Source organism: uncultured Proteiniphilum sp., from assembly GCF_937873925.1.
In the GTDB taxonomy this organism is placed as follows: domain Bacteria; phylum Bacteroidota; class Bacteroidia; order Bacteroidales; family Dysgonomonadaceae; genus Proteiniphilum.
In genome coordinates this window covers 1-57,671 of record NZ_CALNAT010000206.1, presented here as the reverse complement: position 1 = coordinate 57,671, position 57,671 = coordinate 1, and the positions used below count along the sequence as shown (strand labels likewise).

The window sequence follows — 57,671 nt, the reverse complement described above, 5'->3', positions numbered from 1 at the left end:
CGCCGCCCAAAACGGCAGCGTAGGACCCGATATATTTCTTGATACGGTAATTGTAGGTATCCATCGCCAGGGCAGCCCGTTTATTTCCCTCCCCGATAGCGGCATCGATCTCGCGCATGTCGGAAGAAATTCCGGAAATACCGAGTACGCCGGAGAATTTGTTCAGCAGGGTAGATATTCCCTTGGTACCCATATGTTCTTTTTCCATGATGTAGGAGATCACTCCGGGATCCACATCGCCCGACCGGGTCCCCATGATCAGCCCTTCCACGGGAGTCATCCCCATGCTGGTATCGATGGATTTCCCGTTTTTAATGGCAGCGACCGATCCGCCGTTACCGATATGAGCGGTGATGATGCGTTGCTCTTCGTAAGGAACACCCAGGAACTCGCATGCCCGCGCGGAGACGTAGCGATGACTGGTGCCGTGAAACCCGTACCGGCGGATACCGTATTTTTCGTACAACGAATAGGGGATCCCGTACATGTAGGCATAATCGGGCATAGTCTGATGGAAGGCGGTATCGAAGACGGCTACCTGTGGTGTATCGGGCATCAGTTCCTGGATCGCGTAAATACCTTTCAGGTTGGGGGGATTATGCAGCGGCGCCAGTTCGATACTTTGGTTGAGAATTTCGATCACCTCCTCGGTGATGAGTACGCTCGAATTAAAACGTTCACCGCCATGCACTACACGGTGTCCCACTGCCTCTATTTCGTCCAGCGATTTGATGCAGCCGTATTTTTCACTGAGCAGGACGCCCAGAATATATTCAATACCGGCACGATGTTCAAGGATCTCCCCTTCCAGCATTACTTTTTGTCCTGCGGGAAGTGTGAATTTAAGGAAAGATCCTTTCATCCCGATTTTTTCAACGCCTCCCTGGGCAATCACCTCTTTGCTTTCCATTTCGAAAAGCTTGTATTTGATGGATGAACTTCCGCAATTTAAGACCAGTATCTTCATCTTTTCTTTATTCCTTATTTCAAAATTATTCAGACTTTTATGTCTTGACTCCTGATTCTTGTGTCGGGATTCTAATTAAACAGTGTTTTGTTTGCTGAAACCGGGTTCCCGTCCTCATCATAAATATAGAACCCTTTTCCCGTACGTATACCCAACTGATTGGAGCGATACAGTTTCCACAAAATAGGATTGGGTTTGTAATGTTTCTCCCCGAAATCGTTGAACATAGCTTCCATGAGGGTTACAAGACGTTCTATGCCCACAATATCGGCTATGCGGAAAATACCGTAGCGTTGCCCGTAAATGATAGTAAAGGTCTCTTCAATATCTTCGATGGAACTAACCCCTTCCAACAGGATCTGGCAAGCCTCATTAAGCATAGCCACCAGCATGCGAAGACTCACGTTGCCATTGCTTTCGTTGATACGATGAGGCTTGTAGTTGATCAATTTAGCGAAGATCTCCATCTTGTGATAGACCTCCTCCGATGTATACATACCACTTACTATCTCCAGAATGCGGGCATCGGGATGCGACACCGGGAAATAGAGGCTTACGCAGCGCTCCTTGTGATCAAGATCGGCAGCCAGTTCGCTGATGATCACGGTAGATCCGTTGGAGGCGATAATGGCATCCTCCTCCAGTATCTCTTCCAGCCTTTTGAAGATATTCTTCCGCAGCGGCGTACTACGGCGGCCGCTTTCCGAATACCGCGTACACTCAATCACCAGGTCACAGCCTTTGAAATCTTCGTATAGGAGGGTGGGGGTGATACGGTTCATGATGATCTTCTTTTCCGATGGGGTCAATCCCCAACTGCTGATCTTCTGATCCATGATCTTTTCCAGCTCACCTACCACAAAATCGATCCGCTCCTGTGATTCATCCAGAAAAACTACTTCCATACCCGCTGTCGCAGCCATATTGATGATGGTTCGTCCCTCTTTTCCGGCACCTACCACGCCGATCTTTGAAAACAGCGGTTTATTCTTACTTTCGGTAGAGATAATAAGTCCGTACTTCTCAATAGGTTCTATAATTATTTCACTCATATATATTGGGCGACTATTTATTTTGTTTTAATCCGATAGCCTGATTGGCCGTGATGGTTACCATGTTGTAAATATCTTCTACCGAGCAGCCGCGTGAAAGGTCGTTCACCGGAGCCGCCATCCCCTGCAGTACCGGGCCTACGGCCTCTGCGTTCCCCAGCCGCTGTACCAACTTATAACCGATATTCCCCGCTTCGAGCGTAGGGAAAACCAGTACGTTGGCTTTTCCGGCGATGGGGCTTCCCGGCGCTTTGCTTGCTCCCACGGCAGGGACAAGGGCGGCATCTGCCTGCAGTTCACCATCTATCTGCAGTTCCGGGTCTATCTCTTTGGCGATGCGGGTCGCTTCGCGTACCTTGTCAATCATCTCGTGTTCGGCGCTCCCTTTGGTGGAGAAGCTAAGCATAGCCACACGGGGCTCCACTCCTGCCAGGCTTTTCATCGTCTGTGCCGAAGCGACCGCGATGGATGCCAGTTCTTCGGCAGTAGGGTTGGGCATTACGGCGCAATCGGCGAAAAGAAGCGTACCGTTTTCCCCATATTGCGGTGTTTGTGTGAACATGATGAATGCCCCTGACACGACCTTCACTCCGGGTGGGGTTTTGATGATCTGTAGTGCGGGACGGAGTACATCGCCCGTGGTGTTTGCCGCACCGGCGATCTCACCGTCGGCATCTCCGGCGCTGATCATCAGGCAGGCCAGATATAGCGGATCTTCCACTAACTGAGACGCCTGCTCGTAGGTCATCCCTTTCTTTTTGCGCAGTTCGGTGAGGAGGTGGGCATACACCTCTTTTTTCTCGTGCTCTTTCGGATCGATGATCCGTGCTTTTCCGATATGGAGGAGCCCCAGTTCTTGGGCAAGCTCCCGGATCTCTGTGGGCTCTCCCAGCAGGATGATTTCCGCCACGCCGTCACGAAGCAGTTGGTCGGCCGCCGTAAGAGTCCGCTTTTCGCTACCTTCAGGCAGTACGATACGTTGTTTGTCCGCTTTTGCCCTTTCGATTAAACTGTCAAGTAAGTTCATTATTCACTAAAGTTGGATGTTTGTTCTGGTTTTTTCAATTCCGATCGGGTTGCGATTTCAGAATATACAAATTTTTCCGCAAAAGTACGAAAAAAAGCGTACATGGAGTAGCAAAATGACAATGGTTTTGGTTATAAAAACTTCTATACTACCTTTGCTGTATGAAACGAGCAAAGAAGGAAGTAGCGGCCTATGCCGGTCTCACGCTGATGACCGTCATTATCGGTTTTTCTTTTATCTTTGTAAAGATAGCGTTGCGGCATACATCGGCCATCGACTTACTGGCGCATCGTTTTACGGCAGCAACTGTCGGTTTGTTCTTTTTTTATCTGTTTCGTCGGAAAGGATGGCCCGTTATTGACCGGAAAAGGATATTCCCTTTGCTTGCGTTATCCCTCTTTTATCCGTTGTTACTTTTTTCGATGCAGACAATCGGACTGCAATTCACCACCGCTTCCGAAGCAGGTATTTTATCGGCGACTGCCCCTATTTTCACGGTTATTCTGGCGTCCATATTCCTGAAAGAGAAAAGCTCGTTTTGGCAAATTATCTTTGTCCTGTTGTCGGTGGGTGGTGTTGTGTATATAATGTATAAGAACGGACTGGGAGAAATAAATAGCGAAACGCTGAAAGGTGATTTTTTCATCCTTCTCTCTGTGGTATCCATGGCTATCTATTTTGTATTAGGCAGGAAGGTTACACAGCAGTTCAACGCCATGGACATTACATTTTTCATGACCGTAACCGCCTGCATAGTATTTAACCTGATCGCTGTAACTGCCCATCTGAATTCGGGTACGCTGTCGCTTTACTTCGCCGCGTTTAATAACAGTGAGTTTTTGTGGACAATACTTTATCTGGGTGTTCTTTCCTCGTTCCTGACCTCATTCCTCACCAACAGCGCTTTAACAGTGATCCCGGCATCGCAGGTATCCATTTTCAATAATTTCAGTCCCGTGATCGCGGTTTTCAGCGGCATGCTGTTTTTGAATGAGACGCTTCATGTTTACCATATCATCGGCGGTATAATGGTCCTGGTCGGGATTATCGGTGTGAATGTGTTGAAAAAAGATGATGTGAATAAAAAAATATAACTTTGATCCATAAATGAAAGATCGTCCGAAAGTAAAAATCAATTTAACTACGACTGATAAAATAATCGAAATTATCGGTTGGACTGCTGTCGTCGGGATTTGGGTTTTGACATTAATGAATTATGAGAAATTGCCCGAACAAATTCCTATTCATTACAATGGTGCCGGAGAAGCGGATGGATTTGGGGACAGGAGTCACATTTTAACATTGCCAATTGTTTCGACCCTATTTTTTATCGGACTGACAATACTCAATAAATATCCCCGAATTTTTAATTATTTTACTCCTATTACGGAAGAAAATGCGTTTCGACAATACTCCAATGCAACTCGGATGATCAGACTTTTAAAATTATTATTTGTTGTAGTTTTCGGGCTTATTGTGTTCAGGACGATACAGCACGTAAATGAAACAGTAGACGGACTTGGAGTTTGGTTCCTACCTTTAACAATAGGGCTATTTTTTATTCCGGTAGCATATTATCTGATAAATTCAATAAGGCAGTAAATGAATAAATATCTTCTGACAATGGAATGGGAAATCAAAAAAAGAATATACTAAATGACAGGACTAGCTTTAGTTATAATCGCTGTTGTCTTAAGAGTAGTCTCTAACCCTTTGGCAAATGTCTATCAAAAGCAATTAACAACAAAAGGAAATAATCCATTAATAGTTAACTTTTTAACCTATTTCTTACTCTCCATATTTTGTTGCACTCTTCTATATTTTATAAAGATCCCCTCTCTTGGAAAAGATTTCTGGCTATACTCAATTTTAGGAGGAATTGCAGGCGCTGTTGGTAATGGTTTTCTTGTGAAAGCACTTCAAATGGGTGATTTATCGGTGCTTGGCCCTATCAATTCATACAAATCGGTTATTGGAATAATTGTCGGCATATTTTTGCTTTCAGAAATACCGAATATTTGGGGAATAACAGGAATAGCCCTTATTATTTATGGAAGTTACTATGTTTTAGATACAACTGATGAAAGATTCTCCTGGAAACTTTTGAAAAAGCCTGAAATTCAATTCAGAATTTGGGCAATGATACTTACGGCTATTGAAGCTGTTTTCATAAAGAAAGTAATTTTAGCATCTTCGACTATGTTGGCGTTTATGAGCTGGTGTATCTTCGGAGCTTTCTTTTCTTTTATTGTGCTGTTTCTCTATAAGATCAGACTTAAAACAGAATTCAGGAGAACACTTAAACCGAAGAATCTGAAGAAATTTTTACTCTTAATTGCTTGTATTGGAACAGCGCAATTTACTACAAATTACACTTTTGACCATATGGCTGTTGGCTACGCGCTGTCACTTTTTCAGCTTTCAATCATTGTAAGTGTTATTTTTGGATATAAGTTTTTTCAGGAAAAGGAGATCGGGAAAAAAATTATCGGCTCAATAATCATGGTAGTTGGTTCCGTCTTGATTATATTGCTTAAAAATTAAGAAGTTGTGTGCCACTTTGCATTTGTAAAATGCAGGGTGAAAAGTAGGATTGAAAATCTCGTTTTTTTATTGTCGACACTTTTCTATTACATTACGCAATTTTATATGAATTTGTGATAATCCATTTTTATCATGTATATTTGCGTAATAGAAAGAGCATCAGTTTAGTTCCGGTTCAAATTGAATGATTCGTCCAATTTCTCCCGCACTTCGCAAGTACTCCTTTATACACCATTTAAAACGACATAGAAAATGAAAAAACATTATTAGCGATTTTACTTCTTGTAGCAGGAAATACAGTATTTGGACAAATCAATATGGCAGACTCAACTGTGCAGGTTATTGGGTTATTTATAGTATTCAGACGACAACTATAGCATTAGATAATACCACAAATATTGAAGAAAGAATAATTGAGATAAACGAAAGGACTGGTTGATCTTCACAGGAAAATCAGACAGATTGGACAAGCGACTAAAGGATAAAAATAATGAATACCCAAAATGGCTATACCAACATCAAGAACAAAAGAAAAAGCAGAAATACGCATACACAGTGAGAAGTGTACCGGTTGCGGACAATGTGTACAGGTTTGTAAAGATTTCAGCCTTTATCTTGAAGATAATAAAGTAAAAATCAGCAATACTCCGGCATTTGGGTGTATTGGCTGCGGGCATTGTATGGCCATTTGTCCGGTGGGCGCAATTGAAATATCCGGCAGGGAATTATCCAGGGAGGATTTATTTGATTTACCGCCTGAAACGAGCGCCGCAAATTATGGACAATTACTTGCCTTATTCCGGAGAAGGAGAAGTATAAGGGAATTTCTTGACAAAGAAGTAGAACCTGAAATCGTTGAAAAAATACTTGATGCTGCGAGCACCTCTCCAATGGGGCTCCCCCCTTCTGATGTAAATGTCCTGATTCTTGACAGTAAAGAAAAAACAAGAAAGTTTGCCGTTGATTTTTGCGAATATCTCACCGGAATGAGATGGCTTGTTTCCAAATGGTTCTTAACGATAATGCGTCCGTTTTGGGGCAAAGCAAACGATGAAATGTTCGAAGGTTTTGTAAAACCACTTTTCGATATATACATTCATAATATCAGGGAAGGAGTTAACCTGGTCAACTACGATGCCCCTTTAGCCATGTATTTTTATGGTTCACCTTATACTGATCCTGCTGACCCGATTGTTGCTGCAACAACAGCAATGTATGCGGCAGAATCTTTAGGATTAGGGACCTGCATGCTGGGAGGAGTGCATCCTTTAATTCAAAGTGGCAAACAAGCAAAAAGGTTCAGGGAAAAGCATGGAATAAAATATGCCAGCAGGGAAGGAATATTTGTTGTTTTCGGATATCCGGGGGTGAAATATAGAAAAGGTATCAAAAGAACGTTTGCCTCAGCCTCGGTGATGAATTAAATTGGTGACATCGCAAAAGATTTTTTTATGCACATTCAACTTCATGCAACTTTGAACAACGGCATTAAAATGCCGATGCTTGGATTCGGAACCTTCAAGATACCCGACGGAAAGGTTGTCATACAGTCGGTTAGAAAAGCATTGGAATCGGGATACCGCCATGTTGATACGGCAGCTTACTACAAGAACGAAATTGGCGTGGGTGAAGGGATTCGCCAAAGCGGAGTTGGCCGAAGTGAAATTTTTCTCACCGACAAGGTGTGGGGTTCCGATTCAGGATATGAAAATACGCTCAAAGCCTTCGACATAAGTTTAAAACGGCTTGGAGTTGATTATCTTGACCTTTATCTTATTCATTGGCCTAATTATAAAAACAAAGAGACGTGGAAAGCCATGGAGAAATTATACCGTGAAAAGCGTGTTCGTGCTATTGGTGTATCCAACTTTCATATTCACCATTTGGACTTACTGCTTGCCGAATGCGAAATAAAACCGATGGTCAATCAAATTGAGTTTCATCCTCGATTATTACAGACTCCTCTGCTTGAATACTGTAAGAAACAGCAAATACAATACGAAGCATATAGTCCGTTAATGCAGGGAAAAATATTCAGTATTCCCTTGTTGGCAGAAATGGCAGAAAAATACGGACGCACAATTGCACAGATTGTTCTGCGTTGGAATATTCAAATGGGAGTAGTTACCATTCCAAAATCAACGCACCCCGAAAGGATTTTGGAGAATAAGAGAATCTTCGATTTTGAGATCAGCGAAGAAGACATGCAGGCTATCTGCGCACTTGATGAAGGACAAAGGGTTGGTCATGACCCTGATAGAAGGGTGAAGTAAACAAGTTGCAAGATATATGTCCCTGCGTACAGACGAACCGATTAATTTTTTAGGATAACATCAAGATGTGAAGGAGAATAAAATTTGCTAAATTTGACGTTGGCGGCAAAACAGGAATTATAAGTACAGAAAAACTATAGCAGCCAACACTCACTCGTTGGCGGTCATTGTAACAGACGACAAACATGCAATAAACGGACGGCAGAAATGAAACAAATAATTGTATTTTTTACTTTGACATCATGTAATGAAGAAAAATAGGAGCAGACAAAATGGGAACGGCAACAACAGATAAACTGACTTCTAGCAGTGGATATTCAGAAGTGAATGGTTTGAAAATGTATTATGAAATTTACGGACAAGGCAAACCGCTTGTTCTCATTCACGGTGGTGGTTCAACTATTCAGACAACTTTTGAAAAAGTCATTCCGTTATTCGCAAAAAACAGAAAAGTAATTGCTGTTGAATTGCAGGCTCACGGACGGACAAACGACAGAAACGCAGACTTATCATTTGAACAAGATGCGGACGACATTGTTACACTTCTCAAAAATTTAAATATTGACAAGGCCGACTTTTTTGGTTTCAGTAACGGGGGGACAACTACTTTACAAATTGCCATTCGTCACCCCGAAATAGTTGACAAAATCATTTTGGGATCTGCACTTACCAAACGCAACGGAGTTCCCGCATGGTTTTGGGATTTTATGAAACAAGCAAAATTGGAAAATATGCCCGAGCAACTGAAAGTTGCATACAAACAAGTTGCACCCGACATGAATGGTTTACAAATAATGCATGACAGAGATGCAAAAAGAATGGTAAACTTCAAAAATATTCCGGACGGGCAAATCGAATCCATTAAGGCACCCACACTAATCATAATAGGTGACAAAGACGTTATTACGCCTGAACACGCTATTGAATTGCACAGACAAATTGTCGGCTCCGAATTAGCAATAATTCCGGGCGGACACGGAGAATACATCGGAGAGATAACAACGTTGAAACCCGACTTTAAAGAAAGCGACCTTGTTGTACCAATGATTGAAAAGTTTCTTAACAAAAAAGGGGAGGGTATATAACAATAGTTACGGTAAATTGAGTGTATCAAAAACAACGACCTGATAACATCGTATTGGTTATACTAAATATAGTTTGGTTATAATGAGAAATTTATAAAGTGGAAAGGAGCAGTATATGAATAATATACCCATAATCAAATTGAAATCAATTGTACTTGATTGTCCCGATATTCAAGCTTTGTCTGATTTTTATATTCGGATGCTTGGATGGGAAAAGGATTTTGTAGAAGAAGGAGATTTTCTGGACATTCGTTCTCTGTCGGGCGGTGTTAAGATTGCCTTTCAAACCAACACAGACTACATTCCGCCTGTTTGGCCGGAACAGCCTGATGCACAGCAGCAGATGTTGCATATCGACTTTACGATACAAAGTAAGGAAGATATGGAACGTGCTGTGAACCACGCAATTTCATGTGGAGCAACGAAGGCGGACACCCAGTATTGTAATGAGTGGACGGTCATGATTGACCCTGTGGGGCATCCGTTTTGTTTTGTCGTTGGCTAATATTTATATTCACGTCACTATAGACCGATCTCCCTTACGTCGCCAAACTGTCAGCCCGTTATCAGCAGATAATAACGACTTTATAAAAATTAGTTCTACATATAAATATGGACAACTATAATTACAAAATTCGAAATATAAAAGAAAATGATTTAGATGAAGTTGCCCATCTTTACACTCTATTTTGGAATGGCAAAATGAACCTTTCCAAGATGAAGCAAAAATTTTCGGAGATTTCAAAAAATCCAAACTATATATTTTTATGTGCGGAAGAAAGTGGAAAAGTCATAGGAACAATTCAAGGAGTAATTTGTGAAGAACTCTATGGAGAATGTACCCCTTTTTTAGTAATGGAAAATTTTGTGGTTGCTGAAAATTCTCGAGGAAAAGGTGTTGGTCGGGAATTATTAAGTGAACTTGAAAAAATTGGCAAAGAAAAAAATTGTTCACAAATAATATTTATCACTGAAACCGATAGAAAGGAAACCGTCGGGTTTTACGAAAGAGTTGGGTTTAATTCCACCTCACATAAAGGATTTAAGAAATCATTGAAATAAATACTACCAACAATCAGATGCTTAGTCTCAACTGCCGGACATTAAGTGTGGGCAAACGAAACAAACACAAAATCAGTTTTAACAATGAAAAAATATGCAGAGGACGATTATGATTTGGCTAAATATGCTGATGTAGGAGACGAATTACCCATTTGGTCTGCCCCATTTGGATTAAAATTACTTGATTATATTGATTATAAACTCAATATTTCGGCTGTTGATATTGGTTTTGGAACAGGTTTCCCACTTACCGAAATAGCGATGCGACTGGGGAATAGTTCCATCGTTTACGGAATAGACCCTTGGAAAGAAGCTGTTGAGCGGACAAAGAAAAAATTGGAAATATTTGGCATCGATAATGTAACCATTATTGATGGAGTAGCAGAGTCAATACCATTAAAAGACAACTCTATAGATCTCATAACCAGTAATAATGGGACGAATAATGTGAATGACATAGATCAAGTATTTCGTGAATGTGCCAGAATCATAAAGAAAAAAGGCCAATTCGTTCAAACGATGAACTTAGATACAAGTATGTTTGAGTTCTATGATACATTGAAAAAAACTCTTGCCGAACTCGGCTTACAAAAAGAGATAGAATCTGTCAATCAGCACATTTCTCAAAAACGTCCCGATGTTAAAACTATAACATATAAACTACAGGAGAATGGTTTTAGAATAAAAGATTTGGAATACGATCAATTTAATTATTTGTTTTCAGATGGAACAGCTATGTTGAATCATTATTTTATACGAATTGCATTTATGGGGTCATGGAGAAAACTTTTACCAGTTGAGTCAGTCGAAAAGATTTTTGATATTATTGAAGAAAAATTGAATCAACAAGCCCAATTATTGGGAAAACTGAAATTGAGTATTCCGTTTGTATTGATAAACGCAACAAAAGAATGAATTAATGTAATTAAAGGTTCGTAATCAATTCTTTATTTATCAATATGTTATAGGTGCGTAAATTGAAGGGGAGTTTTATTTGAGAAATTTAATACAGAACAAGATATGACAATTGAAGTTGAACGGACAAATTCTGAAAATGAAGATTTTCGTAAGTTAGTTTCTGAATTGGAGGATCATTTGACATGTGCAGACGAAAAAGCTCATTCTGAATGCAAACAATACAATAAGCTTGAATCCATAAAACACGTAATTGTTGTATATATTGACAAAAAAGCTATCGGTTGTGGTGCAATACGAAAATATGACCACGATACAATCGAAATAAAAAGAATGTTCGTATCCCATAATACACGGAAAGAAGGAGTTGGAACTAAAATATTGATAGAATTAGAAACCTGGGCAAAAGAGTTAGGATATAAAAAAAGCATTTTGGAAACAGGGACTATGTTGCCTGAAGCTATAGGACTCTATAAAAAGAACAATTACATTCAAATTCCCAATTACGGACAATATGAAGGTATGGAAAAAAGCCTTTGTTTTGCCAAAAGGCTATATTAAAGGAAAGGAACATTCGAATTCATAAATAATACACCGTTATAGGCAAGCGGGATACGAAAACTCAACAAAACAGGTTTATAAATATGAAGGAAATTCAATACAAAACAACTAAAAACTTCTCGGAAAATGAATTAAAAGACTTATTTCTTTCGGTGAATTGGTCTTCGGGCAATTATCCTGATAAGTTGGTAATTGCAATGGAAAACTCTTCTTCTGTTTTCACAGCTTGGGATGGAGAAAGATTAGTAGGACTTATTAATGTGTTAGATGACGGAATTATGACAGCCTACGTGCATTATTTATTGATAAACCCTGAATTTCAAGGGAAAGGAATTGGAAAAAGTTTAGTAAACTATGTCAAAAACAAATATAAGGATTATCTAAGAATTGTATTAATTGCTTATGAGAAAGAAATGCCATTTTATAAAAATATGGGGTTTGAAATCGGAGATGAAAAAGTACCGATGTTTATAACTTCACTATGGACATAGGTAAATTTTGACAACGAGTTAAAATCCAATATATATAATCCAGATCATTGGTAGATATATTATCAAAACTCTAATCCTATAATCGAATGGAAGAAAATAACAGACTGAATTTAACTGCAATAAAAGCAACACCGAAGATTGGAAATGAACATCTGACTTTTAACGAAAAAAGTGTCGGATATTCGCTTCTCGAATTTTGGCAATGGAGCGTTTCTGATATTTTAAGTAATGCTACAAGAGGACGTTTTGCCGAATTCATTGTTGGAACTGCTGTTGAAATGAATCCCAAAAGACTACGAGACGAATGGGATGCCTTTGACATAAAAACAGACAATGGTATAAAAATCGAAATCAAGTCTGCATCTTACATCCAAAGTTGGAATCAAAAAAACTTTTCAGCAATTTCATTCTCAATTAGAAAGGTTAGATATTGGGATCCAAATGCCGGAATGTCAGGAGATGAAGCAAAAAGGCATGCTGATTTATATGTTTTCTGCCTGTTGAAAATAAGAGATCAAAAAATGATTGACCCACTGAAATTGGAACAATGGGAATTTTATGTTTTACCGACTTACAAATTGGACAATTACACGAGAAGCCAAACTTCGATTACACTAAATTCTTTGCAAAAATTAACTGAAAGCGTAAATTATGACGAGTTGAAATCAATAATCGAAAAATGTTACGCTGAAGAATGCGAATATCAAAAAAAGGTTTACTAATATCGTATTTGCATAGGCGGGATGACGTTCATAATGGAAATTTCCTGCTCAAAGTCCTTTTTCTCAGACTTACTTTCACGGGACAAAAGCTGACCTGAAAATTGGCGACTTGATTGAAGCAGGTATTAACTCAAACTATGGACGAAATAATAAAGCGAAATATATCTATCTGACAGCAACTTTGGATGCTGCTGTTTGGGGCGCTGAACTTGCATTGGGTGAAGGACGGGAAAGAGTTTATTTAGTAGAACCAACAGGAGCAATCGAGGACGACCCTAACTTGACTGACAAAAAATTTCCCGGTAATCCAACAATGTCTTACCGTTCAAAACATCCGTCTAAGGTTGTGGGAGAAGTTACCAAATGGCAAGGACATTCGCCGGAACAAGTCAAAGCAATGAAAGAAGGGTTAGCAAAGCTTGCAGAACAAGGTATTGAAGCAATTGAGGACTAAGTAATAATAAAAGAACAATGCGAACATTGACGATATATATAGCAACAAGTCTGGATGGATACATTGCCAAGCCCAATGACGACCTTAGTTTTTTGAAAGTAGTAGAAAAAGAGGGTGAAGATTATGGTTATAAGGAATTTACCAAAACTATTGACACCATAATTCTTGGCAGAAGAACTTACGATTGGGTTCTTAAAGAAATTGGCCCTTCTTACTATGATAACGGAGAAAGAAATGTGTATGTTATTACGAGAACAGAAAGGCCGAATGTGGGAAGAACAATATTCTATACAAAAAACCTAACTGAATTAGTACAACAACTAAAAGCAGAAAACGGAAAGAATATTTATTGTGACGGTGGAGCGGAAATAATAAATGAACTTTTGAAAAATGACTTGATAGACGAGTTTATTATTTCAATTATCCCTATATTGGTTGGTAACGGGATACGACTTTTCAAAGAGGGAAGACCCGAACAACAACTTGAACTTGTAAGTGTAAAAACCTACGACACGGGGCTAACGCAACTGCATTACAAGCGGAAAAAATAATAGATAATACACTAATAGAGGGGTAACGAACCGCCAATAGACTGATAAAAATGGACTTCACCATATGACGACACCCAAAAACATAAAAACGAAGCCTGTTGACAAAACCAATTGGAGTGACTTTGAAAATCTTTTCAGATCAAAAGGTGCTCCCGGCTATTGTTGGTACATGACTTGACAAATGACCAAAGACGAACTAATTTATGATGATTGTTGATACAATTGAAATACGACCCATAAAATTGGACGAATGGCTTCCTGACAGATGTTTAAATGGAGCAGAGCCATTTGACCCAAATTCTCATTTGCCTGAAACGGGTTGCCCGAGCCTGAATTACTTCAAAAGAAATAACAGAGAAGCTTTAGAGAAATTGTATAAGCTGACAATCAACACATATGGAGGATGTGGATTTGTAGCCTGGGATAAAGATAAAATTGTTGCCTACCATAACTTTTTCCCGCAGGAGATAGCAAGCCAAATTAAGTTTTATGGCTATGGCTTTGATTCCGTCCTAACTAACAAAACGTTGATTCATAATTGCCTTACCATAGTAAAGGGAGATTATTTACACAAAGGAATATCAAGCCGGTTAGTAAAAGAATCAATAGCTTGGGCCAAAACAAACGGTTGGAAAAGATTTGAAGTACATTCTGTTTTACCTGATTGTGAAAAGGGGTGGCAATCAGACCAGAAAAGTTGTTTATCTTTTTGGGAGCGATTTGGATTCAGGGTATTCAAGGAATATGATGCGGATAATGATACAAGAAAGCATTACGGTGTAACAAAAAAATATTCAATATATTTACAACTTATTGAATAATAAACAACAAAACTATGATACAGAAAGGATTTCTGACAAAAAACAGAAAACGAGCATTAAAGGATACTCGTTATGTTTCAATTGCGAGCCAATCAATACTATACTTGGGTGTAGTAATTTTGATTTCAGCTTTAATTTATATGATTGCTAATTTAGCTAGAGCAGATGCGATAATTAGCATATGGCTTCCATTTATGATTGCAGGAGTATTCCTGGTATTTATGAGTCAAATGATTAAATGGAAATATTTGAGAGTTCAAAGATAAAAGCAACTGTGGCCAACAGCACGAACTGTTAGTGACCATTGTAACAGACGACATCCGACAACAAAGACAAGAGATAAAATTCTAAGGAGAAAAGAAAATGGCAGAAATAAAAATTCCGACGGTAGAATGTCAAATGATGATAAGGAAACCTGTTTCGACAGTTTTTCAGGCATTCATTGACCCGGCAATAACCACCAAATTTTGGTTTACCAAATCGAGCGGACAACTTGAAACAGGTAAAACAATTATTTGGGAATGGGAGATGTATGGTGTATCTGACAACATAAAAGTAAAAGAAATTATACCCAATCAAAAAGTAACAATTGAATGGGACAATCCTGCCACAACGGTTGATTTTGAGTTTACAGCATTGACAGTAGAAACGACCTATGTGATAATCAGGAATTATGGTTTTAGCCAAAAAGGTGATGATTTAATTGAAGTGATCAAGAACAATACAGGTGGTTTTACAACTGTATTGGACGGACTGAAAGATTATTTAGAGTTTGGAATTGAACTGAATTTGGTAAAAGACAAATTTCCGGAAATTTCCTGCTAAAATTAGTGATTAAATTTATCCCATATCAAAGATATACTAATGAGAAATGTATAATGAGGAAAGGAGCAGTATATGAATAGTATATCTACAATCAAATTGAAATCAATCGTACTTGATTGTCCCCGATATTCAAGCTTTGTCTGATTTTTATATCCGGATGCTTGGATGGAAAAAGGATTTTGTTTTTGCTACCCGATGGCCTCTGAAGCTTTCTCCATTTTCTTTCTGATCTCTTCCGTGCAGAGGTTGCCGATGCTGCCGGCATGGGTATGGTGCACTTCCTTCGGGGCATGAAAAGAACCTGCCTGTACTTCTTTTCCTACCTGCTGATAGGCTTCCCTGAAGGGGATGCCCTGCAATACACGGTTGTTTACCTCTTCTACGGTGAAAAGATACTCATACCGTGGATCGGTGAGGATATCCCCGTTTACCGAGATATGTTCCAGCATAAAGCGGGTCATTTGTAAAAGCCTGTGCAGGGTTTCCAGCGCGGGAAAGAGCACTTCCTTCAACAACTGGTAGTCGCGATGATAGCCGTGCGGCATATTGGTGGTCATCAGCGCGATTTCATTGGGCAGGCTCTGCAGGCGGTTGCTGTGTCCCCGGATCAGTTCCCACACATCGGGATTTTTTTTGTGCGGCATAATGCTTGATCCCGTGGTCAGTTCGTCGGGATAGGAGATAAATCCATAGTTTCCTGAAAGGTATATGCAGTTATCCGCAGCCAGCTTATTGAGTGTGGAAGCAATATTCGACATGCTCTGCGCGAGAATCCGTTCGGTCTTGCCGCGTCCCATTTGTGCGGCGACTACGTTGTAACTCATGCTAGTGAAGCCCAGTTCGCGGGTGGTCATCTCCCGGTCTAACGGAAAAGAACTGCCATAACCGGCTGCAGAGCCCAGCGGATTCTGATCGGCTACCTGCCATGCTGCTGAAAGCGTGTACATATCGTCCACCAGCGCTTCGGCATAAGCGCCGAACCACAAACCGAAAGAAGAGGGCATCGCGACCTGTCCATGCGTGTAACCGGGCAGCAGTACCTCTTTATGCTGTTCGCTGAGTGATTGCAGCAGGTTGAATAGTTCTATTACTTCCTCTTTGAACTGCATTATTTCCTCTTTGAGATAAAGCTTGATATCGACCAGCACCTGATCGTTGCGGGAGCGTCCCGAATGGATCTTTTTGCCCATTTCCCCCAGTCTCTCCGTCAGCATCGCTTCCACCTGCGAGTGGATGTCTTCGGCATCGTCGTCGAGCCTGAAATTCCCCCGTTCCACCTCTGACAGGATATTTTGTAGTTCGGTTCGCAGCGCTTTTTCCTCTTCCGCCTCCAGAAGGCCGATCTTCACCAGCATTTTGATATGCGCCATCGATCCCAGGATATCATGTTTTGCCAGACGCAGGTCGAGTTCGCGGTCGTTCCCTACGGTAAAATCTTCTACTCTCTGGTTGGCATCAAAGCCTTTATCCCATATTTTTGCCATATCCCGTTTCTTTTTTTATCGCTTATTCAAGCCGTTATTTCCTTTTCCGTACAGAGTGCAAATTTACATTTTTTTTCGAGGAACTGAAAACTGTATTAGCTGTTTCATACTGTAATAGCTATTTCCTTCAATCCGGAACGTCGCTGCGAATTTTCTGCGAAATCGCGCTTGAGCATTATAATTACTGCTTCATTAAATTTTCTATAAGATGGATATATCCTTCGATTCCCTGTTTCAGTTCCTCTATCCACACGAACTCATCGGGACGATGGGAGCGAGCCGATTCTCCCGGCCCCATCTTCAGGGCCGGGCAGGTGATCCGCATCCAGTCCGATGTGGTGGGTGAAGTGTAGGTCTCAATGGCGAGTTGTTGTACGCACTGCATCAACAGGTGATCGACCGGTGTGGCGGAACTCCTGTTGGTCAGCGAACGGGCTTTCAGTTCGCTTTTCACTTTCGGTTGCAGTATTTCCATGATCTCGCTGTTGGTGTACATCTCCGTCGGGCGGATATCCACTACAAAACCGCACCGCTCCGGTACTACATTGTGTTGTGTGCCGGCATTGATCTGTGTGACGGTCAGTTTTACCTCTCCCATGGCAGGCGATATTTTGTCGAACTTTACCGACCTCAGCGTGGAAATATCTTCCAACGCGATATAGAGTGCGTTCACCCCTTCGTCCCGGGCTGCATGCCCGCTAATCCCTTCGCCGTCGATTACAAGTAAGCCTCTTTCGGCTACGGCCGCTCTCATGCCGGTAGGCTCTCCGACAACAGCCATATCCACCTCGCCGGAGAGTTTTTGCCAAAGCAATGACATCCCGTTGGGCCCGGAATTCTCTTCCTCTGCGGATAGTGCCAGTAAGAGATTGACAGGTAATTCTTTTTCATAGAAATACAAGAATGTTTGCAAGAGGGTGACTACACTGGCTCCCGCGTCATTACTACCCAGCCCGTAAACGTGCGAGTCGGAGTGGGGTGGAGTGAACGGGTCGAAGGTATATCCTGTATTCGGACGAACAGTATCGAGATGAGAGTTCAGCATCAGTGTCGGTTTCGATGCATCGTGATGGGGTTGACGAACAATCAGGTTATTACCGATACGCTCTGTGGAGATTCCTTTTGTATTGAAATATGCTGTTAGAAAATCACTCCTCGGATGCTCCTCACCCGAAAATGATTGAATAGAAACCAGTTTCCTCAACAGTTCAACCGCGTTTTGTATATAATTATCCATAAGGAATTAACAATTACAAATTACAAATTACAAATTACAAATTGGAGCTCTCTATAAGTCTGGAATCAAGACTTTTTGTAAACTAAAAACTAAAGATGGAATCTATTTCCCATTTCTACTTTCTGGGTTTTAAATTTCAAATCATCCCCATCAATAAATCATCCCATTATCATATCAGCACACTAACCTAACACTGTTCCTTTTCCGGATAATAAGTTCTTCGCGTGCAAAACCACCACTTCCGACACGCCATTCTCTATCGCCCTGAAAGAGTTATCCAATTTTGGGATCATACCGTCGACGATGATGCCCTGTTGTTTGTATGCCTCATATTCTTCCCGGATCATTGTGGGTATCAAGCTGTCCGGATCGTTCATATCTCTCAATACCCCTTCTTTCTCGAAGCAGTAGTAGATTGTAACGAGGTATTTTTCCGATAGTGCCGTTGCTACGGTATAGGCAATGGTATCGGCATTGGTGTTCAGTAACGAACCGTTGCCGTCGTGGGTGATAGCACAAAACACAGGGGTAATTCCACTCTCTATCAATTGTGATATGAAGCCGGTGTTCGTTTTATTCGGGTCAGGGTCGCCTGCAAAACCAAAATCGATCGGCACGGGAGAGCGCCGAATCGCCGGAATGGTGTTGGCGTCCGCCCCTGAGAGGCCGATGGCGTTGCATCCCGTTTTTTGCAGTAATGCTACTATGTTTTTGTTGCCCCATCCTGCATACACCATGGTGACCAGTTTCAGTGTTTCCTCGTCGGTGATACGGCGGCCATGCAGCATCTTGGTTTCAATGCCGAGTTGTTCCGCCATCTTCGAGGCCATCACCCCCCCGCCGTGTACCAGTAATTTGCGCCCTTCCAGTTGATGGAAGTCGTTCAGGAATGATTCCAGCGCCTGCGGGTTATCCACTATATTTCCCCCGATCTTAACGATTGAAAGGGTTGTTTTTTTATCCTCCGTCATATTTGATCAATAGTTATTCGGTTGTTATTCAAATTTACTTCGTAAATTTAGATGAGCAAACCGCCTTTTCACCTTGCCACTTCCCCACCTTACAATCCCAGCAATATCTCTTTCAAAACCACCTGTGCCGAAACCACACGGTTGGCTGCTTCGGGGATCACGATCGATTGCGGACTGTCGATCACCTCATCACTCACGATCATGTTGCGGCGTACCGGCAGGCAGTGCATGAAATGAGCGTTATTGGTCAGCGCCATCTTTTCACTGTCCACCGTCCATGCACGGTCGGTATTTAAAATCTTCCCATAGTTCGGGTCCTGATATGCCGCCCAATTCTTCGCGTAGATAAAATCGGCATCCCTGTAGGCTTTTTCCTTGTCGTATTCCACTCTGGCATTGCCGACAAACTTTTCGTCCAACTCATATCCTTCGGGATGGGTGATCACGAACTCATAACCGGCGGCGTTCATCCATTCGGCGAACGAGTTGGGAACCGCCTGCGGTAACGCACGCGGGTGAGGCGCCCAGGTAAGTACTACTTTCGGCTTTTCTATTTTTTTGTGCTCTTCAATCGTGATCAGATCGGCAAAACTCTGTAAGGGATGGCGCGTAGCCGCCTCCATACTAAAGACCGGTTTGCCGGAATAGCGGATAAACTGATTCAGGATGACTTCATTATAATCAGAAGCCTTGTCTTCGAACTGTGCGAAAGAGCGCACACCGATCACGTCGCAGTAAGATCCCATCACCGGGATTGCTTCTAAGATGTGTTCCGGTTTGTCGCCATCCATAATGACCCCTTTTTCAGTCTCTAACTTCCAGGCGCCTTGATTGATGTCGAGTACGATCACATTCATCCCGAGGTTCAGTCCCGCTTTCTGGGTACTCAGGCGGGTACGCAGGCTCGAATTGAAAAAGATCATCAACAAGGTTTTGTTCTTACCCAGTTCCTGGTCGGCAAATGGGTTCTCTTTGACCTGCCTGGCCTTTTCGAGTGCATTTTTCAGGTCACCGATGTCATGCACGGAGGTGAAGTTTCTCATATCAATTTATTTTTAAGTTCAGTGATAAAAATATCGATTTCTGATTTCGATATCGAAAGTGGCGGTAACAGACGCATGACATTGTTTTTTGCCCCGCCGGTAAAGATACGGCTTTCAAAGAGAAGCCGGTTACGAACGGCCGCAAATTCCGGAAGAAACTCGATGCCGAGCATCAATCCCCGGCCACGGATCTCCCTGATACCGGCTATTTCCGACAACTCCCGTAGCAGATAATTACCCATATCTTCCGCATTTTTCACCAGCGACTCCTCTTTTAATATATCGAGCACTGCGATAGCTGCCGCACAAGCCAGGTGATTACCTCCGAAGGTAGTACCGAGCATCCCTTTTTTGGCTTCGAACCGGGGAGAGATCAGTAGTCCACTGATCGGAAAGCCGTTACCCATCCCTTTTGCCATCGTGATCAGGTCGGGCTGTATCCCGGCCGGTTGATGGGCGAAAAACTGCCCGCTGCGGCCATAACCCGATTGTATCTCGTCGAGAATTAGTATTACATCGTTATTTTTACAGAGGAATGCCAGTTGCTGCAAAAACAAAGGTTCCGGGGTAAAAATACCGGCTACACCCAGGATACCCTCGATAATGACCGCAGCTACATCACCCTTCCGGATCTCGGTCCCCACTCCCTCTATGTCGTTGAGTGGCACGAAAATAACCTCATGTCCTTTGTTGAAAGGGGCTTGAATAGCCGGATTCTCCGTAACGGCAACCGCACCTGAGGTACGTCCGTGGAATGCCCCGTTGAAAGCGATCACACGCTTTTTCCCGGTGTGGAACGATGCCAGTTTCAACGCGTTCTCATTGGCTTCGGCGCCGGAATTACAGAGAAAAAGCGAATAGTCGGGATAGCCGGACTGTTCTCCCAGTTTATCGGCCAGTTCCTGCTGTAATGAGTTCTGTACCGAGTTGGAGTAGAAACCGATCTTCTCCACCTGATCCTGTATTGCCTTTACATAACGGGGGTGGGAGTGCCCGATAGAGATCACGGCATGTCCGCCATAGAGGTCGAGGTATTCCGTCCCCTTACTGTCCCATACACGGCAACCCTGAGCCTGTACAGGCTCAATATCCCACAAACTATATACGTCAAATAGGTTCATTTTATTAAACTAAAAACTAAAAGTGAAAATCATTGAATCACATTATTCACATTAGCACATTGACTCATCGGCTCATTAGCCCATTAGCATATTGGTACATTAAAACGCGCTTCCTTTCAACTTTAACCCGGTCGTTTCGTCCAGCCCGAACATCAGGTTCATATTCTGCACTGCCTGTCCCGATGCTCCTTTTACCAGATTATCGGTAACGGAGGTAATGTAGATATAGCCGTTATGGAACTCGATATGCAATAGCCCTTTGTTGGTGTTTACCACCTCTTTCATGCTGACGGGTTGTTTGGAAACAAACACGAACGGAGATGACCGGTAATACTCTTCGTAGATATCGACTACGGCCGATTCGGACATGGCTCCCTCCCATTTTGTATATATACTGGCGAAGATACCGCGTGTGAAATCACCCCGCATCGGTACGAAGTTGATCTGCGGCAGATCGTCGTTACCCGCACTGATGAGTGTATTCCTGATCTCTTCCAGATGCTGGTGTGTGAAAGGCTTGTATACTGAGATGTTGTTGTCGCGATAGCTGAAATGAGTGGTCTCGGCCGGTTTCTTCCCCGCACCCGTGGAACCTGTGATGGCGTGCACATGTATTTCGTCCGTCAGCAGTTTTTTTGCCGCCAGCGGCAGCAACGCCAGCATGATGGTAGTAGCAAAGCAGCCGGGATTGGCCACGTTGTTTGTCCCACGGATCTGTTCGCGGTTCTGCTCGCACAATCCGAACACAAAATTCCTGCCGTTGAACGCCAGGTCATTACGGAAATCATTTCCCAGATCGATGATCTTGCATGATGCGGGGATATCGTTCTCTTCCAGAAAAGTCCGCGATAACCCATGTCCCAGACAAAGGAATATTACATCGGGTCGACGGAAAGTGTCGCTAAAGACCAGATCCGTTTCGCCCAGCAGGTCACGGTGCATTTCCGCCACGGGCATCCCCACGGAGGTGGTGCTGATGACCGATTCTATGTTGACTTCAGGGTGGCGGAGCAGGATACGAAGCAGTTCGCCCGCCGTATAACCGGTTCCGCCCGCTATGCTTACGTTAATCATTGTCGTGAATGGTATAATAAATCTTCAATGGGTTGGCGATCACTTTTGTGAATCCTACCACATCCTGTCCGGAGAAAGATTTGTTGGTTTCCCCGTATTCTCCGAACCGGGAGTTCATCAGATCGTATTCGCTGGAGCATCCCAATACCGCGAAATGGTAGGGTCGCAGTTCTATTTGCACTTCACCGGTGACAAACCGCTGGGTGTCGTCGAGGAAAGTCTCAATATTGCGCATCACCGGTTCAAGGTATTGCGCCTCGTGCATCAGTTGCCCGTACCAGTTGGAGAGTTGGTCTTTCCAGTAGAGCTGCTGTTTGGTCAGCACATGTTTCTCCAGCAGATGGTGTGCTTTTACGATGATCAGCGGAGCAGGCGCCTCAAAGGCTACGCGTCCCTTGGTGCCGATGATGGTGTCACCCACATGCACATCGCGACCGATACCGTATTTCGAGGCTATCCGGTGCAACGTGTGGATCAGTGTGACGGGTGCCATTTTTTCGCCGTTCAGCGAAACCGGTTCGCCTTTTTCAAATCCCAGGGTGATACGTTCCGCACCCCGGTCGGTCACCTGCGACGGATAGGCCTCTTCGGGTAGGACTCCCGATGATTTCAGCGTCTCCACTCCTCCCACGCTGGTTCCCCAGATCCCCTGGTTGATGGAATATTTCGACTTTTCCCACGAAAAGTCGAACCCTTTCGCTTTCAGGTAATCGATCTCCTGCTGACGGGAGAGGCTTAACTCACGGATAGGAGCGAGGATCTCCACTTCCGGCGCCAGCACTTCAAAAACAAGATCGAACCTTACCTGGTCGTTTCCCGCTCCGGTGCTTCCGTGCGCCACGAAATCGGCTCCCACCTTCTTGACATGAGCCAGCACTGCCATCGCCTGGAAGAAACGTTCGGAGCTGACCGACAACGGATAAGTGTTATTCTTTAATATATTCCCGAAGATCAGGTATCTGATGCCCCTGGTGTAATAATCTTCCACTGCATCTATGCAGGTGTGTGTAGCGGCACCCAATTTTATAGCCCGCTCTTCAATCGATTTTGCCTCTTCGTGGGAAAACCCGCCGGTATTTACAATTACGGTGTGTACTTCCAGGTTTTTCTCATTGATCAGCCAGGGTACGCAGAACGAAGTATCGAGGCCGCCGCTGAATGCTAATACTGCTTTTTTCTTCATTTCTTATGTAATTTATTGTTTTTCTTTACTTTAATGACTGGTTTTACCACCTTTTTGGCAAAAGGGCTGGCATGTTGTACCGGTTGGACTTTGGGGTCGTAAAGCAACCCTGTGCAAAGGCACATTTTGTAGTTATTGCGTTGCAGGATGTCGAAATTCCTGCATCCCTGGCATCCTTTCCAGAACTCCTCGTCATCGGTCAGCTCTGAAAAAGTGACAGGTCTGAATCCCAGTTCCGTATTCATTTTCATCACTGCCAACCCCGTGGTGATGCTGAATATTTTGGCATTCGGATAGAGTTTGCGGGAGAGGTCGAAAATTTTACGTTTGATCTTTTTGGCCAATCCCTGATTGCGGTAATCAGGGTGTACCACCAGTCCCGAGTTGGCCACAAACCGTTTGTGACTGAAAGTTTCAATATAAGCAAAACCCACAAGCTTGTCGCCGTCGAGGGCGATCACCGCTTTGCCTGCCTCGATCTTTTCAGCAATATATTCGGCACTACGCCTTGCAATGCCCGTACCGCGTGCTTGCGCCGACTCGTAAATCAGATCGCAGATCTCCTGCGCATAACCTACGTAACCGCTGTTGGCTATATGAATAATTACATTCATCCTAAAACAATAAAAAAGTTAGATATTTGTCTGTAGAGTGTTGCCCGAAGGCGAAATAAGATAAAAAGGAAGGGGTGCGGGAATCGGAATTCCCGTGTGGATCAAAAGCATCGTCGGACTAAGCCTGTTGCTTTACGGTAGGGGATATGGGAAGAATATATTCTCATCGGACTGCAAAAGTAATCATTATATTTATAAGTAGGGGTGCTTTGAGAAAAAAAATATATTTTTTCTTTCATAACCGGCAAACTGCTTTTTTATTTCCTCAAAAAATATAAAATGTATTAATTTAGTTGTCTTTTTGATACTTTTGTCTTATTTTTGTTTACCTCGAACTGCAACTTAAATCCTTTACCCCCGGTTCACGGGTCTTATTCACCTCCTGTAGTTCAACCAAATAAAACATAATTCACTTGATATGGAAAATAAAAAGTATAGAAATTTCATTCTGCGTAATTATAATGATCTGCCTCAACTGAGTGCTTTATCCGATGAAGAACGGGAAGCCATTGGAGTGGTGGGCAGGGTATTGCCATTTAAGGCGAATAACTATGTGGTGGAAGAACTCATCGACTGGAACAATGTTCCCGAGGACCCTATCTTCACGCTGACCTTTCCCCGGGAAGAGATGCTATCGAAAACCCATTATACGCAGGTGAAAAAGCTGATTGATGCGAACGATGAGGAGGGATTGAAAAAAAAGGTCTATGATATCAGGATGGAACTGAATCCCAATCCCGCGGGACAGGAACACAATGTGCCGATGGTAGACGGGATGAAATTGCATGGTATGCAGCATAAATACCGTGAGACGGTGCTCTTCTTTCCCAGCCAGGGACAGACATGCCATGCTTATTGCACTTTCTGTTTCCGGTGGCCCCAGTTCTCCGGTATGAACGAACTGAAATTTGCGATGAAAGAGGCAGATCTGCTTCATAAGTATCTGCTGAGACATCCTAAAGTGTCGGATGTCCTTTTTACAGGAGGCGATCCGCTTACTGCGAAAGCCAGTATCATGTCGGCTTATATAGAACCTCTTCTCACAAAAGAGTTTTCTCATATCCGCAATATACGTATAGGGTCGAAGACGCTGGCCTACTGGCCCTACCGGTTCCTGACGGACAAAGATGCCGACGATATGCTACGCTTATTCGAAAAGGTGAAAAAGGCAGGTAAGCATCTCGCTTTTCAGGGGCACTTCAATCATCCGGTGGAACTCTCTACGGATGCGGTGAAACAGGCTATCGAAAGGATACTCAATACCGGCGCACAGATCAGAACACAGTCGCCGCTGTTGCGTCATATCAATGATGATCCGAAGGTGTGGGCCGATATGTGGAAAGAACAGGTCAGACAGGGATTGATCCCCTATTATATGTTCGTCGCACGGGATACGGGTTCCAAAACATTCTTCGAAGTGCCGCTGGAAAAAGCGTGGAATATTTTCAGAAAGGCTTACCGTAACGTAAGCGGTATCTGCCGCACTGTCCGGGGTCCGAGTATGAGTGCAAACCCGGGAAAAATACAGGTGCTGGGTGTGACAGAGGTCAAAGGGGAAAAAGTATTCGTGCTTCGTTTTCTTCAGTGTCGCAATCCTGATCTGGTGGATATCCCTTTCTTTGCAAAATACGATAAAAAAGCGACCTGGTTTGATGACCTCAAACCGGCCTTTGGAGAAGAGAAGTTTTTCTTTCAGAAAGATAGTCCTTTAGGAAGAGATGAGAAAGATACCGATTTCATATGGGAATAAAGGCGGGATATTCTTTGTTTTTTCAATTTATCAACAAAAACGCCAATGTTTTAAATAATTAACATAGAATTAGCTGATTTATTATTTATTTTGCTGCCTAAAGCAGCTCGTTTGTAGAAAATGAAGTTGCCTGTAAATTGAATATTATATGGGTAGGATCATAGCGCTGGCGAATCAGAAGGGAGGGGTGGGTAAAACCACCACCACGATTAATCTAGCGGCATCGCTTGCCGCATTGGAAAAAAAGGTATTGGTGGTAGATGCTGATCCGCAGGCGAATGCCTCCTCCGGTCTGGGTATCGATATTAAAAAAGCTACGAATACGATTTATGAAGGGTTGATCGGTAAATGTACCCCCGACGAGGCGGTACAACGTACACCCTTTGAAGATATCGATATCATCTCTTCACATATCAATCTGGTAGGAGCCGAACTGGAGATGGTGCAGATGGAAAACAGGGAGAAAAGGCTCCGCGATCTTTTGCAGCCGGTAAGCGGTCGGTATGATTTCATCCTGATCGATTGTTCACCTTCATTGGGCATCATTACGGTAAACGCGCTTACCGCCGCCGATTCGGTTTTGATACCTGTACAATGCGAATATTTTGCCCTCGAAGGATTAAGCAAGCTGCTGAATACCATAAAGATCATCAAGTCGAAGCTGAATACCAGACTTGAGATAGAGGGTTTTGTCCTCACTATGTATGATTCCCGTCTGCGTCTTCATAATCAGATATACGAAGAGGTGAAACACCATTTCAAAGAGTTGGTATTTACAACGGTTATTCAGCGTAACATTACACTCAGCGAATCACAGAGCCATGCCAAGCCGGCGCTTATGTACGATGCCGGTTCCCGTGGGGCGACTAATCATATACAGCTTGCGCAGGAACTGATCGAAAAAAATCCCTGACTTTCTCCTATCATCCAATGGAGATCCTTATCCGTCTGTGTAGTTTGTATGCGATTGATTTATTTGTTACATACAGGTAGGGGGAACGTATAGGGCTAAAGTAATTACCTCAATCATGCCGGTTTCAAAAGAAAATCATGTAAATTTGTACTCTTTACGGGATAGATTATGGCGAAAAAGAATGCATTAGGAAGAGGATTAGATGCGTTGATCACCTTCAACGACGGTGAAACACAGGGTTCTTCTTCCATCAGTGAGGTGGAGCTTGACAAGATTGTTCCCAACCCCGATCAACCGCGCAGGGTATTCGATGAGGAAGCATTACGGGAATTATCCGCTTCCATCAAATCGATCGGTGTTATTCAACCTGTCACGTTAAGAAAACTGGATGACGACACCTATCAGATCATTGCCGGTGAGCGTCGTTACCGTGCTTCTCAGATGGCGGGATTATCCACCATTCCGGCCTATATTAAGATGGCTGAAAATGATGAGATCATGGAGATGGCGTTGATTGAGAATATCCAGCGCGAAGATCTTAATTCGATCGAGATCGCCCTGGCATATCAAAACCTGATCGACACCCTCTCCCTCACACAGGAGCAGCTAAGCGAAAGAGTGGGAAAGAAGAGGACGACCGTCACCAATTATCTGCGCCTGTTGAAACTTCCGGCAGAGGTGCAGATGGGTGTAAAAAACAAAAAGATCGACATGGGGCATGCCCGTGCTCTGATCACTATGAACGATCCGGTGGGGCAACTTTCTCTCTATAACCTGATCCTCGAAGAAGGGTTATCGGTCCGGAAGGTAGAGTCGGTGGTGAAGGATTTTAACGAAGGAATCCCCCTTCAACAACTGAAAACCCCGGACAGCAGAAAGACCAAACCCGGAAAATCCGGTGTGAGACCACAATCGTCCGATGATTTTGATGCGTTAAAACAACATCTTTCCTCTTATTTCCAGACCGATGTGCAGTTCAGTTATAACAGGCAGGGGAAAGGAAAGATCACTATTCCTTTCGATTCGCCGGAAGACCTGGAGCGCATTATTGTCATGTTTGATAAAATGAAAAAATAATCGCCGATGATGAATGTGTCCGGAATCCTTATTTGTCTGTCGATCCTCTTTTACGCAGTGGATATCCAGGGGCAGGTCCATTCACCGGAACACCCGCAGGACAGTGTCCCTCTACTGCCAAAGGACTCAACTCTCCTCCAGGTATCCGACTCCGTCTCGATTAGCCGGAAAAACGGCAAAAATACGTCCGGGAAGCAGGATTCCGTCCGCATAAAGGCAGACCAATCGCTCATCGAGATTACTTCCGACAAATTTTTCGCACCTTCCTACATGTTCAGCCCCTCCCCACGGAAAGCGGTTATCTATTCGGCCATCTTACCGGGCCTGGGGCAGATCTATAATCGTAAATACTGGAAATTGCCGATCCTGTACGGTGGTGTGGCAGGGGTAACGTACGCTATCTCATGGAATAACGGTTACTACCGGGATTATCTGGGGGCGTATCAGGACATTATGGACGATAATCCCGAAACCATACGCTGGCACAATATGCTGCCCTATGGACAGGATCCGGAAACAGTAGACACTCAATGGTTTACGGATTTGTTGCAGCAACGAAAGGATTATTACCGCTATTACAGGGATCTGAGTATTATCGCCACAGTTGCAGTCTATTTTATATCCATCGTAGATGCCTATGTGGATGCGCAGTTGTTCGATTTCGACATGAGCCCCGATTTGTCAATGCGTGTGACCCCCGCTATCATCAGGGAAGAGAGGGCTCATAACCTGGGAAACTCCTCCTATGGAGTGCAATGGAGTTTTAATTTTTAACTGTAAAAGAACATGGTTCATCCTTCCGGGGTGAGCGATTTATTGGTATGAAAAGAACTATTTTGATTGCATTGATAACTGTCTGGGGCGGATTGAGCATTATGGCCCAGGAGACCCCACCTGCTGATCTGGAGAACATTCAGGATAGTATGATTGTCTATCCGGAAAGCATGATGGAGAAACTGAGCGACCTGTTACGTAATTGGCAGCTCGACCTCTCGAATGCCGAAGTCGATTGTAAAAGGGGACAGAATATTACTTTTCACGATTCAGTCTATCTGAAGCGACTTCACAACCTCCCTTCCGAGATGGAACTCTCATTCAACAGTGTGGTGAAGAGCTATATAGAGATGTATGCTGTCCGGAAAAGGGAACAGGTGAGTTATATGCTGGCGCTGGGAGACTATTACTACCCGATGTTCGAGCAGGCGCTGGACAGTCACGGACTCCCACTGGAGTTAAAATATCTGCCTGTAATTGAATCGGCCCTGAATCCTGTGGCTGTTTCCCGCGCGGGAGCTACCGGATTATGGCAGTTTATGCTACGCACAGGAAAGGGCTACGGGTTAGAAGTGAACAGCTTGGTGGATGAAAGGCGCGATCCCTATAAATCGACGGACGCCGCTGTACGTTATCTGAAAGACCTGTATGCCATCTATGGCGACTGGAATTTAGTGATCGCTGCCTACAACTGCGGGCCGGGGAATGTGAACAAAGCAATTGCCCGAAGCGGTGGTAAACGTGATTATTGGGAAATTTATTACTTTCTGCCGCGGGAAACAAGGGGATATGTGCCTGCCTTCATTGCAGCCAACTATATTATGAGTCATTATGCAGATCACAATATCTGTCCGGCACACTCTTCTTCCCTGACAACCATTGCGCTCGATACGGTGCAGGTAAACGAAAGGATACACCTGGAACAGATAGCAGGAGTACTGGATATTCCTGTGAGCGAATTGCGGAGACTGAATCCTCAGTTCAGGAAGGATGTGATACCGGGCGATTTCAGAGCGTACGCCCTGGTACTTCCCTCAGAAAAGATGTATGCATTTATTGATAAAAACGACACCATCGTAAATTACGAAAAGGGACGGTATTTTACACACAGGGCCAATACCGACGGCTTCCTGGATGGTTCCGTTTCATCGGTATCGGGAAATACAGCCAATGTCTATTACCGGGTAAAAAAAGGGGATAATCTCTCTGCCATTGCCAGGAGGAACGGTACGACTGTTACCCTGATCAAGTCATGGAACGGACTCCGTTCCAACAGGATCGATATCGGAAAACAGTTGATTGTAGGGCAAAAGGAGGTGGCGCCTGAGGCTGATCAGCAGCAGTTGGTGCAAGTCTCTTCAAACAACCCGGATGGCGAAACCCAGACTATAAACCGGTACTATCGGGTCAGGAAAGGTGATACACTCGGGGAGATCGCACGGAAGAACGGTGTTCAGGTAGCACAACTTCAATCCTGGAACGGATTAAGGTCCTCCAGTATCGGTATTGGGGATCAGCTGATTATCGGGAAAAAGGCCGTTGCTGCCTCCCAGGAGGATCCGGAGTCGGGAAAGAAAGAATACACGCGTGCCGAAACATCCCGTGGGAGTAATATCATTTCTTCCTATCTGCAGGATCAACTCGAAAAGGTAGAGCAGAATAGGACACCGGATGGACAGGAAGAAGAGACGGAGAAATCTGTGGAGACGACTGAAGAGAAGGGAGAAACTGCAACCGTCGAATAGGTTATATCACCACCACTTTTTTTGCAGCGACAGTACCGTCAGCGGTTTTAACCCTCACAATATAGACTCCTTTAGGCAGATGCGCCGATGAATAGGAGGCCCTGTTGATACTTACATCTGCGGTCTCATGATGGATCTTTATTCCCGAGGAATAGAAAATTTCCCACTCGATCAACTCATAGTTCGACTCGATAAATATTCGTTTTACCTCATTGGAATGGTAAACCACCAGTTTAGGTTGTTCTTTTTCCGATTCTACTGATGTGGAAGAGTTCCCCATTACATAAGGTGCGATCAGTAAAGCGGTATTGACAGGATTTTCAATATTCTCCGACGATCTTACCCATTCCGATCCGTTTTTCATCCATGCCGTGGAGATGATCCCCGATCCTATTTTTCTGGGTTCCGCGTTGAATGCGGAAAAGCCCGAAGGCACCCCGTTCATGTCGTAGTAGGATATATAGAATGATCCCGAAACAGTTACAGGCTCGTCAAATTCGATATAATTCTCCACATTGTAGTTCATATTGCGGGGGGCATCCGGAAAATCGGAATTGCTGAAATAATACCTGTAACTGTAATTATAGGGTTGTTCATAAAGAAGGCGTTCCGGCCCGTTTTCCCCGGCGTAAATCCTGATCCTGATGTTCATGTCCGAAATACCGCTAACGGCGGGGGAGGAGAAAAAGACACCCCGTAACTGTACGTTGGTTCTGGCATAAAACTGCTCTGCGAATTCCGTATAGCCGAAAGTGTTATTGGTCGAGAACAGGGGTACGGATTGAAAGTGGTATTTTACCGCTTTGTCATCTGATTTGAAATTATGGCTTTTTGTAAAAGGCTCTTGTGCATGAGGATTAAAACCCACTATTTGAAGGGCTTGTGATCCCTCAGGATCAAGATAATAGTTTATTGAGTTGGGATTATCGAGTGACTCCGGCACATTCCAGAATTTGAAAAGGGATGCATAAGAATCCGGTCCTCTCGGAGACGAACACATCGATTGACCACCGGTAAGCGTACCCAGTACCCTTTTCTCCCTGTCAAGCAGGGGTGATCCCGAGGAACCTCCTTCGGTGGCTCCGGTATCCCATGCCCTTACTTCCCAAAACGAGTTGGGTTCCTCCAGATTATAATTTGGAAGATCGAACGAACCGAGGCTTAACGGACCTTCGTCTATCGCCACCTTTTTGATCCCTCCGTTGGGGTGATGCAGACCGTGAAACGGCGCTGAGGGAGAAGAACCGGCATTCCATCCCAGATAATAAGGCTGGTATTCCGCCGGAGGAGCCTCTTTCAGCTTCAGCAGGGAGATATCATGCCTTTCGCTGATCAGCACCGAGTCGGCCGAGGCCATAGTCATCTGGAGCGGACCACGGATATCCATATCGCATAGCGGTGAGTTGTAATTGAAAAAGGCGACGATGCTGCCGGCAATGAGATCGTATTTTCTATTCGCGAGAAAACTGGCGTTATAATTACTGTTGAGGCAGTGGGTGGCTGTCAGCAGATAAGGGGTTGCATCTTCCGCCGTATTATTCACAAGGACTCCGGTGCAATAGGTCGTTCCGTTGATGATCAATCCCACCACGCCGCTTCCGGGCTGAATATCTTCGGGATAGCAGACCAGATTGGGATGGCAATTCTGTGCCGGGTCTCTTGGCTCGGTAGCCCTGAAAATCCCCAGAAAATCGTGATTTACCTCACCTATTTCAATCTCTCCGTTGAAGGTCGCTTCCAACGGTTCCTGATATTCCACGATCAGCTCATCGCCTCCGACAGGCTGTACGGGAAGCAGGTTCAGTTCCGTGTTGTTTTTTTCCGTATAGGAGCCCAGTATCTCCGACTGATCGGAGCTGTAGACAAATAACCCGGCTTGCGGCGGCAACCTGAATTTCGAAAAGAGGATATTCAGTGAGGAAGCACCTTTGGAGCGGATCCCGACACGCCATACCTTCATATTGCCGGACACGAACGTAATCCCTGAATTGTCGGGGCGGAGAAGAGTATGAAATTTATGGGCGAACTCCAGGCTTTTGAAGTCCGTCTGATCTTGTTGAGCTTGCCGTAATGCCGCCTTTTCATCAAAGGAGGGCATCTCCACGAAGAGATCTGCGGCCGGACCCACAGACCTTGCCCCTATACCGGCGTGAAGCGGAAGCGGCTTGCCCCCGTAACTGATCTGACCCGAAACGGTATGGAAGAGAAAACAGAAAATAAATAGAAGACTGCTCTTCAGGATAGATTGGAAAGAGTTGGGGACACTTCTCATGAATGCGAATCAATTTCAAAAAAACGTTCAATTACATTAGACTATTTAAATTCATTCTACTATTTCTCGCTATGGCATAGCTCAAATAAATTGGATCTCTACTCATACAGCTTTCGAAATAGTTCTCGCAACGACATAATCCAAGCAAGCTTGTCTTCTGTTCGTATTGCTTAACGAAAATAGTTGCTGCAAATGTAAGGTTTTTTAAGGAATAGACGTAATTTTGCACCAATTATTTGTATAGGAAAGGACAGTCGTATGAAGAGTTTTTTGGATGAGAAAGCAGATCGATATAACAATATTTCATTTATTGAAAATGACCCTATATCTGTTCCCCACTTATTTTCCGGCAGGCAGGATCGTGAAATCATGGGTTTCTTTGCGGCAATACTGGCATGGGGACAGCGAAAAACGATCATTGCCAAATGCCGTGAACTGGCAGGGAGGTTCGGAAGTGAACCTTACCGTTTTATCATGGAACATAGCGATGAGGACCTGAAAGGTCTGCTCGGTTTTGCACATCGTACTTTTAACGATACCGACCTGCTCTATTTTGTGGATTTCCTTCAACGGCACTATTCCCGCTACGCTACACTGGAAAATGCATTTCTGGACAAAGGGGTTTTCAATTCGGCGGAAGATTCGCTGATCCGGTTTGAACAGACATTTTTCGCTGATCCCTACGCCCCGCAACGGACCCGGAAGCATGTGGCGACTCCCCGCCGTAACTCAGCCTGCAAGAGGATCAATATGTTCCTGCGCTGGATGGTGAGGAGTGATGACAGAGGGGTGGATTTCGGTATTTGGGACCGGATCCCGCAGAGTGCGCTGATCTGTCCTATCGATCTTCATGTGGACAGGGCGGCACGCCGTCTGGGTTTGATCACCAGGAAACAGACCGACTGGAAGACCGCTCTTGAGCTTACCGGAAATCTCCGGTTGCTGGATCCTTCTGATCCGGTGAAATACGACTTTGCCCTTTTCGGGTTATCTTTGGAGAACGGATGGTAGGTGTGCGGAACTACCTTGCCTGCCTTTTCCGAAAAAGGATCCCTTCGTTTCCCCCTTCCTTAGTAGTAATGCGTGGTTGTGCGGTTGATCCGGGAATAAAATCGTGACGGTACATGTTGAAAAAGAGCAATAGCAAAGAAATCAGCAACGGCCCGAAAATAATACCCCAGAATCCGAACATTGCAAGGCCCATGATCACACCGAAAAAAGTGATCAACGGGTGAATATTGGCCAGTCTTTCTTGCAATACAAACCGGAGAATGGTATCGGATCCCCCGATGATGAGCAGCCCGTAGCAAAGCAGAAGGATCCCTCTCATGATATCGCCCTGTACCAATGCCGAAACTCCGATCGGCAACCATACCAGGGAAGTGCCTACTACGGGGATGATAGTAGTACAAGCTACCAGTACGGCATATACAAGAGGATTGCTTACGCCAAAGGAGAGATATCCTACATACGCCAGTATTCCCTGCGTGATAGCAACCACCGGAATGCCGATGGCATTCGCCTGGACAATCGACTTTGTCTCTTCCCGGAGGATCTGTTTGTTCTCCTGGCTGAAAGGGAGCATCTCATTGCTGGCCTTTTCCAATGACTGATAGCTTACCAGCATGAAATAAAGCAGAAAAATCGCAATAATACCATTGATGATCATCGAACTCAACCCTGAAACCAGTGTCTGCATGATGGTGGATCCGGCCCGGGGGACAAAGGAAAGATTCTCAGGAGTGAACAAGGCGATCCCGATACGATCTTCAATATTCTCGGACAATTCTGTTATGGTTCTCATGATCTGTGCGGGATCTATGTTTATTCCCGAAATAGTGTCGGCTGCAAGAAAGCCAAACCCGGTGAGCGGGATCAGGATAAATATAGTGGTTCCCAATACAATGACCGATGCACTTAATCCTTTTCTCCAGTTATATTTCTCCACCAGTTTAACCATCTGCCCCTTCAGGAGCATGAAAAGGGTGAAAGCACCGAAAAAGCTTCCCAGATAGGGTTGCAGCTCTTTGAAAATGATAATTGACAAGAGCAGGATCAACCCTAAAAGGACAAAACGCTGGTATCGGTTCTTTCTTTCTGACATCACGCCTCCTCTCCAAATTCCATCAGATAGGCTTTGATAAACTCATCCAGGTCGCCGTCCATTACACCTGTCACATCGGATGTCTGGTAGTTGGTACGATGGTCTTTTACACGGCGATCGTCGAATACATAACTACGGATCTGGGATCCCCATTCGATCTTCTTTTTGCCCGCTTCGATGACCGCCTGTGCTGCACGGCGTTTTTCCAGTTCTATTTCATAGAGCTGCGACTTGAGCAAACGCAGGGCGTTCTCCCGATTGCCCATTTGCGAACGGCTTTCGGTGTTTTCAATCACTATCTCCTGTTCTTCTCCCGTATCGGGATCTTTATACTGGTAGTGCAGGCGTACACCCGTTTCTACTTTGTTCACGTTCTGTCCCCCTGCTCCTGACGAACGGAAAGTATCCCAACTCAGATTGGCAGGGTTCACTTCTATCTCGATGGAATCGTCCACCAACGGCACCACAAATACCGACGCGAACGAGGTCATACGTTTCCCCTGGGCATTGAAAGGAGATACGCGTACCAGCCTGTGCACACCGTTCTCGCTTTTCAGAAAGCCGTATGCCAGATCACCCTCCACCTGCAGGGTAGCCGTCTTGATGCCGGCATCGTCGCCATCCTGCCAGTTGGTGACGGTAGTTTTGTAATTTTTGCTTTCGCACCAGCGCTGATACATGCGGAAGAGCATGGAAGCCCAGTCCTGGCTTTCCGTGCCGCCGGCACCAGCGTTGATTTTTAAGACTGCGCCCAGTTGATCCTCCTCACGGCGGAGCATGTTCTTCAACTCCAGTTCTTCGATCAATTGAAGTGCCTGGATGTAATGGGCGTCCACTTCCTCTTCCGACACAATTCCCTCCTTTGCGAAGTCGAATGCCAGCTGGAGCTCTTCCGCGGCAGACTTTACTTCCTGGTAGGCACTGATCCAGTACTTCAGCTCACGCACCACCTTCATCTGTTGTTCAGCCGCTTTGGCATCGTTCCAGAAATCGGGCGATTGAGTGCGTAACTCTTCTTCTTCTAATTGGATACGCTTTGCATCGACGTCAAAGATACCCCCTCAGCGCGTCCTCGCGCTCCAACACATCTTTTAGTTGGTCTGTCGTTATCATATTGTAAGTTTTTTCTGTTGTTGAATTCAGGGCGCAAAGTTACAAAAAGATCATGAAACCCCATTGGGTGATCAATGGCTGTATGGTTAACCCGAAGGTCTTGAATATACGACAGTTACACATTGATAAGTCAATAGTCCCTTATTGTCGTATAAAGAGATGCAGCTTTTCGCCGGTTTTCAACAGGGATCCTATTTGCGGATTCCACTCTTTCAGCTGTTCGACCGAGCATCCGTATTGTCTCGAAATGGAATAAAGCGTCTCCCCGCTTTTTACCGTATGGCTTTTAGGCGGGGCGGGAATTGCCGGACTCTCGTCCCTTAAAGCCATATCACGGTTTGCCCGGAGAGTATCTTTTCCCTGCCCTTTCCCGTTCGTGCCGGTCCGGTAATCTGTGAGAGGCGGGTTTTTCTGCGGATCGGTTTGCACAAGAACAACAATCCCATCCCTGTCCCCCGGACGATCTTCCGTCTGCCCTTCGGCAACGGCGGAGCCCGTTGTTTCCTTCTTTTTCGGGGGAGCAACTTCCGGAATATCCTGATAGAGCGGTTTATTATTTGTCGTGGCGGGAGAAACGGCATACTGTTTTTTGTCCGGTAACGGGTTTCGTCGCGTCACATACGACGCATTCTCCTCCAACACCCTTCCGCCACGTAAATAGCGTGATGCATAGTATGGTTCCCTAGAGGAAGAGATAATCACTCCACTGGTGGTGGAGGCATGGATAAATTTGAATTGACCGTTGGAAAATGCTTCCGTTACTATTCCCACATGTCCGACTCTTCCGTTTTTTCTGTTTCCTTCAAAAAAGACAAGGTCTCCCCTACGAAGCTCCTCTCTTCTGGCGATAGTGGGGATTTGCCTGTCCTGCCCCGCGGAACTGGGATCTAATCTATAACCGAATTTCCTGAATACAAAAGAGGTATAACCTGAACAATCAAAAGAGTTGGGGCCTTTCCCCGTATAGCGGTAGGGCTTGCCAAGGTATTGCCTGCCATATTGAATGATATCGTCCTGTAAAGTCGCAGATGTTTTGTTACCGGAGACGGTTGTTCTTCCTGCCCCGCATGAGGCCAGGATGAGTGATATGATTGCCAGTGAAACGGCTTTCAACCAGCCGTTGCCCTTATATGCCGTAGTAAACACGCCGTATAGTAACATATATATTGAACAAAAATAAACAAAATCATTGTTTTAACAGATATACTTCTTGTTTTTTAACACCAGGTCCCTACAGAAAGGGCCCGGGGAGAGAAAAAATCGTATCTTTGGGGCCTGAAATTGAACATAAAAAATAGAAACAAACAATAATGGAGTCATTAAAGAATATCGTCTTTGATTTCGGCGGGGTATTGATCGATTGGAACCCGGTGTATCTTTACCGGGAGATTTTCGACACAGAAGAAGAGATGAATTATTTCCTGGAGCATGTATGCCGTTATGACTGGAATCTGTTGCAGGATGCGGGACGTCCTCTGGCGGAGGCTACCCGGATCTTACAGGAGCAACATCCTGAATACCGTGAAAAGATAGCCATGTATTACGGTCGATGGGATGAGATGCTGGGAGGAACGATCGAAGAGAACGTTATGTTGATCAAGCCTCTGAAAAAGAAATATAAAGTGTACGGTCTCACCAACTGGTCGGCCGAAACGATTCCTCTTGCCATGGAGCGTTACGATTTTTTCAATGATCTGGATGGAATGGTTGTTTCCGGCGCGGAAAAAACGGTAAAGCCCGACCCGCAACTCTACCTGATCCTGTTGGAGCGCTATGGGATACAGGCCGGGGAATCATTGTTTATCGATGATAACTATGCTAATATCGAGACGGCACAACAGTTGGGGTTCCAAACGATCCATCTTCCCGGTGGGCTTCATCTGGAAAAGACGCTGAAAGCGCGGGGTGTTTTATAATTCTCCGTTTTAGAATATCACTTCCGTCCAGCGGATATCGGACAGGATCACGTCCGGCGTTCCTGTGTTTCCCATCGAGAACACCATCCTTGCCTGCGTATCGGATTGTGTTGCCGTAAACATCAACTCATACTGCGTCTCTTTCTTGTCGATGGTGAATGTTTGCCCCGCGTAACTCGTCCACGGGTCGGAAGCTTTGGAAAAACGAAAATCGATCATTTTTGCATCGCTGTCCGGGGAAAAGGCCCGGAAACTCACCAGGTATGTTTTCCCTTGCTCCATATTCAATCCGTCTTTGATGAGCTGAACGTGCCATACTTCCGTTCCCGGTTTAACGATACCAATCGTTGCTTTATTGCCCGAAAAGGTTACGGTGGATGAAGCCGATGCGTCGTTGTTATACAGAATCCATCCGGCGTTGCTGTTACCGGTGAAGTCCGATGAATATAGGATCCTATAAGATGGGGAGAACGGCTCCGGAATAGGATTCTTAAGCAGGGCATCTGCCAGATCGGTACGGTACGAACCTGTTTTCGGGTCGAAAATACCGAAACTTGCATTCCATTCCCAGTATGCCCAGCTGAAGTCCTGTTGTTCGAACCAGCGCGCCAGATATTGTGTCCATCGGATTCGTGAATCTATATCTGCCCGTGAAAATGCGCCGAACTCCCCTATGTGGACGGGAATATTTTTCTCGCTGGCTATCCGCTTTACTGATTTGAAATCTTCCTGTACCGCTTTACGTTCGTATTCCGTATCGCGCCAGGGAGTTCCCAGCCATGCATCGGAGCCTTCTACCCACTCTGCAGCCTGATGGGTAAACTGGAAAGGATTATAATAATGGATAGTAAGGATAAGGTTCGGATCATCGGGGATGTCGAGTTTTTGTAACGCATTGACTCCGCCCCATTCGGCCACACCCAATAGTACACAGCGCTGGGGATTGCTTTCACGGATGACCTGCAAGGCATCTTTCGAATAGCTGTTCCATAGATTTGCAGTCAGGTTATCGTGCGGTTCGTTCATTATTTCGAAAAGCAGGCTGTCGGGATACTCTTTGAAATGATCGGCAATCTGTTGCCATTGCGACAGGAAGCGCGCTTTTTGTCCTGCAGGATCGGCATAGAGTGCGTCATGATGGTGCATATTGATAATAACATGGAGCTTGTTTTTCAATGCTTCATCCACTACCGATTGAATGGTTCTCATGAATTCGGGGTAAATGGTATAGGGAGTGGATGCCATACTCCGATCTTCCCTTTCCCATCGGATAGGGATCCGCACATGATTGAACCCGAGGTCGGCTATGCGCTTTAAATCCTCCGAATCGAAAGGCGACTGCCAGGAGGGCATCGCCTCGAAAGTATTGCCGATATTCATTCCCCGCTCCAATCGTTTGTTTAGTTCGTGAGCCGTTGCCCACGATGACTCTTTTCCCGATTGCTCAGGGGTAGTATTGCTACAGTTCAACAGCGCCAAAAACAGCGCCGGAAGCAGATACAGATTCATCTTTTTCATTTTTAAAAAATAGAATGTTGAAATTTCTATCGGTTGTATTTATATCGGTATCTCAAAGAGATTTTATTTTTCTATTTCAATAATCATAGGATGATTTGTTAGCAATAACGGCAAACTATTTGCTTTATTCAATATTTTAATTGGTAAGACACCTACAGTGGGATTGTATATTTTTACCGTTTTATGTTGTTTTCCGAACTTCACGGTAACACTGTCCGTTCCCCCCGCAAATCGCTCACCCCACAACACAAGATAAAAATGTCCGTCACTTTTTTGTAACAGTAAATCATGTGTGGTATCAGGTTGATCAGGGATGGTATAATCCAATACACCCAATTTTGGAACAGATTTATTATCCGCTAAAATCGTTGTGAAATTATGCAAATAATGAGCAGCTTGCTTAGGTTGGTTATCCAGCGTATAAAAAGCAAATGCTTCATGATCCGGTTCATTTGCCCGTCCCTTTAATAAGTAAATTGCCGTATGTTTCCAACCTTGTTTATATTGAGATAAATATAGATTTAAATACAAACGGGCTTGAATTTCTTCCGTTACTCCTTCTTTTTCATGAATGGCGTATCCTGTTTCTGTAGTAACGCGAGGCAAAGTTTTTAATTTATCTTCCGAATAGCCGGGAAATTTTTTCGCCCAGGTCAAACCATAATTGGCATATAATCCGTCAACAGGGCAATCTTCCGTAGGCGAAGCACTCAGCCATGTTTGATTATCGTGTAGGCCGGACCAAGCCGGATGCACTATGTAATTGTGACAATTAGCATAATCGGCATATTGCGTTCCCGCAGGCATCAATGTATTTGCACTTTCGGGAATAATTAAAAATTGTAATCCTGCATTATCCGTTTGCGCTCCACTTTCACTGATTGCAAACAGGATAATCTTTTAAGACAGGATCTTCTTTCACGGCTTTATAAAGATCCCTGTGCAAATTGGCGATAGGTATCCATGAATTTCTTCCGCCACCTTTTTCACCCTGATAGGTTATTGCCCAATTATTTGGCTCATTCGCGCCTTCGATAGCAAGCAAAGCGCCTGCCTCTGCCAATTGCCCCGACTCTGTAATAAGTCTGTCTATATTATTCCCTCCGCTGAGTAATCCAAAACTTAAAAGTACATTTGTTTGTCGGTGCAACCGGATAAAATCTTCCGCCGGTACATCGTCTTCATAACCTACACGCAGCCATCTCAGTCCGGTATATTTTACATTTTCAATGGTCTCATTCAAATTCTCACCCCTACGTGAAACGGATGAACAAGCTCCTAAACTGTTTAAAAAATCATTAGCGCTAATTGCTTTTGTTCCTTTTGCCTCAACCTCTGCACACAAAAGAGCAAATAGAGAGAATAAAATGAATATTTTTCGTTTCATACGATTATTATGCATCGTCACTTCTTATTTCCAAAAATAATGGAATTATATTATATCACAAAACTTTTCATTTCGAAAAGGCTTATGAGTAGGTTGTATGGATTTATACTAAAACAAACGCAACTGCTCTGGTTTGGTCTTTGGAGGTTTCTTTTCTATGATTTCCGTTAAGGAAACGGGTATTTCTCCAACAAATCTTGACAGGGTCTTATTTTCTGTCCGGTTGAAATTTTTCCTCTTCAGGGAATTTGTAATAAACAAATGATCCTTGGCACGGGTAAGGGCGACATAAAAAAGTCTTCTTTCTTCTTCGATATCAATGTTATTCCTCAACAAAGGAGTTACTCCTTCTTCGGCTCCTGCAATAAATACAACCGGATACTCAAGCCCTTTGGAAGCGTGAAACGTCAACAGGGTTACCGCATCGGTTCTCAGGCGTGCCACATCGGTATAGGTATCCAGCAAAATCTTATGCAGAAACTGTTCCAGATCTCCTTCGTATTCCCCGGCGATGTGGAGGATGGTTTCTTTACGGATAATTCCCGTATCATCCAGGGTTTCATCAGGGATAAATTTTTCAGAAATAAACGACACAACGCCTGCTGCTCCTTGCTTTGCAAAAATTGCTTCTCCTTCTTTTCCAAAAAGAGAAAGAAAACGCGCTTCTTCGGGATACGATAAAAGAAATTCCTGCCTCTCTTTTTTGTTCATGTTGAAACCATGCCTGAGTACACTGTCTAATGCGATAATATCTTTCGGATAGAGATACAGCTTTATTACATCGGTTATGAGATGGAACGGATAGGTTTCCAGAAAAGAAGAAGCATCACCGAAACGTACCGGTATGCCCGATTGTTTAAATGCGGTAAGCAAAGCCTGGCCTATGGTACGGGTACGAAACAGCACCGCCATATCAGAGAAGCCGTATTGACCATCCTGATGGGTATTATTCCCGATAAGGTTATGGAATCCCCCGACCAGTTTTTCAATTTCTCCGGCGATAAAGGCCGCTTCTTTATATTCGTCGTCTGCACTGAAGAGGCGGATTTTTTCCTTGCCGGGTTTATGGGCAATCAGCCGGATATCCTTACGCTGAAGATTGTTACGGATAAGACTGGTTGCCGATTCCACAATAAAACCCGAAGAACGGTAATTCTGCTGAAGTGAGATTTCTTTTGCACCAAAATCCTCACTGAATTGAAAAAACAATCTTACATCCGACCCACGGAAACCGTAAATACTTTGGTCCGGGTCACCAATTGCCAGCATATTTTTATCTTTCCCCAACAGCTTTAAAAATTCATATTGCAGGGGATTGATATCCTGCAGTTCATCCACGGCAATGGATTGGTAACGGTTCCGGAAAATCTCCAACCACTCCGGTTCCGTACGCCATAGCCTGACGACTGCACCGATAATATCGGCCAGGTCGATTCCGCCGTTTTGCAGCATGAAACTTTGATATGCCGCAGCGATTTCCTGTAGCTCACCTGCATCTTCCGGACAGTTTTTCTCGAAATATTCCTTCAGTTGGGTTGACAGGCTTTTCAGCGTCTTTTCTTCTTTGCCGGAGAAAAGCATACCCAGGATGATTTCACGGCTTTCGTCGTCATAAACTATATGCAGGTTTTCATAACGTTCCTGCAATATGGCAAAACAGAGCGAGTGGAAGGTTCCCAGGGTAATTCCTCTTGACGCTTCTTTCAGAAGAATAAACAGGCGGTCTTTCATTTCATCGGCTGCCTTATTGGTAAAAGTAACAGCCAGTATTTCCTCCGGAAGTATCTTTCCCTTTTGGATGCAATGGGCGATCCAACTGATCAGTGTTTTGGTCTTTCCTGTACCGGGCCCAGCCGTAACCAATACAGCCCCTTCTGTTTCGCAGGCGGCCTGTTGTTCCGTATTTAAGGAAGAGGTATCAGCGGATTCTTTCAGATCGGTTAAGGGTGTTTTCTTCGTAATCTCCGTGTCCCTGCTTTCACACCTGGCGGTTTTATCTATGCCAGCCCCTCCAAAGAGGTTCATCTGGCCTGTAAGCTGTTCTATTTCCCCTTCTTTAAAAATTTTAATGATACCGTATTCTCCGTCATATCCACCCTGAGGGTATACTTCGCGGGCCCGCATCCGTTTAATAGCTTCTGCCAGCAACATGCCCGCCTGTTTTTTGATATCTTCGACGGGAACCTCTGTCAGCAGGCTAAACTCATTGCCGAACGAAGATATGGCCTGCTGGAAAAACCGGTTCACCACGTTGCCGGAAGGGGAAGCATTTTTGATTTCGGCAAGTATTTCGGGCAGGGGAATAATATAATGGAACCCCGGTGCCCCCTCCGGTTGTTGCGGCTGCCTGCGGTCGGCTAATTCGAAGACACGGTGCAGCACACCTATAGTGAGTGGCCGTCCGCATTTTGGACAAATATTCTTGTGGCGGATACTTTCTTCCGGTTCAAAGCAGACATTGCACTTGCGATGTCCATCCATATGGTATTTGCCTTCTTCGGGAAAAAACTCATAGGTACCGAGGAATCCTTTCCTTGTTTTTAGTGCATTGAACAGGGCGTAATAGCTTTGTTCTGCATCGAACAAATTGGCTTCTCGTCCCAGTTTTTGCGGAGAATGGGCGTCCGAATTGGACACCAGTGTATATTTGTCAAGCATGCTCAGCCGCCAGTTCATCTCTGGATCGGAAGACAAACCGGTTTCGAGCGCAAAGAGATGGGGAGATAAATCGCCGAAACATTCTTCTATTGTATCGGAACCCGATTTTGAGCCGAAGAGGGAGAACCAGGGTGTCCAGATATGAGCCGGAATAAGATGGGCATCTTCAGAAGTTTCCAGCACGATTTCCAGCAGGTTGCGTGCAGGTAGTCCCAAGATAGGTCTTCCGTCTGCTTCCAGATTCCCTATTTGCGCCAACCTCGCATTAATGCGGGCGACTGTTTCAAAATCCGGGGCATATATACAATTGTGATTTTTGTAAACCTTATCTCCCTGCTTATAAATGGAGCTTATCTCGGAGGTAAGGCAAAACCGTACATCAATGTCCCTGCATCTGAATCCGTCGACCTCTTTTTTCGGGGAATTTTTCAGGCGGAACAAGCCTGTTCCGTCCGGCTCCAGCTTTTCTTTTACCTCTTTAAACCAGAGGGGGTGCGTAAAGTCTCCTGTTCCTACCACGTGAATACCTTTGATGCGTGCCCACTGGAAAAGTGATTCAAGATTCAATTCCTTGCTGGTAGCTCTCGAATAATGAGAATGAAGATGAAGATCGGCAATATAAAACATAGACGTTCTTTTATGTAATTAATTTTCTCCGCCTTACCTTAATCCCCATAGGATAGGAACGCACGGGCGGTAAAGGAGCAAGTTCTGCCAATAAAAAACCGTAGATGACAGACGTTTATTGTTTGGATTCCTGTTTACGGGTAAATTCAATCGGCAGCTTACCCATGGAGGTATCGGCCGTTCCTTTCACTTCTTTCTTTTCCTTCCAGATGACGACTTTCACATTTTCTCCGGCGTACACTGTTGTTGTCAGTTTTCCGTCAACTTCTTTCAATTCCTGATTTTTCACATTCAGTTGAGAGCCCGTAATATCTGCCACGCATTTACCTTCAAGCTGTTTTATGGTCACCTGATAATCCTGATAACCATAAGGAGCATCGGCTACTTTTGCTGTCCATGTTCCTTGTACGGCTTTGGTTAAGTCGCTTGCATAAGCTGTTGTATACAAGCTCAACAATACTATTGCTGCTAATAAAACACCGATTTTTTTCATTTTATACATAATTTTTGGTTCAACATCAGATTATTTTGTTCGGCATATTGTTTGCCGCTATATCAGATGAAGTTTCTCTAATTTATTGTTGTTTTATCCATTCGTAAACAGGATCAATCCCTTTTGTAAAATCGGAAAAACTCATTTCTATTACGACATCAGGTTTAATGGTGTTTACATTTTCATCTGTCCTCTTAAAATATTTTGTTGAATAGCTAACATATAATTTTGAATTTGGAAGCTGAAAGTTTCTTACTTCGCCAAAATGATTCGGTTTTCCTGCAGTTTCTTCACCCACAAATATAGCATTTGTCAATCGCTTGAAATCCATTGCATTCAGTATGGCAGAAGAAAATGTAGCCCTGCCTGATACCACATATACTTTTGTATCTGGACTTTCTTCTAAAAATTTAGCCAATTTCTCTATAAACACAGTACCTTGTAATGAGTTTCCGCCACCATTATATCTCAGGTCAAATATAACTTTTTGAACAGGTTTATTTTCTAATATATGAAATGCTCTTTCTTCAAACTCTTTAAATGAGGGTGTTTTTTCTGCGGTTTCTTTGTTGCCATGTTGCAATTCAAGTTCTTTGCTCCAACATTTATTATACAACATATAATATATTTTTTCTTCCGGAGAATACCAATCTGTAAAAAAGGCTCTTTCATTTTTCATACTGAAGGTAAGGGTCTCTGGTCTAAAGGATATCCGGTTATTTCGATTCATTAATGATGGTTTTAGCGTATAAATAAGGTTTTGATTTGTACTTGTTTTCAATCCCAGTTCAACCTGTTCTGTATCTGCAAAACCGAAATATTGCAAAATTGGTAGAACAGGAATTATTTGTGGAGTTGAATTCTTTATCATCGCCTGATTATCAATAGTGAATAATGTACTAACACTGTCTATTACCCTTTCTACCACAACTTGATTTATAGATAATAATCTACTACCCATCCCAATCAATTTTTTCATTTTGAGAACAGACTGTTGTGATAGATACTATAACTCCTGCTATTAATAGAATATACCGCTTCATTCTTTATAACCTGATATTCATACTTTGCGCATAACTGATTTCACTATTAAGCATAGATAATTTTTCCGATTCTATAATGACTAAAATTCATCCAACAGGAAGACAGCACTATCGAACTGGGTTGAAATATTAATTTCGATACCTGCATTCATTAAAAACTCTCCTTTAAAGACCTTGTCGTTACCCCAAAATGATGATCTTCCACGATTATTAATTTCCTTTATTCGATAAGATTTATCGGGGTGTAGCCCTTGTAAATAAATACGGGGAACAACTCCGCGATTATTGATTTCCGTACAAAATACGAACATTACAGCATTCTTGCTATCCTTGTTTACATACATCTGGGCAGCATAGTTGTTACCGGGATCGTAAGGCGAGATAAGGCGATATAAATCCCCTTTTGTGACAAGAGGTCTTACGTATGCCTTATAATCACGAATTGCCTGTTGGGCAAAATCCCAATCCTCTCCAACGATGTCTTTCGGTTGCAATTCAAGCCCCAGCCGACCGGTCATTGCGACGTCAAAACGGAACTTCAACGGCGTAATACGTCCTGTCTGGTGGTTCGGGCTGGTGGAAACGTGGGCTGCAGTGGCTACCGGAGGGTAGATCAGGTTGGTGGAATAGTGTATATACAGACGTTTGAGCGGATCTGTATTGTCCGATGTCCAGAATTCATCGTGATAGGGTAGTGAACCGTAGTCAACACGCCCACCGCCCGAAGCGCATACCTGAAATATAAGGTCGGGATATTTTTCCCTGATTTTCTCATAAATACTGTATAACCCCTTTGTATATTCTATCCAAAAATGGGTTTGTCTGTCTGCGTTTAAATAGGTCGATCCGACTTGTTCAACATGTCTGTTGGCATCCCATTTAATATAGGAAATACCCTTATTTTCCGTTAAGAGATTATCTACCATTTCCCAGATAAAATCCTGCACTTCAGGATTGGTTAAATCCAACAGTAACTGGTTCCTTAATGTTATTTTATCACGTCCCGGACTCTGCACGATCCAATCGGGATGTTTTTCGGCAAGCTCGCTTTTCGGATTAACCATCTCGGGTTCAATCCATATACCAAACCTTATTCCTTTACTCTCCGCATGATTGATCAGGTATTGCAATCCGTTCGGTAATTTTTTCTTGTTTACCTGCCAATCGCCCAATCCTGCGTTATCGCCATTACGGGGATATTTATTCCCGAACCAGCCGTCATCCAGCACAAACATTTCCACTCCCATACGGGCGGCATCGTCTATCATATCGATGATGGTCTGTTCTGTGAAATTAAAATAGGCTCCCTCCCAACTGTTCAACACTACAGGACGCTCTTCGTAACCTTTGTGTAGTGCATACGAACGGCTCCAATTATGGAAATTACGTGATATAAGACCTTGTCCTTCCCCGCTGTAGGTATAGATCATTTTAGGAGTCTCATAAGATTCACCCGTTTCAAGCGTGTAGTCCGATAAATAAGGATTTATACCGGCCAGAATATTTAAATGGTCTAATTCGTCCAATTCAAACGACAATTTATAATTACCCGACCATGCCAATGCCCCTCCGTAACAAATTCCTGCATTCTCTTGAACGGGATGGTTTAAAGATAGGATGAAAGACGGATTTTCGGTCTGGGTAGTCCGTACTCCTTTTTTCGATTCAATGCTCTTTATACCGTATTCGAGTTTCTCCTCCACGCGGTTTATTTCTCCCGCCCATGCCCCGTTGAAATGCGTCAGGTAATAGCTGCCGGCTTTCAGATTAAGGAATGAGGAATATATATTTTTCAGTTGTATACTGCCTTTTTCGTCGTTCTTTATCCTGACCCATTGAGCGATTACGTCTTCTTTATGGTATGACTCAAAATGCAGATATATGCTCAGGTCATACACCTTGTCTTTGAGGCTGATAATTGTATACGTAATATTTTCATCCTTTTTTATCACCTCTGTGTTCGTATATGCCAATTCCGTGATGAGACTGCCATCGGAATGAATCACGCTCAAAGCCGGTTCATTTACATAACCCAGGCCGTTTGTGGGATAGGCTTCATAACTCAGGTCCCGGTTTGTGTCGGCTTTTCCGTAGCTTTTTACATTTGCAAATACGGATTCGTCGTTCAATTTTCTTCCGTAGTAACGAAATGTCAATCTACCGGTTTCACTTACCGTGAAAATCAATGCAGTATTGTCGGTGTTTATCGAACAAACTTTATCATCCTGGGAAAATATAAGTTGCGATGTCAAAAAGAGTATTATAGTATAGATAATTCTATTTTTCATTATGATTAAAACTATTTATTCCTATATAAAATGTATCCTGCAGTGAAGAACTACAAAATTAAGATAAATATTAAAATTAATTGTACTTAAGTAGTTTTATATGCTAATCAGGTATTACAGCTTTTCCATTATTTATGTAAACTTGCTTAATAACAGGCCTTTCAGTATTACTGTTAGGTGCATGATACGAAATCATCAAACGCCCCTTAATATCGTTAAACAGCATGGCGTGGCCTCCATCATCATTATTCAACGGTTCGGCTTCCTGTGTCCAGGGGCCTAATAAATTCCCTGATTGTGAGGTTGCTTGCCCGATGGCATATTTTCCGTCCTTACGGAAACTCGACCACAACATAATCAATTGTCCATTGTCCAATGTATGAATGAAAGGTGCATCGGTAACTTTTCCGGTAGTATTTCCCGAAGAAATATCACCAACCCACGGAGCTTCCGATGCTTTAAACAGGACTTTGGGTTCGCCTATGGTTTCCGTGAGGTCTTCTTTGAGCTGTTGGGCAACGACCTCACCGTCTCCCACTTCGAGCCATTCATGGCAATATATTATCCATGGGGTTTTATCTTTATCGACATACAACGCCCCGTCGAGACTCATCCATTCCGATGGTGTAACCGCCCTGTTTACCACAGGTGCAAAAGGACCTTCGGGTTTATCGGCAACCAAAACGGATGTACCGCGTTTGATATTCGGAGCACTTAAAGTGATGAACAGGTAATATTTGTTCTGATAGTAATATACGTCGGGTGCCCAAAAATCAGATTTTCCCCAGAAATCATTGTTTGGGTTAAAAGCGATTCCCATATCTTTCCACATGGTCAGGTCCTTACTTTTGTAAACTCTGACTTTTTTATTCCCATTCACATGCATGTAATATACCTGATTTTCCCTGTCTACCAATATGAATGGATCGCGAACATGCATGTCATTTACTCTGAGGTCATAGATCTCCTCCGGTTCAGGTGTCGGCGTAGGGTTGTCAGAATTCGGATCTTTCCCGTTTTCACAACCTTGTATAAAGATAGTGTTTATAAAAAAGAAGAATAAAAGGAATGAATTAAATGCTTTTTTCATTGTTGTATATTTTCTGTTGACTTTTACTCCTTGTCTTATTTCTAAATTACTGTCCTTAGAGTAATAATTATATTGATTATTGCGGAATATCTTAAATAAGAGGTAAATAGTTTCTCCATATCAGTAGCTTTTAGTAGAGGGTGTATTAAACAAATTTTCATTTTTAGCACACCCTCTAAAATAACCTTTTGTTAATATCCCGGATTTTGTTTTATCCTTGGATTTTCAATCAATACATGCGATGGAAGAGGAAACAGTAGGTTTTTTTCACCGAAATTGTTTCCTATTTGTTGGCCGACTTCAATATATTTATTCATACGGATGAGATCCGGTCTTCTTTTGCCTTCATACCAAAATTCCCAACCCCTCTCTTTCAATATCCAATCCCGTAAGCTTTCTTTATCGGGAAAGTCAGACAGTTTGATAAGAAAATCCCCGGCACTGCCTGTTATTTGTTCCTTGGCCTCAAATATAATGTCATCGATCCAGATATCGTAATTATTTCCGGTGTTTCCCAATGCAAAGAATATTACGCAATTTCCGTCTTCTCCTGCGGGAGCTGTGTCAAAAGAAACATTTTTAACCTCACCGGCAGTCAAAGGAATAATCTCTGTGTGAGATAACGGTCCTTCGGAACGGAAATCGAGATTCATGTTTTGACTGGATTTAACCTTGAACCTGACTGAATAAGTCCGGCCTTTCTTTACGGGTTGGTTGTCGGCCCGTACCTGAAGAGTCCAAAATTCATTATTGGATCGTATTACGTTTATATGCAACGAATTTTCACCCGATAGCACACCTGTATTATCAATAGCGTAGGTCCATGCTGCACCGTTATTTTCATCATAATTATTCATTGTGAAAGAACCGGCAGCGTTCCCATTGATTTCCGTATCAAATTCCTCTTTCAAAATAATTTCAGAGGGGATGGATACTCCGGCTCCAAAGGCACGCTTCCGGATATCATTGATCAGATTGATACTTTGTTCATTAGGACCGTTCAGTTCATTCAATGCCTCTGCCTTGAACAATAACACTTCGGCATACCTGTCCATTACTTTGTCGTTTCCAGCCCATATGCCGGATGCCTCAGGGTCTATTCCGTATTTCAGGGGTAATGCGCCTATGTCTCCCGTTTCTCTCAGGTTGGTTATCGATCCGCTTTTTGTCCTGTATTCAACTACAGCCAACTCGCGTCTTTTATCATTTTCGTCAAACGTATCGTAAAAAGCCCAGGGCATACGATGTCCGTTCCATCCGTCGACCACATTGCCGTGAGGCGATGCGAAATCCCCGGGCAGAATATTGGCATAAGTATGATTACCGTAATCTGCCAATGCCTCGGCACGTATGACAAATATCAACTCCCGGTTACCTTCATTCTGGGCTGAGAATATATCCGCGTAATTTTCTTCGAGTCTGTAATAATTTAAGCCGATTATCTCATTTGCTATATTCAATGCCTCCTGCCATTCTTTCTTAAACATGTAGTATTTTAGCAAATAGTGTAGGGCAGCCCCTTTGGTTATTCTGCCGTATTGACTCCATTCGACGGGCAGTATATCGGCAGCGGCTCTTAGTTCTGTCCTGATGAATTCTTCCACAGATTCTGCCGAAGGTCTTTCAGGCCTATAATCAGGATCTGGATTGATGGCGCGTTCCGCTTCGATGATCATCGGCATAGGACCATAAAACCGGTAAAGGTCGAACATGAAAAAGGCGCGCAAAGCTTTGATTTGAGAGATATATTCGTTTTTCACCTCATCACTTAACCCACATTCTTCTATTCGTGCAATGGTATATGTACAGCGTGTGATATTGGGTGCAGTCCAATCGTAAAATCTTACGGCCATTGCTTCCTGGGTTGTCCATGTTCCGTTAAGAAAATTAGTCCAAGCCCATTTTGTAGTCCATTCGTCTGTTACGGCTACATCCATTACAAAAGAACTTCCGTCGGTGAACAGATAAGGCCCCCATCCTTTTTGCCTGAGTTCGTAGTACAACGCTGTAGTGGCGGCTTCCAAATCCTGGGGAGTTTTGAATGCATCTTCGTTGGTGATGGTCCCATACAGTTGAGGGTTTAAGTCTCCTTCACATGATAAGAAGTGCAACCCTAATAATAAAATAAATATATATTTAATTTTACCTTTCATGATTCTTGGTTTTAAAATTTAATATCCAGACCAAAAGAGAGTGTTTTTTGTTGCGGGTAAGAGGCCCTGTCGCGTTCTACTTCAGGATCAAAACCATTATAACCTGTTATTGTCAGCAAATTCTGTCCTGTGAAGAAAACTCTTGCATTCAGTCTATTTGTATTAAAAAGTCTCGTAATGTCATAGCCTAATGTCAGGTTTTTAAGACGCAAATACGAAGCTTTTTCGAAATGAGGCGCTCCAAACGCATCGTAACTATTAACTTCGCCGCTCGGCATAGTCGCGTCCAGATTGTCCGAGCCCCAGCGATTTTGGATCTCCCGCAGATAATTATAATTATCCCTTAGCATCTGCGTCCCGTAACTGCCATAGACACCATGTTCCACATGTGTGGAAGGCCACCTGTATGCTCCGACTGACGCATAAAGAAAAAGATTCAAATCAAATCCCTTGTATTTGAATTCATTATTAAATCCCATCGTGAACTTAGGGGCATGGGTGCCGATATAGACTACGTCAGCCTGGTCAATTTTGCCATCTGGTTTCCCCGTAAGATTGCCGTCCCCGTCCAAACCGTTTACGTCTTTGTACTTTTGTTGTCCGGGTAACAGACCGGGCATATGAGATGTTTCTTCACCCGGTTTCTTTATTCCGTCAGGGATAAGTGCGTATAAGGCGGAGAGAGGAGCGTCCTCTTTTTCATAAGGCCTTAGGATTACTTTCGGATCCCTTTCTTTCCACCTATCCCGGTAAGAGGTATAGATAAGGGTTGATTCCCAGTAAAGAGGCCCTTCCAGATTGATCGTATTCAACGTTACTTCAACACCCGAACTGCGCGTTTTCCCTATATTCCAGGGGATATTGCCTATAATGGATGTATGAGGTAATGCCCGGTAACTGAGCAAGTCTTTTATTTCTTTGTAAAATATGTCTATACTTCCGTTTATTCTGTTGCGGAAAAATCCGTAATCTACTCCGAAATTGGCTTCTGTTGTCGTTTCCCACTTCAGGTTGGGATTCCCGAATTTACCTAAATTTACTCCGCGTTTTTCACTATCACCAAAGTAGTAATTCCTACCCTCAAATTGATAATATTCGGATGCCGCACCATTCCCTATATTCTCATTGCCTACTTGTCCCACACTGACTCTCAGTTTAGCATCGGACAGCCAATCAATATTGTGGAGAAAGTCTTCATTTATAGCACGCCAGGCAAAAGCCCCTGATGGAAAAAAAGCATAACGGTTGTTTTCCCCGAAACGGTCGCTGCCGTCGATACGTCCCGTAAATGTAAATAAATATTTATCGGAAAGTGAGTATTGAACACGCCCGAAGTAAGATGCCAGTACGTGTTTTGATTTGGATGAACTCACCACCGGCCTTCTTTCCCCTGCCTGTAATCTATACCATGAAATGGCATCGGAGGTAAATCCCATAGCCCGGGCGTAGGCGTCTTCATAATTCATTACCTGGTAGGAGTAACCTCCCATCGCGATGAATTTATGTTTGTCGTTTAGTGTTTGTTGAAAGTTAACAACAGCATCGGCTGAGTAATCCTCCCTATATGCCGAGTTGATGTTGGCATCACCCCCGATCTGACTGCCATAACGCGTTGTCATTGGGTAATAGGCTTGCCGGAGTCCGTCTCGGATATCAGTACCGCCTGATAATTTTATCCAAAGTATATCTTGTATGATATGAAAATTAGTGTAAGCTGTTGCTAAAAAACGTTTTGTCTTTGTCTTATCCTGCATGTCGAGATAAGAAAGCGGATGATTCAACAATGCCTGATTGGGATCTTCTATCCATGCTCCGGTAGAGGGATTTCTTTCAGCTTTGATAAGAGGACTGTAGTTTAAAGCCGATTCGATTATTCCGGCGGCAGCATCGCGTCCACCACCCAATGCTGCATTATTTTCCGTAGCATATGAGCCAAGGGCCGATATCCCATAATCCCACCATTTGACTATCTTGTGGTCGAGATTATAACGAAGGCTGTACCTGCTGTAACCTGACGTTTTTATAACCCCTTCCTGATCGAAAACGTTGAACGATACAAGCGATTTAATGTCATCATTTCCGTAGGTAATTGTCAGGTTGTGCTGATTGACCTTTCCGGTGCGGGTAATCAGGTCATACCAGTTGGTACCTACTCCGGCAGCACGGATTTCTTCTTCCGTATATTTAGGATAATAAGGGCTTACGTTGGAAGGATCGGTGTTGCCGTAAGGAAATATCGTATTGGCCATCAGATACAGTTCTTTATTATAGCGTTCCTGCTCTCTCATGAATTCACTTCCGTTCAGCAATTCGGGCCTTTTGATAATTTGCTGTATGGAGGTATTCATATTATACTCAACCTGTGTTTGATTCGTTCCGCGTTTAGTTGTAATCAGGACAACACCATTGGCGCCCCTTGCTCCATAGATAGCCGTAGCTGAGGCATCTTTCAGTATTTCGATGGAGGCAATGTCATTCGGATTGATATCGCTGAGAGGACTGCGGTTCCCCGCACTCCATTGTGTTCCACTACCGGGAGAAATGCCATCGTTCACGATAGGAAAGCCATCAATTACATAGAGCGGTTGATTTCCTGCTCCTGTCGATGCTGCCCCACGGATAAGTACTTCTATTCCACCTCCGGGTTGGGCGCTTGTTTGGGAAACAGTAAGCCCGGCTGCGCGTCCCATCAGCATTTCGGAGAAATCAGGAGAAGAGGATTTTACCAGATCTTCAGGTTTGACAGATACAATAGAAGCATTTATATCACTTCTTCTCATGGTTCCGTATCCAATGACAACAATTTCATCCAGAAGCTTCTCCTCCTCTTCCAGGACTATATTTATTGTATTCATGTTACCGGTATTCACATGCTTGGTCTTATAGCCTACATAAGAAACAATAAGAGTGGTTTTTTCGGGGATCTTGATCGTGAATTTTCCATCTATATCAGTAACAGTTCCCCTGGATGAGTTTACTTCCATGACGGAAACGCCAATGAGTGGTTCGCCTGCATTGTCGGTTACTTTTCCATTGATCTCCTTTCCTTCAACAACCTGTTGTATAGGATGCGATGCTGTATCCGTTTGGGAAACAGACATAATTATTATTCGTTTGTCTTGTATCCTAAATGTTGTTTTCGTACCTTTGAGCACTTCGGAGAGCACTTTATCGAGAGATTGATTCTTTACTTGAATGGATCTCTTTTGTGTCACATCGATAGTAGAAGTATTGAATGCGATAGTAAGCCCCGTTTGTTTTTCAATCTCTTCAAAAATGTCGGCTATTGTTACATTGTTTTTTTGAATGCTTACAGACGGTGTCTGTGCCGAAATATTGAAGGATATTGATAAGCATAATAACAAGACTAAATGATGAATGGAAAAAGTTTTCCGTTTTGATATTATTTTTTTCATTATGAGATTTATTTTTAAAATTTGTCGTTAAATACATATTTTACAATTGCTTTGACGTATATTGGATGTATTTGCGATTTCAAACCGGAAAGTGACCTGCAAGTAAAACTTTCCGGTTCTTTTTTTCATGGGCTTTTATTTTTTTTGCCTGTTTTTATTAATAATAGTTCGGTAAATTTTCACTTAACAATCATATAGTCAAACAGTTAAAGCATCCGTTTTAAAAGATATATTTACTATTAATAATCAAGTAGTTATAAGCAACCTTTTGAAAAAAATACCGAACTGTGGTATTAATAGATATATATATTATCTCCTTCTATCCTGTAGTTGAATCTGTTAATCAATAATTGTATTGTTTTGAATATCTCGTAAAGAGATTCGTCAGGGGTGAATTTTACAGTAAGTTTTTCGCCTTTGATTTCTTTGTAATTGGCATATATCCTGACATCATATTTGCGTTGAATTTCCTGCATGATATCCTCTATATCTGCATTCTGAAAAGATAAATATCCTTTTTCCCAGGCCAATTCAAGTTCCAGCTTAGCCTGCCGTATGAATGTCTTTCCGGTTTCCCTGTCAAGCACAATCTGCTGCGAAGGTTCAAGGATAAAGTTTTCTTCGGAGTTTTTCATATCTATTCTTACCTTTCCGTCCACTAAAGTCGCTATAGTTTCGCTGTTCTCAACGTAAGAAGAGACATTGAATATAGTTCCCAAAGCTTCTATATTCATATCGTTAGTTTTTACGATAAAGGGTCTTTTTTTGTCATGACTGACTGTAAATTTAGCTTCTCCACTTAAAAAAACCTCTCTTCTTTTCGCCGTAAAATTGCGGGGATACACAATGATCGAACCGTAATTCATTGTTACTGATGAACCGTCAGGTAAATCTATTGTCCGGAGATTGGCATTGGGGGTAAAATATTCGACAAATTCCACGGATTGGGTTTCCGAATTTTTTACGTACAAATAAGCTGCCAGGCTCGTTATGATAGGAATTAAGAGAACTGCAGCAATACGTATTAATTTAGGAGTTACTCTCAACCTCTGTTTTCTTTTGTCAACACCAAAACGGGCAATCACTTCATTGAATGAGTCCTTTGTCGACGGATCGGCTATCGACTCGATTCTGTTCCACTGTTCAAACAAGGCTTTTTCTTTCTCTGATTCTGATATCGGAGCCAAGAACCATCGGTAGAATTTTTGTTTTGTTTCTGTCGGATGGTCATCTTCAAAAAACAATTGTACTATTTGGCGGATTTTAGACATATGTTCATTCTCTTTTATATATTTCGATAACTTGAAAAAGAAGGAGCACACCTAATCAAGTAGGTGTTTTTTTGTTTTTTTAATTAGATTGATTGAATTCTGAAAACCATGTTAAGGGTGAAGATCCATGAAGAGCGATAGAAGGGAAAAGACTGAGATTATCTTTTTTATTTTTTTTAATGCCAGATTTAAATGGTTTTCCACGGTTTTTTTTGAGATATTCAGATTTTTTGCAATTTCATCGTTGGTAAGACCTTCCATTCGACTCATTTTATACACTTTTCTCCTTTGTGAAGGCATCCTGTTTACGATTAATTCGACGAGTAATTCAAGTTCTTTGGCATAAAATTCTTCTTCAATAGAATAGTCTTCTTTCAATTTAAAGTTATCCACAAGGATCTCTTCTTGGTGTCTTTGAGAAATAAAGTCTAAAGCTTCATTACGTGCAATACGGTAAATGTAGGCATCCCGGTATTCGATACCTGTGATTTTATCAAAGTTTTCCCATATTTTCACAAATACATCCTGAGTTAATTCTTCTGCTATTGCAGGAGATTTAACAAAGCGGGTTATGAAACATTTTACTTTCGGAAAATATTTCATAAACATATCCTCATATAATTTTAGTTTGTTCTTGTCCAAAATTCTTTATTGGTGGATTTATCGTAAACAAACACACTATTTTGTATCATAAAATAACAAAGAACTTGGGATGCTATCGGACGGATTTCTTATAATCTTCGAAAAATGCCTGTGCCATCCAATTGGCCATCGCCTGGCGATTATTGCTCGAAAGAATACGCCGGCGATCGAACTCGTTCTGGATATTTCCTACTTCTACCAGGATGGACGGGGGTTCTAAATGGAGGAGCACATACAGATTGCGCTGCTCCACAAATCCCCCGAATCCTCTGCCCGGCTGGTGTGTATCGTATTTTACGCGGAACAGATCCCTCATGGTGGTCGCTAACAATTTGGAATGTTTGTCGGTGGAGTGATAAAAAAATACATCGATGCGTTTTCCCTTGTTGCGGCTGTCCACATGGATATCTATGGCGCGTATATGATCAAACGTTCCCTTATCCCGATCGTACAGCTCGTTCACTTTGTCCACACGTTGTTTCAGCCGGTCAAGCTGGTTCCTGGGGATAGGTTCGCCCATGCATGTCTCGTTGGAGCTGTTATTCAGGTACATTTCGTCGCGGACGCCGTCGTTCGGATCCTGGATGATCACATATACCGTGGCGCCGTCCATCATCAGGTTGCGTGCAAGACGCAAGGCTATATCGTATGCATATTCATCTTCGTGCAGTTCTCTTTTACTTACGTGCGCAACGGCTCCCGGATCAGGGCCGCCATGCCCGCTGATAATATAAAAGCAGGCGTTTTTCAACCGGTCAGACTGCGGTGTGATGTCGCTCAGTTTTTTTCCGAAAATAGCCGGATCAGTCCCTCCTGGTACCGTTTCCCCGGAAGGGGGATATTCATCGCCCGGGTGGAGCGGCGGGATCAGGTAAACCGTGCCTAATTCCAGTCCGCCCTGGGCATTGAGCCTGCCGGCATTCAGTTGAATAAATTCCTGTACATAGGAATCGTCGATCCTGTTCCACCGGCGCAGGAAAGAAAGTACGCCGTCACCTTCCACCGGATAGGCCATATCTTGTGCCGTTAACGGTAGAATTCCCAGTAGGAATATCCCGATAAGGCTGCGAAAAAAATAAATCTTCATACCCAAACTACATAAATTTCATCCGGCGGCGGAAAAATAACAACGGGAATTGTAAAATATGTTGTCCGGACCGCCCTCAAAAATAACTATTTTATTTCTCTTTCCATGCCCATAGAAAGAACCGATAATACATTTTAACCTTTATTCGAAACTATCTGCCTGTTTTATTACTACCTTTGTCGGCGACAAAATGAATGTGGACAGATTTGAACTGCTTGCAACCACAGAAAAAAATGCTAAAACGCTTTACCGCATTT

At 43.4% G+C, this 57,671-nt stretch carries 51 protein-coding genes and 1 pseudogene (1 of these 52 running past the window's edge); 24 read left to right on the top strand and 28 right to left on the bottom strand.

What is annotated here, in order from left to right; all coding sequences use genetic code 11:
- The 3 genes from Q0502_RS14200 to pta all read right to left on the bottom strand — a co-directional run.
- Positions 1-967, bottom strand: the 5' portion of a protein-coding gene (locus tag Q0502_RS14200; RefSeq protein ID WP_298651983.1) for an acetate kinase. It extends 236 nt beyond the left edge of the window; 967 of the gene's 1,203 nt are visible here — the first part of the coding sequence; the start codon lies at positions 965-967; its stop codon lies beyond the left edge, outside the window.
- 71 nt (positions 968-1,038) lie between these two features.
- Positions 1,039-2,019 carry a 3-hydroxyacyl-CoA dehydrogenase family protein gene (locus Q0502_RS14195; RefSeq protein WP_298651980.1) on the bottom strand — a complete coding sequence of 327 codons (981 nt, stop codon included), beginning with the start codon at positions 2,017-2,019 and terminating at the stop codon, positions 1,039-1,041.
- Between the two features lie 13 nt (positions 2,020-2,032).
- Complete coding sequence (gene pta / locus Q0502_RS14190) at positions 2,033-3,046, bottom strand: phosphate acetyltransferase (protein ID WP_298651977.1); 1,014 nt, start codon at positions 3,044-3,046, stop codon at positions 2,033-2,035.
- Between the two features lie 161 nt (positions 3,047-3,207).
- On the opposite strand from pta, the gene Q0502_RS14185 reads away from it, so the two are divergent.
- The 17 genes and pseudogenes from Q0502_RS14185 to Q0502_RS14105 all read left to right on the top strand — a co-directional run bounded on the left by Q0502_RS14185 (position 3,208) and on the right by Q0502_RS14105 (position 15,350).
- Complete coding sequence (locus Q0502_RS14185) at positions 3,208-4,140, top strand: DMT family transporter (RefSeq protein WP_298651974.1); 933 nt, start codon at positions 3,208-3,210, stop codon at positions 4,138-4,140.
- Positions 4,141-4,153: 13 nt separating this feature from the next.
- A complete protein-coding gene (locus Q0502_RS14180) occupies positions 4,154-4,648 on the top strand; it encodes a DUF1648 domain-containing protein (protein WP_298651971.1) in 495 nt (164 codons plus the stop codon).
- Positions 4,649-4,702: 54 nt separating this feature from the next.
- Positions 4,703-5,590 carry a GRP family sugar transporter gene (locus Q0502_RS14175; RefSeq protein WP_298651969.1) on the top strand — a complete coding sequence of 296 codons (888 nt, stop codon included), beginning with the start codon at positions 4,703-4,705 and terminating at the stop codon, positions 5,588-5,590.
- Between the two features lie 503 nt (positions 5,591-6,093).
- Positions 6,094-7,014 (top strand): nitroreductase family protein, encoded by a 921-nt coding sequence (locus Q0502_RS14170; protein ID WP_298651967.1) that lies wholly within the window; start codon positions 6,094-6,096, stop codon positions 7,012-7,014.
- A 27-nt stretch (positions 7,015-7,041) separates the two neighbouring features.
- A complete protein-coding gene (locus Q0502_RS14165; protein ID WP_298651965.1) occupies positions 7,042-7,863 on the top strand; it encodes an aldo/keto reductase in 822 nt (273 codons plus the stop codon).
- Positions 7,864-8,135: 272 nt separating this feature from the next.
- Positions 8,136-8,948 carry an alpha/beta hydrolase gene (locus tag Q0502_RS14160; protein ID WP_298651962.1) on the top strand — a complete coding sequence of 271 codons (813 nt, stop codon included), beginning with the start codon at positions 8,136-8,138 and terminating at the stop codon, positions 8,946-8,948.
- 115 nt (positions 8,949-9,063) lie between these two features.
- Positions 9,064-9,453 (top strand): VOC family protein, encoded by a 390-nt coding sequence (locus Q0502_RS14155; protein ID WP_298651959.1) that lies wholly within the window; start codon positions 9,064-9,066, stop codon positions 9,451-9,453.
- 107 nt (positions 9,454-9,560) lie between these two features.
- Complete coding sequence (locus tag Q0502_RS14150) at positions 9,561-10,010, top strand: GNAT family N-acetyltransferase (protein ID WP_298651956.1); 450 nt, start codon at positions 9,561-9,563, stop codon at positions 10,008-10,010.
- 84 nt (positions 10,011-10,094) lie between these two features.
- Entirely contained in the window at positions 10,095-10,925 is an 831-nt protein-coding gene (locus Q0502_RS14145) for a class I SAM-dependent methyltransferase (RefSeq protein WP_298651954.1), read from the top strand.
- A 105-nt stretch (positions 10,926-11,030) separates the two neighbouring features.
- Positions 11,031-11,486, top strand: coding sequence for a GNAT family N-acetyltransferase (locus tag Q0502_RS14140; protein WP_298651951.1), 456 nt, complete (start codon positions 11,031-11,033; stop codon positions 11,484-11,486).
- An 83-nt stretch (positions 11,487-11,569) separates the two neighbouring features.
- On the top strand, positions 11,570-11,977 hold the full coding sequence (locus Q0502_RS14135; protein WP_298651948.1) for a GNAT family N-acetyltransferase: 408 nt from the start codon (positions 11,570-11,572) through the stop codon (positions 11,975-11,977).
- Positions 11,978-12,063: 86 nt separating this feature from the next.
- Positions 12,064-12,699: a hypothetical protein gene (locus tag Q0502_RS14130; protein WP_298651945.1), complete on the top strand. Its 636-nt coding sequence runs from the start codon at positions 12,064-12,066 to the stop codon at positions 12,697-12,699.
- 70 nt (positions 12,700-12,769) lie between these two features.
- A pseudogene (gene arr / locus Q0502_RS14125) lies at positions 12,770-13,153 on the top strand (NAD(+)--rifampin ADP-ribosyltransferase); the annotation flags it as partial.
- A 17-nt stretch (positions 13,154-13,170) separates the two neighbouring features.
- Positions 13,171-13,704, top strand: coding sequence for a dihydrofolate reductase family protein (locus Q0502_RS14120; protein ID WP_298651942.1), 534 nt, complete (start codon positions 13,171-13,173; stop codon positions 13,702-13,704).
- 203 nt (positions 13,705-13,907) lie between these two features.
- Positions 13,908-14,525 carry a GNAT family N-acetyltransferase gene (locus Q0502_RS14115; protein ID WP_298651939.1) on the top strand — a complete coding sequence of 206 codons (618 nt, stop codon included), beginning with the start codon at positions 13,908-13,910 and terminating at the stop codon, positions 14,523-14,525.
- Positions 14,526-14,539: 14 nt separating this feature from the next.
- Entirely contained in the window at positions 14,540-14,791 is a 252-nt protein-coding gene (locus Q0502_RS14110; protein WP_298651936.1) for a hypothetical protein, read from the top strand.
- A 97-nt stretch (positions 14,792-14,888) separates the two neighbouring features.
- Positions 14,889-15,350 carry an SRPBCC family protein gene (locus Q0502_RS14105; RefSeq protein WP_298651934.1) on the top strand — a complete coding sequence of 154 codons (462 nt, stop codon included), beginning with the start codon at positions 14,889-14,891 and terminating at the stop codon, positions 15,348-15,350.
- Between the two features lie 188 nt (positions 15,351-15,538).
- On the opposite strand, the gene argH is transcribed toward Q0502_RS14105, so the two are convergent.
- From argH to Q0502_RS14065, 8 genes are all read right to left on the bottom strand, one after another.
- A complete protein-coding gene (gene argH, locus Q0502_RS14100) occupies positions 15,539-16,834 on the bottom strand; it encodes an argininosuccinate lyase (protein ID WP_298651931.1) in 1,296 nt (431 codons plus the stop codon).
- A gap of 181 nt (positions 16,835-17,015) precedes the next feature.
- Complete coding sequence (locus tag Q0502_RS14095; protein ID WP_298651929.1) at positions 17,016-18,071, bottom strand: M20/M25/M40 family metallo-hydrolase; 1,056 nt, start codon at positions 18,069-18,071, stop codon at positions 17,016-17,018.
- Positions 18,072-18,253: 182 nt separating this feature from the next.
- Entirely contained in the window at positions 18,254-19,042 is a 789-nt protein-coding gene (gene argB / locus Q0502_RS14090) for an acetylglutamate kinase (protein WP_298651926.1), read from the bottom strand.
- An 89-nt stretch (positions 19,043-19,131) separates the two neighbouring features.
- The gene (locus tag Q0502_RS14085; protein ID WP_298651923.1) at positions 19,132-20,085 is read right to left on the bottom strand and encodes an N-acetylornithine carbamoyltransferase; all 954 of its coding nucleotides are present in this window, start codon (positions 20,083-20,085) and stop codon (positions 19,132-19,134) included.
- Positions 20,082-21,206, bottom strand: coding sequence for an aminotransferase class III-fold pyridoxal phosphate-dependent enzyme (locus Q0502_RS14080; protein ID WP_298651919.1), 1,125 nt, complete (start codon positions 21,204-21,206; stop codon positions 20,082-20,084). The genes Q0502_RS14085 and Q0502_RS14080 overlap by 4 nt, the downstream gene beginning before the upstream one ends.
- 99 nt (positions 21,207-21,305) lie before the next feature.
- Positions 21,306-22,280: an N-acetyl-gamma-glutamyl-phosphate reductase gene (gene argC, locus Q0502_RS14075; protein ID WP_298651916.1), complete on the bottom strand. Its 975-nt coding sequence runs from the start codon at positions 22,278-22,280 to the stop codon at positions 21,306-21,308.
- Positions 22,273-23,463, bottom strand: coding sequence for an argininosuccinate synthase (gene argG / locus Q0502_RS14070; protein ID WP_298651913.1), 1,191 nt, complete (start codon positions 23,461-23,463; stop codon positions 22,273-22,275). Before argG ends, argC begins: the two co-directional genes overlap by 8 nt.
- Positions 23,460-24,077 (bottom strand): GNAT family N-acetyltransferase, encoded by a 618-nt coding sequence (locus Q0502_RS14065; RefSeq protein WP_298651910.1) that lies wholly within the window; start codon positions 24,075-24,077, stop codon positions 23,460-23,462. The genes argG and Q0502_RS14065 overlap by 4 nt, the downstream gene beginning before the upstream one ends.
- Before the next feature lie 418 nt (positions 24,078-24,495).
- On the opposite strand from Q0502_RS14065, the gene Q0502_RS14060 reads away from it, so the two are divergent.
- The 5 genes from Q0502_RS14060 (at position 24,496) to Q0502_RS14040 (ending at position 30,336) form a co-directional block, all read left to right on the top strand.
- Complete coding sequence (locus Q0502_RS14060; protein ID WP_298651907.1) at positions 24,496-25,827, top strand: lysine 2,3-aminomutase; 1,332 nt, start codon at positions 24,496-24,498, stop codon at positions 25,825-25,827.
- A 148-nt stretch (positions 25,828-25,975) separates the two neighbouring features.
- The gene (locus tag Q0502_RS14055; RefSeq protein WP_298651904.1) at positions 25,976-26,740 is read left to right on the top strand and encodes an AAA family ATPase; all 765 of its coding nucleotides are present in this window, start codon (positions 25,976-25,978) and stop codon (positions 26,738-26,740) included.
- Between the two features lie 168 nt (positions 26,741-26,908).
- Positions 26,909-27,817 (top strand): ParB/RepB/Spo0J family partition protein, encoded by a 909-nt coding sequence (locus Q0502_RS14050; protein WP_298651902.1) that lies wholly within the window; start codon positions 26,909-26,911, stop codon positions 27,815-27,817.
- Positions 27,818-27,823: 6 nt separating this feature from the next.
- Positions 27,824-28,591, top strand: a complete 768-nt coding sequence (locus Q0502_RS14045; protein ID WP_298651899.1) for a DUF5683 domain-containing protein — start codon at positions 27,824-27,826, stop codon at positions 28,589-28,591.
- A 47-nt stretch (positions 28,592-28,638) separates the two neighbouring features.
- Positions 28,639-30,336 carry a LysM peptidoglycan-binding domain-containing protein gene (locus Q0502_RS14040; protein ID WP_298651896.1) on the top strand — a complete coding sequence of 566 codons (1,698 nt, stop codon included), beginning with the start codon at positions 28,639-28,641 and terminating at the stop codon, positions 30,334-30,336.
- A gap of 1 nt (position 30,337) precedes the next feature.
- On the opposite strand, the gene Q0502_RS14035 is transcribed toward Q0502_RS14040, so the two are convergent.
- Positions 30,338-32,608, bottom strand: coding sequence for a trypsin-like peptidase domain-containing protein (locus Q0502_RS14035; RefSeq protein WP_298651893.1), 2,271 nt, complete (start codon positions 32,606-32,608; stop codon positions 30,338-30,340).
- Between the two features lie 258 nt (positions 32,609-32,866).
- On the opposite strand from Q0502_RS14035, the gene Q0502_RS14030 reads away from it, so the two are divergent.
- Complete coding sequence (locus Q0502_RS14030) at positions 32,867-33,619, top strand: TIGR02757 family protein (RefSeq protein ID WP_298651890.1); 753 nt, start codon at positions 32,867-32,869, stop codon at positions 33,617-33,619.
- Between the two features lie 10 nt (positions 33,620-33,629).
- On the opposite strand, the gene Q0502_RS14025 is transcribed toward Q0502_RS14030, so the two are convergent.
- The 3 genes from Q0502_RS14025 to Q0502_RS14015 form a co-directional block, all read right to left on the bottom strand.
- The gene (locus Q0502_RS14025) at positions 33,630-34,712 is read right to left on the bottom strand and encodes an AI-2E family transporter (protein ID WP_298651887.1); all 1,083 of its coding nucleotides are present in this window, start codon (positions 34,710-34,712) and stop codon (positions 33,630-33,632) included.
- Positions 34,712-35,825 (bottom strand): peptide chain release factor 2 gene (gene prfB, locus Q0502_RS14020; RefSeq protein ID WP_298651884.1). Its coding sequence is split into 2 segments (ribosomal slippage): positions 34,712-35,761 and positions 35,763-35,825, totalling 1,113 coding nucleotides; the frame shifts between segments, so codons are not numbered across the junction. The genes Q0502_RS14025 and prfB overlap by 1 nt, the downstream gene beginning before the upstream one ends.
- A 141-nt stretch (positions 35,826-35,966) precedes the next feature.
- Entirely contained in the window at positions 35,967-36,986 is a 1,020-nt protein-coding gene (locus Q0502_RS14015; RefSeq protein WP_298651881.1) for an NlpC/P60 family protein, read from the bottom strand.
- 149 nt (positions 36,987-37,135) lie between these two features.
- Here Q0502_RS14015 and Q0502_RS14010 point away from each other — a divergent pair, with 149 nt between their 5' ends.
- A complete protein-coding gene (locus Q0502_RS14010) occupies positions 37,136-37,741 on the top strand; it encodes an HAD family phosphatase (RefSeq protein WP_298651879.1) in 606 nt (201 codons plus the stop codon).
- A 9-nt stretch (positions 37,742-37,750) separates the two neighbouring features.
- On the opposite strand, the gene Q0502_RS14005 is transcribed toward Q0502_RS14010, so the two are convergent.
- The 13 genes from Q0502_RS14005 to Q0502_RS13945 form a co-directional block, all read right to left on the bottom strand.
- Positions 37,751-39,250, bottom strand: coding sequence for a cellulase family glycosylhydrolase (locus Q0502_RS14005; RefSeq protein ID WP_298651876.1), 1,500 nt, complete (start codon positions 39,248-39,250; stop codon positions 37,751-37,753).
- A gap of 72 nt (positions 39,251-39,322) precedes the next feature.
- Positions 39,323-40,066, bottom strand: coding sequence for a hypothetical protein (locus tag Q0502_RS14000; RefSeq protein ID WP_298651873.1), 744 nt, complete (start codon positions 40,064-40,066; stop codon positions 39,323-39,325).
- Positions 40,067-40,133: 67 nt separating this feature from the next.
- Entirely contained in the window at positions 40,134-40,646 is a 513-nt protein-coding gene (locus Q0502_RS13995) for a hypothetical protein (protein ID WP_298651869.1), read from the bottom strand.
- 108 nt (positions 40,647-40,754) lie between these two features.
- Complete coding sequence (locus tag Q0502_RS13990; protein WP_298651866.1) at positions 40,755-43,931, bottom strand: UvrD-helicase domain-containing protein; 3,177 nt, start codon at positions 43,929-43,931, stop codon at positions 40,755-40,757.
- A 115-nt stretch (positions 43,932-44,046) separates the two neighbouring features.
- Positions 44,047-44,424 carry a hypothetical protein gene (locus Q0502_RS13985; protein ID WP_298651863.1) on the bottom strand — a complete coding sequence of 126 codons (378 nt, stop codon included), beginning with the start codon at positions 44,422-44,424 and terminating at the stop codon, positions 44,047-44,049.
- A gap of 82 nt (positions 44,425-44,506) precedes the next feature.
- On the bottom strand, positions 44,507-45,403 hold the full coding sequence (locus Q0502_RS13980) for a S41 family peptidase (protein WP_298651861.1): 897 nt from the start codon (positions 45,401-45,403) through the stop codon (positions 44,507-44,509).
- 144 nt (positions 45,404-45,547) lie between these two features.
- Positions 45,548-47,755, bottom strand: a complete 2,208-nt coding sequence (locus tag Q0502_RS13975; RefSeq protein WP_298651858.1) for an alpha-galactosidase — start codon at positions 47,753-47,755, stop codon at positions 45,548-45,550.
- Between the two features lie 103 nt (positions 47,756-47,858).
- Complete coding sequence (locus Q0502_RS13970; protein WP_298651855.1) at positions 47,859-48,845, bottom strand: glycoside hydrolase family 43 protein; 987 nt, start codon at positions 48,843-48,845, stop codon at positions 47,859-47,861.
- A 191-nt stretch (positions 48,846-49,036) separates the two neighbouring features.
- Positions 49,037-50,998, bottom strand: coding sequence for a RagB/SusD family nutrient uptake outer membrane protein (locus Q0502_RS13965; RefSeq protein ID WP_298651853.1), 1,962 nt, complete (start codon positions 50,996-50,998; stop codon positions 49,037-49,039).
- Between the two features lie 11 nt (positions 50,999-51,009).
- Positions 51,010-54,414, bottom strand: a complete 3,405-nt coding sequence (locus Q0502_RS13960) for a TonB-dependent receptor (RefSeq protein WP_298651851.1) — start codon at positions 54,412-54,414, stop codon at positions 51,010-51,012.
- A 293-nt stretch (positions 54,415-54,707) separates the two neighbouring features.
- Complete coding sequence (locus tag Q0502_RS13955; RefSeq protein ID WP_298651848.1) at positions 54,708-55,685, bottom strand: FecR family protein; 978 nt, start codon at positions 55,683-55,685, stop codon at positions 54,708-54,710.
- 111 nt (positions 55,686-55,796) lie between these two features.
- Entirely contained in the window at positions 55,797-56,327 is a 531-nt protein-coding gene (locus Q0502_RS13950; RefSeq protein ID WP_298651845.1) for an RNA polymerase sigma-70 factor, read from the bottom strand.
- Positions 56,328-56,400: 73 nt separating this feature from the next.
- Positions 56,401-57,414 (bottom strand): N-acetylmuramoyl-L-alanine amidase, encoded by a 1,014-nt coding sequence (locus Q0502_RS13945; RefSeq protein WP_298651843.1) that lies wholly within the window; start codon positions 57,412-57,414, stop codon positions 56,401-56,403.
- Positions 57,415-57,671: the final 257 nt, after the last annotated feature.

Bases quoted from the DNA above. Each gene is read 5' to 3' on its own strand.
- Q0502_RS14060 (WP_298651907.1), top strand. From the start codon at position 24,496: ATGGAAAATAAAAAGTATAGAAATTTCATTCTGCGTAATTATAATGAT.
- Q0502_RS14170 (WP_298651967.1), top strand. From the start codon at position 6,094: ATGGCTATACCAACATCAAGAACAAAAGAAAAAGCAGAAATACGCATA.
- Q0502_RS14110 (WP_298651936.1), top strand. From the start codon at position 14,540: ATGATACAGAAAGGATTTCTGACAAAAAACAGAAAACGAGCATTAAAG.
- Q0502_RS14050 (WP_298651902.1), top strand. From the start codon at position 26,909: ATGGCGAAAAAGAATGCATTAGGAAGAGGATTAGATGCGTTGATCACC.
- Q0502_RS14035 (WP_298651893.1), bottom strand. From the start codon at position 32,608: ATGAGAAGTGTCCCCAACTCTTTCCAATCTATCCTGAAGAGCAGTCTT.
- Q0502_RS13980 (WP_298651861.1), bottom strand. From the start codon at position 45,403: ATGAAAAAATTGATTGGGATGGGTAGTAGATTATTATCTATAAATCAA.
- Q0502_RS13995 (WP_298651869.1), bottom strand. From the start codon at position 40,646: ATGAAACGAAAAATATTCATTTTATTCTCTCTATTTGCTCTTTTGTGT.
- Q0502_RS14000 (WP_298651873.1), bottom strand. From the start codon at position 40,066: ATGCCTGCGGGAACGCAATATGCCGATTATGCTAATTGTCACAATTAC.
- Q0502_RS13975 (WP_298651858.1), bottom strand. From the start codon at position 47,755: ATGAAAAATAGAATTATCTATACTATAATACTCTTTTTGACATCGCAA.
- Q0502_RS14180 (WP_298651971.1), top strand. From the start codon at position 4,154: ATGAAAGATCGTCCGAAAGTAAAAATCAATTTAACTACGACTGATAAA.
- Q0502_RS14045 (WP_298651899.1), top strand. From the start codon at position 27,824: ATGATGAATGTGTCCGGAATCCTTATTTGTCTGTCGATCCTCTTTTAC.
- Q0502_RS14085 (WP_298651923.1), bottom strand. From the start codon at position 20,085: ATGAGAAACTTCACCTCCGTGCATGACATCGGTGACCTGAAAAATGCA.
- Q0502_RS13970 (WP_298651855.1), bottom strand. From the start codon at position 48,845: ATGAAAAAAGCATTTAATTCATTCCTTTTATTCTTCTTTTTTATAAAC.
- Q0502_RS13985 (WP_298651863.1), bottom strand. From the start codon at position 44,424: ATGAAAAAAATCGGTGTTTTATTAGCAGCAATAGTATTGTTGAGCTTG.
- argC (WP_298651916.1), bottom strand. From the start codon at position 22,280: ATGATTAACGTAAGCATAGCGGGCGGAACCGGTTATACGGCGGGCGAA.
- argH (WP_298651931.1), bottom strand. From the start codon at position 16,834: ATGGCAAAAATATGGGATAAAGGCTTTGATGCCAACCAGAGAGTAGAA.
- Q0502_RS14135 (WP_298651948.1), top strand. From the start codon at position 11,570: ATGAAGGAAATTCAATACAAAACAACTAAAAACTTCTCGGAAAATGAA.
- Q0502_RS14005 (WP_298651876.1), bottom strand. From the start codon at position 39,250: ATGAATCTGTATCTGCTTCCGGCGCTGTTTTTGGCGCTGTTGAACTGT.
- Q0502_RS14025 (WP_298651887.1), bottom strand. From the start codon at position 34,712: ATGTCAGAAAGAAAGAACCGATACCAGCGTTTTGTCCTTTTAGGGTTG.
- argG (WP_298651913.1), bottom strand. From the start codon at position 23,463: ATGAAGAAAAAAGCAGTATTAGCATTCAGCGGCGGCCTCGATACTTCG.
- Q0502_RS14120 (WP_298651942.1), top strand. From the start codon at position 13,171: ATGCGAACATTGACGATATATATAGCAACAAGTCTGGATGGATACATT.
- Q0502_RS13955 (WP_298651848.1), bottom strand. From the start codon at position 55,685: ATGTCTAAAATCCGCCAAATAGTACAATTGTTTTTTGAAGATGACCAT.
- Q0502_RS14140 (WP_298651951.1), top strand. From the start codon at position 11,031: ATGACAATTGAAGTTGAACGGACAAATTCTGAAAATGAAGATTTTCGT.
- Q0502_RS14010 (WP_298651879.1), top strand. From the start codon at position 37,136: ATGGAGTCATTAAAGAATATCGTCTTTGATTTCGGCGGGGTATTGATC.
- argB (WP_298651926.1), bottom strand. From the start codon at position 19,042: ATGACGGAGGATAAAAAAACAACCCTTTCAATCGTTAAGATCGGGGGA.
- Q0502_RS13960 (WP_298651851.1), bottom strand. From the start codon at position 54,414: ATGAAAAAAATAATATCAAAACGGAAAACTTTTTCCATTCATCATTTA.
- Q0502_RS14095 (WP_298651929.1), bottom strand. From the start codon at position 18,071: ATGGATAATTATATACAAAACGCGGTTGAACTGTTGAGGAAACTGGTT.
- Q0502_RS14130 (WP_298651945.1), top strand. From the start codon at position 12,064: ATGGAAGAAAATAACAGACTGAATTTAACTGCAATAAAAGCAACACCG.
- Q0502_RS13945 (WP_298651843.1), bottom strand. From the start codon at position 57,414: ATGAAGATTTATTTTTTTCGCAGCCTTATCGGGATATTCCTACTGGGA.
- Q0502_RS14165 (WP_298651965.1), top strand. From the start codon at position 7,042: ATGCACATTCAACTTCATGCAACTTTGAACAACGGCATTAAAATGCCG.
- Q0502_RS14080 (WP_298651919.1), bottom strand. From the start codon at position 21,206: ATGAACCTATTTGACGTATATAGTTTGTGGGATATTGAGCCTGTACAG.
- Q0502_RS14160 (WP_298651962.1), top strand. From the start codon at position 8,136: ATGGGAACGGCAACAACAGATAAACTGACTTCTAGCAGTGGATATTCA.
- Q0502_RS14065 (WP_298651910.1), bottom strand. From the start codon at position 24,077: ATGAATGTAATTATTCATATAGCCAACAGCGGTTACGTAGGTTATGCG.
- Q0502_RS13965 (WP_298651853.1), bottom strand. From the start codon at position 50,998: ATGAAAGGTAAAATTAAATATATATTTATTTTATTATTAGGGTTGCAC.
- Q0502_RS14185 (WP_298651974.1), top strand. From the start codon at position 3,208: ATGAAACGAGCAAAGAAGGAAGTAGCGGCCTATGCCGGTCTCACGCTG.
- Q0502_RS14040 (WP_298651896.1), top strand. From the start codon at position 28,639: ATGAAAAGAACTATTTTGATTGCATTGATAACTGTCTGGGGCGGATTG.
- Q0502_RS14145 (WP_298651954.1), top strand. From the start codon at position 10,095: ATGAAAAAATATGCAGAGGACGATTATGATTTGGCTAAATATGCTGAT.
- Q0502_RS14015 (WP_298651881.1), bottom strand. From the start codon at position 36,986: ATGTTACTATACGGCGTGTTTACTACGGCATATAAGGGCAACGGCTGG.
- Q0502_RS14150 (WP_298651956.1), top strand. From the start codon at position 9,561: ATGGACAACTATAATTACAAAATTCGAAATATAAAAGAAAATGATTTA.
- Q0502_RS14055 (WP_298651904.1), top strand. From the start codon at position 25,976: ATGGGTAGGATCATAGCGCTGGCGAATCAGAAGGGAGGGGTGGGTAAA.
- pta (WP_298651977.1), bottom strand. From the start codon at position 3,046: ATGAACTTACTTGACAGTTTAATCGAAAGGGCAAAAGCGGACAAACAA.
- Q0502_RS14175 (WP_298651969.1), top strand. From the start codon at position 4,703: ATGACAGGACTAGCTTTAGTTATAATCGCTGTTGTCTTAAGAGTAGTC.
- Q0502_RS14155 (WP_298651959.1), top strand. From the start codon at position 9,064: ATGAATAATATACCCATAATCAAATTGAAATCAATTGTACTTGATTGT.
- Q0502_RS14030 (WP_298651890.1), top strand. From the start codon at position 32,867: ATGAAGAGTTTTTTGGATGAGAAAGCAGATCGATATAACAATATTTCA.
- Q0502_RS14115 (WP_298651939.1), top strand. From the start codon at position 13,908: ATGATGATTGTTGATACAATTGAAATACGACCCATAAAATTGGACGAA.
- Q0502_RS13990 (WP_298651866.1), bottom strand. From the start codon at position 43,931: ATGTTTTATATTGCCGATCTTCATCTTCATTCTCATTATTCGAGAGCT.
- Q0502_RS14195 (WP_298651980.1), bottom strand. From the start codon at position 2,019: ATGAGTGAAATAATTATAGAACCTATTGAGAAGTACGGACTTATTATC.
- Q0502_RS14105 (WP_298651934.1), top strand. From the start codon at position 14,889: ATGGCAGAAATAAAAATTCCGACGGTAGAATGTCAAATGATGATAAGG.